Annotated in this window: 52 protein-coding genes and 4 pseudogenes (2 of these 56 only partly in view); 30 read left to right on the plus strand and 26 right to left on the minus strand. The window is 60.7% G+C overall.

Annotated features, from left to right (window positions below):
• From CIC12_RS31165 to CIC12_RS33510, 4 genes are all read right to left on the minus strand, one after another.
• Positions 1 to 2,059, minus strand: partial view of a glycosyltransferase gene (locus CIC12_RS31165; protein WP_168670151.1) — the 5' portion only. Its footprint begins 1,934 nt before the window's first position; the window shows 2,059 of its 3,993 coding nt (coding positions 1-2,059); its start codon is at positions 2,057 to 2,059; its stop codon lies off the left edge, out of view.
• A gap of 451 nt (positions 2,060 to 2,510) precedes the next feature.
• Positions 2,511 to 3,155, minus strand: coding sequence for a hypothetical protein (locus CIC12_RS33500; protein WP_238812974.1), 645 nt, complete (start codon positions 3,153 to 3,155; stop codon positions 2,511 to 2,513).
• Between the two features lie 209 nt (positions 3,156 to 3,364).
• Positions 3,365 to 3,589 (minus strand): hypothetical protein, encoded by a 225-nt coding sequence (locus CIC12_RS33505; RefSeq protein ID WP_238812975.1) that lies wholly within the window; start codon positions 3,587 to 3,589, stop codon positions 3,365 to 3,367.
• A gap of 32 nt (positions 3,590 to 3,621) precedes the next feature.
• A complete protein-coding gene (locus CIC12_RS33510; protein ID WP_238812976.1) occupies positions 3,622 to 3,849 on the minus strand; it encodes an amidohydrolase family protein in 228 nt (75 codons plus the stop codon).
• Between the two features lie 642 nt (positions 3,850 to 4,491).
• Between CIC12_RS33510 and CIC12_RS31175 the strand changes: the two genes are divergently transcribed.
• Positions 4,492 to 5,283, plus strand: a complete 792-nt coding sequence (locus CIC12_RS31175) for a MipA/OmpV family protein (protein WP_168670153.1) — start codon at positions 4,492 to 4,494, stop codon at positions 5,281 to 5,283.
• 99 nt (positions 5,284 to 5,382) lie between these two features.
• On the opposite strand, the gene CIC12_RS31180 is transcribed toward CIC12_RS31175, so the two are convergent.
• Entirely contained in the window at positions 5,383 to 6,165 is a 783-nt protein-coding gene (locus tag CIC12_RS31180) for an ABC transporter substrate-binding protein (RefSeq protein ID WP_168670155.1), read from the minus strand.
• Positions 6,166 to 6,484: 319 nt separating this feature from the next.
• On the opposite strand from CIC12_RS31180, the gene CIC12_RS31185 reads away from it, so the two are divergent.
• From CIC12_RS31185 to CIC12_RS31195, 3 genes are all read left to right on the plus strand, one after another.
• Positions 6,485 to 6,820, plus strand: coding sequence for an ArsR/SmtB family transcription factor (locus tag CIC12_RS31185; RefSeq protein WP_121324660.1), 336 nt, complete (start codon positions 6,485 to 6,487; stop codon positions 6,818 to 6,820).
• Complete coding sequence (locus tag CIC12_RS31190; RefSeq protein ID WP_168670157.1) at positions 6,817 to 7,344, plus strand: SRPBCC family protein; 528 nt, start codon at positions 6,817 to 6,819, stop codon at positions 7,342 to 7,344. The genes CIC12_RS31185 and CIC12_RS31190 overlap by 4 nt, the downstream gene beginning before the upstream one ends.
• Positions 7,345 to 7,442: 98 nt before the next feature.
• Positions 7,443 to 7,871 (plus strand): DUF1801 domain-containing protein, encoded by a 429-nt coding sequence (locus CIC12_RS31195; protein WP_168670159.1) that lies wholly within the window; start codon positions 7,443 to 7,445, stop codon positions 7,869 to 7,871.
• 94 nt (positions 7,872 to 7,965) lie between these two features.
• Here CIC12_RS31195 and CIC12_RS31200 read toward each other — a convergent pair whose 3' ends face one another.
• The 8 genes and pseudogenes from CIC12_RS31200 to CIC12_RS31235 form a co-directional block, all read right to left on the minus strand.
• Positions 7,966 to 8,412 carry an SRPBCC family protein gene (locus CIC12_RS31200; protein WP_168670161.1) on the minus strand — a complete coding sequence of 149 codons (447 nt, stop codon included), beginning with the start codon at positions 8,410 to 8,412 and terminating at the stop codon, positions 7,966 to 7,968.
• A 291-nt stretch (positions 8,413 to 8,703) separates the two neighbouring features.
• Positions 8,704 to 8,952, minus strand: a pseudogene (locus tag CIC12_RS31205) (NmrA family transcriptional regulator); the annotation flags it as partial.
• 205 nt (positions 8,953 to 9,157) lie between these two features.
• On the minus strand, positions 9,158 to 10,198 hold the full coding sequence (locus CIC12_RS31210; RefSeq protein ID WP_168670163.1) for a LysR family transcriptional regulator: 1,041 nt from the start codon (positions 10,196 to 10,198) through the stop codon (positions 9,158 to 9,160).
• A gap of 106 nt (positions 10,199 to 10,304) precedes the next feature.
• Positions 10,305 to 10,682, minus strand: coding sequence for a cupin domain-containing protein (locus tag CIC12_RS31215; protein WP_238812990.1), 378 nt, complete (start codon positions 10,680 to 10,682; stop codon positions 10,305 to 10,307).
• A 69-nt stretch (positions 10,683 to 10,751) separates the two neighbouring features.
• A complete protein-coding gene (locus tag CIC12_RS31220) occupies positions 10,752 to 11,231 on the minus strand; it encodes a carboxymuconolactone decarboxylase family protein (RefSeq protein ID WP_168670167.1) in 480 nt (159 codons plus the stop codon).
• Between the two features lie 182 nt (positions 11,232 to 11,413).
• On the minus strand, positions 11,414 to 12,295 hold the full coding sequence (locus tag CIC12_RS31225; protein WP_168670169.1) for an RNA polymerase sigma-70 factor: 882 nt from the start codon (positions 12,293 to 12,295) through the stop codon (positions 11,414 to 11,416).
• 118 nt (positions 12,296 to 12,413) lie between these two features.
• Complete coding sequence (locus CIC12_RS31230; protein WP_168670171.1) at positions 12,414 to 13,295, minus strand: bifunctional helix-turn-helix transcriptional regulator/GNAT family N-acetyltransferase; 882 nt, start codon at positions 13,293 to 13,295, stop codon at positions 12,414 to 12,416.
• Between the two features lie 219 nt (positions 13,296 to 13,514).
• Complete coding sequence (locus CIC12_RS31235; protein WP_238812977.1) at positions 13,515 to 14,045, minus strand: hypothetical protein; 531 nt, start codon at positions 14,043 to 14,045, stop codon at positions 13,515 to 13,517.
• A gap of 924 nt (positions 14,046 to 14,969) precedes the next feature.
• On the opposite strand from CIC12_RS31235, the gene CIC12_RS31240 reads away from it, so the two are divergent.
• Entirely contained in the window at positions 14,970 to 16,547 is a 1,578-nt protein-coding gene (locus CIC12_RS31240) for a hypothetical protein (RefSeq protein WP_168670175.1), read from the plus strand.
• A 163-nt stretch (positions 16,548 to 16,710) separates the two neighbouring features.
• On the opposite strand, the gene CIC12_RS31245 is transcribed toward CIC12_RS31240, so the two are convergent.
• Positions 16,711 to 17,205: a hypothetical protein gene (locus tag CIC12_RS31245; RefSeq protein WP_168670177.1), complete on the minus strand. Its 495-nt coding sequence runs from the start codon at positions 17,203 to 17,205 to the stop codon at positions 16,711 to 16,713.
• Positions 17,206 to 17,239: 34 nt separating this feature from the next.
• A pseudogene (locus CIC12_RS31250) lies at positions 17,240 to 17,814 on the minus strand (cytochrome b).
• Between the two features lie 335 nt (positions 17,815 to 18,149).
• On the opposite strand from CIC12_RS31250, the gene CIC12_RS31255 reads away from it, so the two are divergent.
• Together CIC12_RS31255 and CIC12_RS31260 are read left to right on the plus strand one after the other, a co-directional pair.
• On the plus strand, positions 18,150 to 19,496 hold the full coding sequence (locus CIC12_RS31255) for a PQQ-dependent sugar dehydrogenase (protein ID WP_168670179.1): 1,347 nt from the start codon (positions 18,150 to 18,152) through the stop codon (positions 19,494 to 19,496).
• Between the two features lie 315 nt (positions 19,497 to 19,811).
• Positions 19,812 to 20,249, plus strand: a complete 438-nt coding sequence (locus CIC12_RS31260; protein ID WP_168670181.1) for a YciI family protein — start codon at positions 19,812 to 19,814, stop codon at positions 20,247 to 20,249.
• Positions 20,250 to 20,552: 303 nt separating this feature from the next.
• Here CIC12_RS31260 and CIC12_RS31265 read toward each other — a convergent pair whose 3' ends face one another.
• Both CIC12_RS31265 and CIC12_RS31270 read right to left on the minus strand, forming a co-directional pair.
• Complete coding sequence (locus CIC12_RS31265; RefSeq protein WP_342030595.1) at positions 20,553 to 21,503, minus strand: alpha/beta fold hydrolase; 951 nt, start codon at positions 21,501 to 21,503, stop codon at positions 20,553 to 20,555.
• Positions 21,504 to 21,642: 139 nt separating this feature from the next.
• Positions 21,643 to 22,200, minus strand: a complete 558-nt coding sequence (locus tag CIC12_RS31270) for a TetR/AcrR family transcriptional regulator (RefSeq protein WP_168670183.1) — start codon at positions 22,198 to 22,200, stop codon at positions 21,643 to 21,645.
• Between the two features lie 445 nt (positions 22,201 to 22,645).
• Between CIC12_RS31270 and CIC12_RS31275 the strand changes: the two genes are divergently transcribed.
• The 6 genes from CIC12_RS31275 (at position 22,646) to CIC12_RS31300 (ending at position 31,037) form a co-directional block, all read left to right on the plus strand.
• Entirely contained in the window at positions 22,646 to 24,094 is a 1,449-nt protein-coding gene (locus CIC12_RS31275) for a DEAD/DEAH box helicase (RefSeq protein ID WP_168670185.1), read from the plus strand.
• Between the two features lie 479 nt (positions 24,095 to 24,573).
• The gene (locus CIC12_RS31280) at positions 24,574 to 24,837 is read left to right on the plus strand and encodes a PepSY domain-containing protein (RefSeq protein ID WP_168670187.1); all 264 of its coding nucleotides are present in this window, start codon (positions 24,574 to 24,576) and stop codon (positions 24,835 to 24,837) included.
• Positions 24,838 to 24,854: 17 nt separating this feature from the next.
• Positions 24,855 to 25,385 (plus strand): cytochrome b/b6 domain-containing protein, encoded by a 531-nt coding sequence (locus CIC12_RS31285; RefSeq protein WP_168670188.1) that lies wholly within the window; start codon positions 24,855 to 24,857, stop codon positions 25,383 to 25,385.
• Positions 25,386 to 26,049: 664 nt separating this feature from the next.
• A complete protein-coding gene (locus CIC12_RS31290) occupies positions 26,050 to 27,336 on the plus strand; it encodes an MFS transporter (RefSeq protein WP_168670190.1) in 1,287 nt (428 codons plus the stop codon).
• A 19-nt stretch (positions 27,337 to 27,355) separates the two neighbouring features.
• Positions 27,356 to 29,779 (plus strand): TIM-barrel domain-containing protein, encoded by a 2,424-nt coding sequence (locus CIC12_RS31295; RefSeq protein WP_168670192.1) that lies wholly within the window; start codon positions 27,356 to 27,358, stop codon positions 29,777 to 29,779.
• Positions 29,780 to 29,849: 70 nt separating this feature from the next.
• Entirely contained in the window at positions 29,850 to 31,037 is a 1,188-nt protein-coding gene (locus tag CIC12_RS31300) for a porin (RefSeq protein WP_168670194.1), read from the plus strand.
• A 304-nt stretch (positions 31,038 to 31,341) separates the two neighbouring features.
• Here CIC12_RS31300 and CIC12_RS31305 read toward each other — a convergent pair whose 3' ends face one another.
• Positions 31,342 to 33,015, minus strand: coding sequence for an FAD-dependent oxidoreductase (locus CIC12_RS31305; protein ID WP_168670196.1), 1,674 nt, complete (start codon positions 33,013 to 33,015; stop codon positions 31,342 to 31,344).
• Positions 33,016 to 33,471: 456 nt separating this feature from the next.
• Positions 33,472 to 34,275, minus strand: a complete 804-nt coding sequence (locus tag CIC12_RS31310; protein WP_168670198.1) for a transporter substrate-binding domain-containing protein — start codon at positions 34,273 to 34,275, stop codon at positions 33,472 to 33,474.
• Positions 34,276 to 35,013: 738 nt separating this feature from the next.
• Between CIC12_RS31310 and CIC12_RS31315 the strand changes: the two genes are divergently transcribed.
• Together CIC12_RS31315 and CIC12_RS31320 are read left to right on the plus strand one after the other, a co-directional pair.
• A complete protein-coding gene (locus CIC12_RS31315) occupies positions 35,014 to 36,045 on the plus strand; it encodes an NAD(P)H-dependent oxidoreductase (RefSeq protein ID WP_168670388.1) in 1,032 nt (343 codons plus the stop codon).
• A 41-nt stretch (positions 36,046 to 36,086) separates the two neighbouring features.
• Complete coding sequence (locus CIC12_RS31320) at positions 36,087 to 37,337, plus strand: phosphatidylserine decarboxylase family protein (RefSeq protein WP_168670200.1); 1,251 nt, start codon at positions 36,087 to 36,089, stop codon at positions 37,335 to 37,337.
• 119 nt (positions 37,338 to 37,456) lie between these two features.
• On the opposite strand, the gene CIC12_RS31325 is transcribed toward CIC12_RS31320, so the two are convergent.
• Entirely contained in the window at positions 37,457 to 37,720 is a 264-nt protein-coding gene (locus tag CIC12_RS31325; RefSeq protein ID WP_238812978.1) for a hypothetical protein, read from the minus strand.
• 190 nt (positions 37,721 to 37,910) lie between these two features.
• Here CIC12_RS31325 and coxB point away from each other — a divergent pair, with 190 nt between their 5' ends.
• The 5 genes from coxB to CIC12_RS31350 are packed head-to-tail and all read left to right on the plus strand — an operon-like array spanning position 37,911 to position 43,447.
• Complete coding sequence (gene coxB, locus CIC12_RS31330; RefSeq protein WP_168670202.1) at positions 37,911 to 38,948, plus strand: cytochrome c oxidase subunit II; 1,038 nt, start codon at positions 37,911 to 37,913, stop codon at positions 38,946 to 38,948.
• 27 nt (positions 38,949 to 38,975) lie between these two features.
• A complete protein-coding gene (gene ctaD / locus CIC12_RS31335; protein ID WP_174772262.1) occupies positions 38,976 to 40,994 on the plus strand; it encodes a cytochrome c oxidase subunit I in 2,019 nt (672 codons plus the stop codon).
• 1 nt (position 40,995) lies between these two features.
• Positions 40,996 to 41,649, plus strand: coding sequence for a cytochrome c oxidase subunit 3 (locus CIC12_RS31340; RefSeq protein ID WP_168670204.1), 654 nt, complete (start codon positions 40,996 to 40,998; stop codon positions 41,647 to 41,649).
• The gene (locus tag CIC12_RS31345) at positions 41,634 to 42,047 is read left to right on the plus strand and encodes a hypothetical protein (protein WP_168670206.1); all 414 of its coding nucleotides are present in this window, start codon (positions 41,634 to 41,636) and stop codon (positions 42,045 to 42,047) included. Before CIC12_RS31340 ends, CIC12_RS31345 begins: the two co-directional genes overlap by 16 nt.
• A gap of 59 nt (positions 42,048 to 42,106) precedes the next feature.
• Entirely contained in the window at positions 42,107 to 43,447 is a 1,341-nt protein-coding gene (locus tag CIC12_RS31350; protein WP_168670207.1) for a c-type cytochrome, read from the plus strand.
• Positions 43,448 to 43,515: 68 nt separating this feature from the next.
• Here CIC12_RS31350 and CIC12_RS31355 read toward each other — a convergent pair whose 3' ends face one another.
• Entirely contained in the window at positions 43,516 to 45,813 is a 2,298-nt protein-coding gene (locus CIC12_RS31355; RefSeq protein WP_168670209.1) for an FdhF/YdeP family oxidoreductase, read from the minus strand.
• 165 nt (positions 45,814 to 45,978) lie between these two features.
• On the opposite strand from CIC12_RS31355, the gene CIC12_RS31360 reads away from it, so the two are divergent.
• Complete coding sequence (locus CIC12_RS31360) at positions 45,979 to 47,787, plus strand: thiamine pyrophosphate-requiring protein (RefSeq protein ID WP_168670211.1); 1,809 nt, start codon at positions 45,979 to 45,981, stop codon at positions 47,785 to 47,787.
• A gap of 19 nt (positions 47,788 to 47,806) precedes the next feature.
• Here CIC12_RS31360 and CIC12_RS31365 read toward each other — a convergent pair whose 3' ends face one another.
• The gene (locus CIC12_RS31365) at positions 47,807 to 48,397 is read right to left on the minus strand and encodes a ParB-like protein (RefSeq protein ID WP_168670213.1); all 591 of its coding nucleotides are present in this window, start codon (positions 48,395 to 48,397) and stop codon (positions 47,807 to 47,809) included.
• A gap of 146 nt (positions 48,398 to 48,543) precedes the next feature.
• Between CIC12_RS31365 and CIC12_RS31370 the strand changes: the two genes are divergently transcribed.
• The 4 genes from CIC12_RS31370 (at position 48,544) to CIC12_RS31385 (ending at position 50,399) form a co-directional block, all read left to right on the plus strand.
• Entirely contained in the window at positions 48,544 to 48,696 is a 153-nt protein-coding gene (locus CIC12_RS31370; protein ID WP_168670215.1) for a DUF6496 domain-containing protein, read from the plus strand.
• Between the two features lie 44 nt (positions 48,697 to 48,740).
• Complete coding sequence (locus tag CIC12_RS31375; RefSeq protein WP_168670218.1) at positions 48,741 to 49,151, plus strand: GFA family protein; 411 nt, start codon at positions 48,741 to 48,743, stop codon at positions 49,149 to 49,151.
• A gap of 87 nt (positions 49,152 to 49,238) precedes the next feature.
• Positions 49,239 to 49,364, plus strand: a complete 126-nt coding sequence (locus CIC12_RS33735; protein WP_274597591.1) for a hypothetical protein — start codon at positions 49,239 to 49,241, stop codon at positions 49,362 to 49,364.
• A gap of 363 nt (positions 49,365 to 49,727) precedes the next feature.
• Positions 49,728 to 50,399 (plus strand): UdgX family uracil-DNA binding protein, encoded by a 672-nt coding sequence (locus CIC12_RS31385; RefSeq protein WP_168670222.1) that lies wholly within the window; start codon positions 49,728 to 49,730, stop codon positions 50,397 to 50,399.
• 18 nt (positions 50,400 to 50,417) lie between these two features.
• Here CIC12_RS31385 and CIC12_RS31390 read toward each other — a convergent pair whose 3' ends face one another.
• Positions 50,418 to 51,323, minus strand: a complete 906-nt coding sequence (locus CIC12_RS31390; RefSeq protein WP_168670392.1) for a DUF72 domain-containing protein — start codon at positions 51,321 to 51,323, stop codon at positions 50,418 to 50,420.
• Positions 51,324 to 51,620: 297 nt separating this feature from the next.
• On the opposite strand from CIC12_RS31390, the gene CIC12_RS31395 reads away from it, so the two are divergent.
• The 3 genes from CIC12_RS31395 to CIC12_RS33520 all read left to right on the plus strand — a co-directional run bounded on the left by CIC12_RS31395 (position 51,621) and on the right by CIC12_RS33520 (position 52,880).
• Positions 51,621 to 52,487: a glucose 1-dehydrogenase gene (locus tag CIC12_RS31395; RefSeq protein ID WP_168670224.1), complete on the plus strand. Its 867-nt coding sequence runs from the start codon at positions 51,621 to 51,623 to the stop codon at positions 52,485 to 52,487.
• A gap of 80 nt (positions 52,488 to 52,567) precedes the next feature.
• On the plus strand, positions 52,568 to 52,720 hold the full coding sequence (locus tag CIC12_RS33515) for a hypothetical protein (protein ID WP_238812979.1): 153 nt from the start codon (positions 52,568 to 52,570) through the stop codon (positions 52,718 to 52,720).
• Positions 52,692 to 52,880: a hypothetical protein gene (locus CIC12_RS33520; protein ID WP_238812980.1), complete on the plus strand. Its 189-nt coding sequence runs from the start codon at positions 52,692 to 52,694 to the stop codon at positions 52,878 to 52,880. Before CIC12_RS33515 ends, CIC12_RS33520 begins: the two co-directional genes overlap by 29 nt.
• 52 nt (positions 52,881 to 52,932) lie before the next feature.
• On the opposite strand, the pseudogene CIC12_RS31405 reads toward CIC12_RS33520, so the two are convergent.
• Positions 52,933 to 53,183 (minus strand): annotated as a pseudogene (locus tag CIC12_RS31405) (ABC transporter permease subunit); the annotation flags it as partial.
• Positions 53,184 to 53,348: 165 nt separating this feature from the next.
• Entirely contained in the window at positions 53,349 to 54,743 is a 1,395-nt protein-coding gene (locus CIC12_RS31410) for an MFS transporter (protein WP_238812981.1), read from the minus strand.
• A gap of 113 nt (positions 54,744 to 54,856) precedes the next feature.
• Here CIC12_RS31410 and CIC12_RS31415 point away from each other — a divergent pair, with 113 nt between their 5' ends.
• On the plus strand, positions 54,857 to 55,729 hold the full coding sequence (locus CIC12_RS31415) for a LysR family transcriptional regulator (protein WP_168670228.1): 873 nt from the start codon (positions 54,857 to 54,859) through the stop codon (positions 55,727 to 55,729).
• Positions 55,730 to 55,879: 150 nt separating this feature from the next.
• Positions 55,880 to 56,136, plus strand: a pseudogene (locus tag CIC12_RS31420) (TonB-dependent receptor); the annotation flags it as partial.
• 84 nt (positions 56,137 to 56,220) lie between these two features.
• Here the strand turns inward: CIC12_RS31420 and CIC12_RS31425 are convergent.
• A protein-coding gene (locus tag CIC12_RS31425) for an aromatic ring-hydroxylating oxygenase subunit alpha (RefSeq protein WP_168670230.1) crosses the window boundary here: on the minus strand, positions 56,221 to 57,042 show its 3' portion. The gene runs 408 nt beyond the window's last position; the window shows 822 of its 1,230 coding nt (coding positions 409-1,230); its start codon lies beyond the right edge, outside the window; it ends in the stop codon at positions 56,221 to 56,223.

Genomic DNA, 57,042 nt, shown 5'->3' on the forward strand with positions numbered 1-57,042 from the left:
GCCAGTGCTTGGGCGGATCTGCAATCAAGTTCTTATATCTTGAACTGGGCGCCGTTCCATATTTGAATGCTTCATTTTTATTTTCATATTTTTGCGCCTCATACAAGGGAATTTTGCCGAGAACCCAGTCTCTGAATTCCTGGGTTTTTGGAAGAACGGGGCGACTTTCAATTATGGCACCCAGCCCATGTCCAACTTGCACCTTTGCAGCTGGCATCTCAAAAAATTTGGGGTCGTTAACGCTGAATAAAACTCCGCTATTGCCATGTGGTATGAAAAATACGCCATTCAGACTGACGCCATGAAAGGACACTTCTTTGGCATCAACCTTTCCTTCGATAAAATCAGTCACAGCCTGCTTTAAGTATGGTGCTATTTCAGGACTAGCCAGATACTCAAGACAGCGTAACCGCATCGTATCCGTGTAGTACTTTTTCAGTCCATCGATGTGCACAGGATCTGCAAAGTAACCAGAAAGTTCATTGCCCATCTTTTCCTGAAGATCTTCCTTTTTCAGAAAATCAACCAGGTCATTATTATCATATTTCGTGATTGCAAATTTTCCGATTCCATATATTTGATGCAGATCACGAATATATTGTCCAGTGACGATATCGATTACGGAGTAGCGGCGGTAAATTGGAGGCTCCGGTCGCATGGATACACCGCTCAGTGCGGGGCCAGTATGCAGCGGCAGGCGGACAGTGACAGTGATTTTGCTGTCCGCAGTCATTCCGGTCTTATTCCCCGTCAATTTTTCGTACGAGCGAATCTTGTCATTCGTATAATTTATCACGAAAGACGGTAAATTGAGGATTGGCTCATTCAGATTTTTGATATTCTGCAGTTCTTTTTTGCCAGTTTCAAGAAGCTCCGGATCATCGACCTTTGGAAGGTTTTCCCCACGTTTGCGACTGGCATCAATATGACCAGAGCCGCCAGGCAATTTGTCACCGACAAGTCTGACTGAGTACCAGAGCTGTCTTGCCAAATTATCAAAGGCCGTGCGGTAGTCACCTTTATTCACGGCGCCGAGGATCGATTGCCAGTGGAAAGAGCTCGGAGGCAGTCTTTCACGCCCGTCTGGTGTCCGAGATTTGTTGTCAGCAGATTTGTCCAGCCATGAGGCTGTTTCTTGGAGAGTTATATCATTGCCCTCATCGCCGGTACTGTCCAAGCGGGGGTGATCAACCTCTCGCATAAGCTTTCTGAAGTATGTAAGAACCTCGTCAGAAATAACGATGGTCCTGTTTTTAGTGTCATACCGGAAGACTGCTTTCAGACCGCCATGCATAGGTTCTCGGGCATATTTTTTCAGCCTATTTATAAAAATGTCGTCCGGCCACGTTTTCGATTTCCCAATGTCAACCGCATTGGGAAGATCTGATTCGCCTACCCTTGGAAGATTTTTCCCAATATGGTGAATCGAATTGATATGAACAGAACGGTCAGGCGATATATCACTGACAAGTTTGACGTAATGTCCGATTTCTTTCGCCAAAAAATTCAACGCCGCGCGATAGTCGCGTTGATTCACACCCTCCAGGATTCGGTCCCAGCGGAGATATTTCGCTGGTAGTCTTCTAGTTCCGTCTGATGTCCGTGATTGATTGTCAGAGGATTGGCGCATCCTGTCGGACAGTTCCAGGAGGTTGGATTCGTCGGTGTCACCATCGGCCGCCGCCATGAGACGTTTGTAGTAGTCCTGGAGCTCTTCGGAAATAAAAATCGGCTCGTTTCTATCGTCCGGCTGCCAGACTGTCTTCAGGCCGCCATGCATAGGTTCTTTGAAATATCTTTCCAGTGCATTGGTAAGATCGTCGTTGGGCACTTTTCTCGATTCTCCCGTTTCGGGCGCCGCCTTTTTTTTTGTGGAACGACTGTTTGTGTTGGCATTTTTTGCCTGAATCGACGGGGGTGAACCCTTAGGCCGGGACGCCACACCAGCATGCGACGTATAGCCTGCGAACGATTCTGCCGGATGTTCTGCCGAGTCACCGCTGCGTGCAGCATCGATGAAGTTGTGCAGATTAACCGGTACTAGTTTCATTGAGCTCATGAGAGTTTCCTTTTGGCTTCAATACCGACTCTAACGGGTTCTGCCGGTCTGCCTTTTGCGGCACGGGAAGATTCGTTTCCAGCAATCCCTTGTCACGCCGGGCCTCGGCTAATTCTGCCGGTCTACTACGTACCGGCTACCAGGTGAGCGTCACACCATGCCCAAGCGACAATTCCAATTTCCCACGGGCCAAGATGAAAGCGGTGGTATCGGCGCACTGCGCAACTGATCACTGCTACCTGTTGCGGCCTGATTGCATCCGCGACAATTGGCGAAGTGTGGCGACCTTGATTTGGTCTACGATTGCGGGCCGGTGCGCCCGGCCAGTTGCAAGGAAATGTGAGCCGGCCAGCGCTTGCGAAGTGAGCCGGGCCAGCTTCGAACGCAAGCCGCTACGCCTGGCGGCGTAGCAGGTCTGATTGGACGTTCGTGTCGCCGCCGGGCGGCAGACTCACGGACCGGGTGAAGCAGCGGAAGCTGATGCGCTATGCGACCAACGTAGCGCGCGTGCTGCTGCATTGCCGTCTTCGCGGTAATGCTTCGGATTCCGATCTGTTTCGGAATTATGTGGAGCGCAACCGTGATCGTTGGTCTTCGGGCAGTGACCAATCCGCAGGGTTTCTTTCTTCTGTTCGAGGGGGGCAAATGACGGAGTCGTGTCGTTGAGCGGCAGCGTGTCCGAGGCGGCCAAATCGATCTCGTGACCAACACGGCGAAGGGCGTGCCCGGAGAATAGCCGGCTCGCGCTATTCATGAAAGACGGCAAGATCTTCAGGGATACGTCAACTGGCATGACGTGAGTGCCGCGCGTTCTCGCGTTCTCTCTTGTAAATTGCAACACCTGCAGCGAACCGGGTGTTGCAACGCATAGGTGGCTTTCCTTATGCCCAATCGTGTTCTTTAAGAATCCTTCGTCTTCAATAATGACGCGCAGGTTCTGGTCCGGATTCGTGATCAGGTCGATGTTCTCGAGCGGATTGCGATCGACGAGCAATAGATCCGCGTACGCGCCTTCTTCGAGCCCACCCAGTTTTTCGCCGATAAGATTGCGCCTGCCGGAGAGCGAAAGCAATTGGCCGTTCGTGCCCGTCGCCATGCCTGGCGCTTGCGCGGTCGAACCACGTGCCATTTTTTGCCATCAACTCGGCGCTCCGGTTGTTTATCAAAGGTCATGTTCGATGCACTGCGCGCCGGCCGCAACGGAGCGCTGCACGGCTTCGAGTGTGTACGCCCCCACGAGAGAACATACGTGCGTCTCGTCCGCAGCGGTTTCGACAGGGGCATGCAACTGCCTTTCAGTGAACGTCAGCCTGTCCAGGGGACTGCGCGGCGTGAGACGCCACCGCATTCCACGAGCTTCATCTGGCATGCGCCCTGAATGAACTGTTCGCGCACGCGCATCGGAACCTCGTCTTCCGAATCGGCGATGGCGCTGCCGCCGTCTCGTCCAGTGGCGCTGAACTGACCGCCGGCGCGGGGCGGACCCGAGAGGGAGCGAAAGCCACCGTGACCGCCCGTGGTGGTGGTCATGGCGCCGCACAGATAGATGCGCGGCCCCGAGATCAAGCCGGCATCGACGGCATGCTTCGGCGCGTAAGCCGGCCGCCGGCATCCCGCACCGTGGTGAAGCCGCGCAGCAACGTACGCTCGGCTTCGGCGTTTGCGGCAAGATGAACGAAGGCCGTGTCGGACTGGAGGATCGACTGAATGGGCAGTGACGTGAGCAACGAGTGCCAGTGCATGTCGATCATGCCGGGCATCGTGACCATGCCGCGACAGTCGACCACCATCTTGCCCTCGGTCGACGCGGGTTGGCCCTCGCCCAGTTAACTGATGCTGTTCCCTTCGATAACCATGTACAGCCAACCCGTCACGCAAGGTCGAAGATTTGCCGTCAAAGAGCCGGAAGTTTTCTGGCAATCCCGGCTTCATTAGATACAAGAGGAACGCGTCGATGACCGACGCAGTACTAATAGAAAGGAATGCTTGCCTGTTGCAAAAGAGCACCTGGAAAAATTTGCTTGCGATAGCCCAAAAAAAGGGGCTATTCTCATGACACGCAACTGCGTCGACAGATCTCTGGCAATAAGACAGAAAATTTAACAGTATCGGAGAGCGAGATGGATTGGATGACTGCTCGCGTTGATCCATTCACAGGTGTTGGCGGCACTTGCCATCGCGGCTCCGAACGCAGCAGGACATGAACCATTTCATGTGATCGATGCGCTGGGTTGTCCGTCTTCCGAACAACCACAGGCCGTGCGGGGTGAGTCTGAAATTCAGCATCAAGACTGGTGTTGAACTCATGACCGACGCCGCCGGGTTCGATCCTTCACTTTGCCGACGGAGAAGCCGAAATGATCGAAGTGTCAATGCGGTGCATGAGCAGGCTGCTTGCGGGCTCTGCGCTATCGCTGTGTGCCGTGACGGCCATGGCGGACGATACGCTGAGCCTTTCAGAGAGCGCCTTTGCGCTTGCCGCCCCGGATATCCAACCCGGCCCGTCTGGTACGCCCAGTCCGTGGCGCTTTTCCGTGGGCGCCGGTGTCGTGAACATGCCAAAATTTCCAGGCGCGAGCGGCACGAAATGGGAGGTCGTGCCGGCGGTGAGCGTCAGCTATGACCGCTTCTTCATTGGCGCCAATCCGGATGCCGCATCATTCCTGTCGCTCGGTGCTTACCTGTATCGCGACAATAACTGGCGCGTAGGCGCGGCCATCACTTACGACTTCATAGAGCCGCGTAACGAATCTGACGACTCGCGATTGCATGGCTTGGGCGATATCAAGCGGACTGCGCACGCCGAGCTATTCGGTGTCTATACCTATCAGTTCGTCACTGCGCGCGCGAGCGTGTTGACCGATATCGCGGGCAACGACCGCGGCACCGTGGTGACGTTCGATGTGCTGGGGAAATACGAGCCGATGCCGGGATTGACGCTCAGCGCCGGACCCGGACTGACGTGGGCGAGCAGCGACTACAACGACACCTATTTTGGTGTGAACGCGGAGCAGAGTGCCCGCTCTGGTTTGCCGGGCTTTTCGGCCAGTTCCGGATTGAACCAGTTGCGCTTCTCAGTCGGCGGTATTTATCGGATTGGGAGGCACTGGAATGTCGGCGCCAATGCCGCATTCGCGTGGCTGCGGGGCGACGCAACCGACAGCCCGATCACCGAGAAGACGAGCCAGATATCGTACGGCATCTTCTGCACCTATCTCTTCTGAGTCGGGCGAAGCGTGCTGCCGGCTGTCATGTGAATGTGCGTTGTGCGCAATGCTGCAGGGACCCGGCTCACCACACCATGGGGTGAGCCGGGGTCGACTTTACTGACCGTAGACGTCGAAGTCGAAATACTTTTTGGCGATCTTGTCATAGGTGCCGTCCGCGCGCGTGTCGGCGATCGCTTTATCGATCTTCTCCTTCAATTCGGTGTCGTCCTTGCGCAAACCAATCGCGGTGCCGCTGCCCAACGTCTTCGCGTCGTACAGTGCATTGCCGGCGAATGCGAAGTCTTTGCCTCGTGGCGTCCGCAGGAAGCCGACTTCGGCCTGCACGGCGTTTTGCAACGATGCGTCGATACGGCCGGCAATCAGATCCGTATAGACGAGATCCTGATCCTGGTACGACACGATGACCGCGCCGGCCGGCTCCCAATAGGTCTTCGCATACGTCTCCTGGATCGAGCCCTGCTCGACGCCGATGTGCTTGCCCTTCAGCGCTTCCGGTGTCGGTACGATCGGCGAGCCCTTCTTCGCCACGAGGCGCGTGGGGATGCGGAATACCTTCGACGAGAACGCGATCTGCGCCTGGCGCGCCGGGGTCATCGACATCGTCGAGAGCACGCCGTCGAATTTGCGGCCCTTCAGCGCGGGAATCATGCCGTCGAACGAGTTTTCAACCCACACGCATTTTGCGTTCAGGCGGCGACAGATCTCGTTGCCCAGGTCGATATCGAAGCCGACGAGCTTGCCGTCGGCGGCTTTCGATTCGAACGGCGGGTAGCTCGCATCGACGCCGAAGCGCACGGTCGACCACTCCTTCGCGATGGCGCTGCCGGACGATACGGCGAGTAGCGCCATCGTCAGCGTTGCAAGCATGGTTTTCATGTTTCTCCTTTCATCACTCTTTAAAAAACCGCGCGACGTGAATGAACGACCGCCAACGGACGTCAGGCACGCTGCCGCACCGGGCCCCATTGGACGTCGCAAGCGGCGCGCAAACCCGCCATTCGAGCGCAAATTGGCCGAACAGACAAATGTATTAAATAAATCGCTTCATGCGAATGGTGCATACGGGAGGCGATGCGGATTCTACCGGCATCGACATGAACTTACGGAAGTGATTGACGTCGCGACGCGCGTCTTGCCGCGCCGCACGCATTTCCGTCGCTTGACTTGTATATGCCTTAGGAGGTATATAAGAGGGATGGAGTCGACATTTGCCATCATCGCCGAGCCGAACCGCCGCGCCATCCTGAGTCTGCTTGCAGCTTCGGAGCAGTCCGTGGGTGAAATCGAGGAGAAGCTCAATCTCTCGCAGCCCTCTGTCTCGAAGCACCTGCGGGTGCTCCGGGAGGCCGGCTTCGTGGAGGCACGCGTTGATGCACAACGGCGTCTATACCGGCTCAACCCGGAACCGTTGATGGAGATAGACGCCTGGCTCGCTCCGTTCCGCCGATTCTGGTCGGTTCACCTCGACGCTCTCGAGCGCCACCTCGATCAGATCGATCCTGCACCGCGCAGCAAGGGGAAGAAACGATGAGCAATCGCGAAGAATACATGCCGGGCCCTGCCGCCGGCGCCGAAGTCAGAAAGGATCTGGAGAAGTGGACGCTCGTTGTCGTCCGCGAGTTGCGCCATTCGCCCGAGAAAGTCTGGACGGCGTTGACCGATCCGGCCAGTCTGCGTGAATGGGCGCCGTTCGATGCCGACCGGAGCCTTGCTTCGGTCGGCCCCGTCAAGCTTTCGACGGTCGGAACGCCGACGCCGCAGATCTCGGAGACCGAGGTGACACGCGCCGACGCGCCGAATCTGCTCGAATATCGCTGGGGCGGCAACGATATGCGGTGGACTCTTGAGCCGCTCGGCGACGGCACGCGTCTCACGCTCTGGCACAACATCGATCGCAACTTCATCTCGATGGGCGCAGCCGGGTGGCACATTTGCCTCGACGTGCTCGAGAGGCTCGTGGCGGGTGATCCGATTGGGCGTATCGTCGGCGGCGACGCGATGCAATTCGACTGGCCGCGCCTGAACACCGAGTACACGAAGCGCTTTGGTCTCTGATGTGGGAGCACGGTGAGGGGCAAAGCCGAGATCGAAGTCGTCGTTAATAAGAAGGTAGTCCCACATCGGCACGATGTCCGAAAGATCGGGAGGAGAAGATGAAAAAGATGGAGCCGACCGAAGGTCAGCCGGCATCTGAATTGATCGACAATAGAATCGCCGAACTCGGAGATTGGCGCGCAGAGACGCTGAGCAGGATGCGCAAGCTCATCAAGGAGGCGGACCCTGCGGTCGTGGAGGAATGGAAGTGGATGGGCACGCCCACGTGGTCGCATGATGGGATCATCTGCACCGGCGAGTCGTACAAGTCAGTCGTGAAGCTTACCTTCGCCAAGGGAGCTTCGTTGGAGGATCCCACCAGCCTCTTCAACGCGAGTCTCAACGGAAATGTTCGACGCGCGATCGATATCCACGAAGGCGAGCAGGTCGACGCTCGCGCGTTCAAGACGCTCATCCGTGCCGCCATCGCCCTCAATACCGCCGCTGTCAATGCAAAGGCCGTAAAAAAGACGGCGCGGACGAAGTAGGCGTCAAAAACGCGAACGAGGCGCCGCTGCCCGAAGCGTCTTATCGCCGGACGCACTCCGGGCAACGCGGCGCACGCGTGCCTGTCAGACGCGCTCAGTCAGGTATCTCTGGCTCGACCAGCCTCGCCAGTTGAGCGAGCGATTCTTGCCAGCCGAGGTAGCACATCTCCACTGGAATGACCTCGGGCACGCCTTCCTGCACGATGCTGATGTCGGTGCCGCAGGACACTTGCCGCAATGAAATGGTGACGTGCATCTGGCCGGGCAGGTTCGGATCATCGAAGCGGTCGAAGTAGCGGATTTTCTCGAACGGCACCAGTTCGAGGTACTCGCCACCGAACGAGTGGCCATGGCCGGTGCCGAAGTTACGGAAAGACATCTTGTGGGTGCCGCCGACGCGGGCATCCATGTGGTGGACCTGGCAGGTGAAGCCGTAGGGAGGAAGCCACCGCACGATTGCATCGGGTTCGAGGAAAGCCCGGTAGATGCGCTCGGGCGTGGCGCGCAAGACGCGGTGAAGATGAATGGTTCCGGTAGTCATGATGTGCTCGCCTTTCACTAGAGAAGTTGGACTTACTTCTACGACGAATCGGCAATGCGGGTATCGACATGGATTTGCTCAGGGAAAACCCATGGACGCCGCCAATCGTACTCGAAAGGGCGAGCCGCGCGGCGAGGGGCGCCGCTCACGGTGACGACGGTTGAATACCGTTCACGATGGTCGCCGACGTGATCCGTATCGAGCAAGCGTGAGCGGCGGCGAGCGCAATGTGGCCAGATTCCGGCATTAACGAGCCGCTTGCGACTGGCTGAACCAGGTGTCAAACCTGATTTCGGCCGCCAACAGATTGGGGCCTGACGTTTCGAAGCATTCGAGCACGGCCTCGTCCTCGAACGACGGCGAGTTGGCCACGTCGACGACCACCTGCGCGCAGCTCAGCGCGTCTGCAAGTCCCTCGCCTGGCGATCGTGTCGACACCGACGCTGGCGACGCCGCGATCACGTCATGACCGCGTGTACGCAGGTCGTTGACGACTTTGCTGCCGATGAGTCCGCTATCGCCAACGACGACGATTTTCATGATGTCGTCTCGATGAAATATTCGTGCGGCCGTACCGGTCGCGGGATGTGTCTCGAAGTCTGGCGCGCGCATCGCACACGATGCGTCGCAGGGGCTGTATGGCAGACCTGATTTATGCGGTCGCCGTACGCGGTGAACAGTAGGCGTCGGACGCGGCGCCCAGTAGACGCGCCAAGGCCTCGCACTGTTGCCGTGACGACACCGATCAGCTCGCGTGCGCCGCGGGCAGTGCGGCAAGCACCGGGAATGCGGTCATGCAGTCGAGGTCGAGCGCGCGCGTTTGTTCTGTCATGTAGTCGACGAAAACACGGATACGCGCGGGAAGATGTTTGCGGCTCAGATAGCAGATGTAGTGGCCGCGATCGTCGGGTGCGTATTGCTCGAGGCAGGATCGCAGCCGCCCGTCGCGCAGCGCGTCGCAGACCTGGTACGCGGCGAGCTGCGCAATGCCCAAACCGTCGCGCACGGCTTGCAGCACGAGGTCCGGATCGTTGAACGTATGGGGCGCGTTGGGCGTCATCCTGTGCGGCAGGCCGTTGACCTTGAATTCCCATTCGGCGATGCGTCCCGACGCCGCCCGCAAGTTGATGCAGCGATGCGCCGCCAGTTCCGCCACGCTGCGTGGCAAGCCGTGCTCGCGTGCGTAGGCGGGCGACGCGCAGACGATCATCTGCATCGGGATCAACTGCTTGGCGACGACCTGACTGTCCTCCATGCGTCCATCGCGGAAAGCGACGTCGACGCGGTCGGCCGTGAAATTGGCCGGGTTATCGTGGAGCAGCAGGTCGAGCGCGATATCCGGGTAGCGCTCGTGAAAACCGCGCAGCAGCGGCGCGACGATCGCACGGCCGAAGCCGCTTGTCGAACAGATGCGTAATTGCCCGCGCGGCGGTCCGCTGCGAAGCTCACGCATTTCCTCCAGCGCCTGCACGATGCGCTCCACACCCGGATGGCAGTTCTCATAGAAAAGTTCACCTTCGCGCGTGAGCGAGGTGCTGCGGGTGGTGCGCAAAAAGAGGCGCGCATTCAGTTGCGCTTCGAGCTTCTGGATGTTGCGGCTCACGGCCGAGCGGCCGATGCCGAGCCGGTCGCCGGCCTTGGCGAAACTGCCTTCGCTGGCAACCGCGAGAAACGCGATGACGCCCGCGTAGCTGGTGGCGAAGCTGCTGGCGAGCGAATCCTCGCAAGCGGGGGCGGAAATGGAGGAGGGTGCCGATGGTCGGCGAAACGCGTGCGTGTCAGGCATGGCGGGTCGGGTCGAAGATGTGCATATCCTCAAGACGGGCGACGCGCGCGCGCTGTGACACGATCCGGCATTTTTTGTTCGGCGGACGATGTCACAGGCGGATGGATCACTTCACCGGCGTCAGCACCGGCGCGTTTTTATTTTTCAGCAGCAGGACGAGAAACTTGGCCGGCTGCGTGGCGCTGGCGTTCCGGCCGACCGTGTGAATGTCGTTCGGACCTTCATAGAAGCTCTGCCCAGGCGTGAGCGTCACTTCCTTGCCGCCCTTGACGCCCATCACGATCGACCCTTCCAGCACATAGATGAAGCCATGCGCATCGTGCCGATGGACGGGATCGACGGCGCCGGGCGGGTAGACGACCGTGATCATCAGCGCTTCCTTGCCGGGATAGTCCGCAAGCGACTGCTCCATCACAGGTGTGACGATCGCTTCGGGCGCGGCGCAGGCCGGCTGCGCCAACCACGCCGAGCACAGCAGCGGCATCAGCAACGCAAGTCTTTTCGAGCTCGACATGACGTTTCTCCTGTAAGGCGGCGCGGGCGCGGCCGTCACTCATGCAAGGCCGGCCTTGTCGAGACCGAACGCTTTGTCCGACGAGCCCGGCACGGTTTTGAAGGCGACGTTCGCGCGGTTCCAACCGTTGATCGCCATCACTTCATAAGTCAGATCCGACAGTTCCTTCTCCGAAAACTGCGTGCGCACACGCTCGTAAATGTCATCGGGAACGCCTTGTTCGGGCAGGCGCGTGAGGATTTCGGTCCACGCGAGCGCGGCCCGTTCGCGCGGCGCGAACAGCGTCGATTCGCGCCAGGCGGCCAGATGATGCAGGCGCAACTCGCGCTCGCCGTGGATCTTCGCCTGCTTGACGTGCATGTCGACGCAGAAGCCGCAACCGTTCATCTGCGAAGCGCGGACCGCGACGAGATGGCGGACCGATTCCTCGATCGCGCTGTCGCCCAGCAGGTTGCTGAACTCGAGAAACTTTTTGAACAGTTCTGGCGATTGCTGAATGTAGTTGATGCGTTGGCTCATGATTTTCTCCTGACGGGAATGAAGCCGGCGCCCGTCGGCGACCGGGGCATCGGTGTCGGCGATGTGCCGTACGGAAACCATGGTAGGTTCCGCCGTCCGGGCCCGGTAGACACGCCAGGGTGCTCACGCTGTTGCCTGCTCGACACCAATCGCGCTGACGCACCCCGCCGTGGAAAAAATCTTCAGCAAGCTCCGAATGCGGCCGCGAGACGCACGAGCTTTTCAGGATTGCGCTGCACCTGGATGCGCACGATCCGCTCACCATCGGTCTCGTACGACTGTGCCGATTCCAGCGTGCCTTCGATGAAGCGCAACAGTGCCCACTGTCCGTTGAGCACCGCGAGTTCGATGCGCAGGTCGTTGCCGAAGCGCCGGCTTGCAGCGTAGAACAGTTGCGCGATGCGCCTGCCGCCGACCATCGGTTTCGGGAAGCTCGGCACACGGCCGCCGCCATCGCCGACGAGCACGGCGTCTTCAGCGAGCATGCCGTTGATGGCCGCGAAGTCGCCGCGCTCCAACGCCTGCGCGAACACTTGCAGCAGACGCAGATGGCTTTCGCGCGACACGGCGAAACGCGGCCGTTCGTCGCGCAACTGAGTCTTCGCGCGGCTTACCAACTGGCGGCAAGCGGCTTCGCTTTTGCCGATGGCGTGTGCCACTTCGTCGTAATCGGCATCGAAAACTTCTCGCAGCAGGAATGCTGCGCGCGCCTCGGGTGTCAGTCGTTCGAGCAGCATCAGGAACGCAACCGATACGTCGTCCGCGCGCTCCTTGATCTCCTCGGGCGTGACCGGCGACTCGATGATGTGCGGCTCCGGAAGCCAGATGCCTGCGTAGTGCTCGCGCTGCACCTTGGCGGCGCGCAAGCGGTCGATCGACAGACGCGTGGTGACCGATACGAGCCATGCTTCCGGATTGTCGATGGTGGCGCGGTCGGCGCCATGCCATCGCAGCCATGCGTCCTGCACGACATCTTCGGCTTCCGCAACTGACGCGAGCATCCGGTAAGCGATGCCCTGTAGACGCGGGCGAAGCTTGTCGAAGATGCGGGTCGCGTCATCCATTGGGGTGGGCTCTTGATGCGGCGTGTCGAGGGAGGGGGGCGTGCGCTTCATCGTCAGGGTCGTGGGAGAGGATCTTCAGCGACAGTTGAAAGTCGGCTGAGCAAAGAGTGACGGCCGTTCAGGCCAGGCGCTTTTCAAACCAGTGATGGGCATACGGTTCGGCGCTGAACGCATCGACTTCGACGTATCCCGACTGCCGGTATAGCGAAATCGCCTCGCCCAGAGTTCGATTTGTCTCCAGACGAATAACGCGCACTTTGGCCTGCCGAGCGCGTTTCTCCGCCTCAAGCATCAGCCGGCGGCCTACACCCATACCGCGAGCGTAAGGGCTCACCCACATTCTTTTGAGCTCGGCCGGGGACTTCTTATGAAATTTGAGCGCGACGCAGCCGATCGGCTTTCCCTGAAGCCTCGCGACGATCAATGCGCCCGCCGGTGCCTTCAGTTCGTGCGCATCCGCCGACAGGCTGCTGGACGGGTCGAATCCTCCTTCGAAGCGCTGGTCAAGCTCCCCGAAATACTGTTCAAAGCACCATCGGGCGTCATCGGTATCTGGATCCTCTAGCGCGAAACTCACAAGGGATGCCTGTAGCAAACGCTCTACCTCAGACATGGCTGCGACCAGTCTCCGACGCTGCTCATGGCCGAGCGGTTCGAGCGCGCGCAAAGCGACCTCGTCAGAGAGCCGTTCGAGTTCGGCCCTTTCCATGAGGCCTCCCTCAGTGAGGCAAACCCGGCGTACCCGCCGGTCGCCCGAATGAGCGAGGATAGCGACAAGTTTTTGCCGTTCAAGAGATGCCAACGTCCGGCTGAGATAGCCTGAATCAAGGTTTAGCCGCGCGCGCAGAGCGCGAATATCCGCACCTTCGACACCGATTTCCCATAGCAGGCGTGATTCGCCCATCGGGCGTCCTCGCCCGAGGAAATGGTCATCAATCGCGCCAATGCTTTCGGCGACTATGCGATTAAAGCGACGGATCTGGAGGATATCGGATTCCATATCTCTGACTTTAGTCAGAGATATGGAATCCGTCAACACAAAGTCGAGGAATGCGGTGCCTTGCGCTGGAACTGCCCATATGCGCCGGAACGCTCAAACCGCGCTTCGCGCGGAGGGCTGCAGCCGGCCCGAGCCGGTGCATCGACATACTGACGCACTAACGGCCCTTCGCAAACGTTCGCAAACCGACTCGCCCTCTGGCAGTCGGTTGTGCGGAACTTAACTTTGAACGCCTGGTTCCTGCACATACCCTTGGGTTTCCGATTCCTTCCAACCCTTGAAATGGTAAACGCGCTTCGTGACTCGCCTCCCTTCTGCACCGACGCCAAGGGTCCCTGTTTCTGACTTTCCGTCAAAGGTTAATCCGACATTGCCTTTTCCAGACATGTCATAGAACTCTTCAATCTCCACTTCCTCTGCATTTTCAATTCGCCGGGCAATCGCGAGTTCTTGCGCCACCCTGGCTTGCTGTTGCGCAAACTGTAATTGCAAATTCTGTTTTGCGACTTCCTCTTGAAGTTTGTCGATGCCTTTAGCCGCAGCGCTCTGAATTGACGTAACAGCAGTTTCCGCGCCTTCAACAAGCAGCCAGCTGACTGGACTCGTGTACTTCAGCGACTTCTTATAACCATCCCAAATTGACATCGAAGACTCCTGAAAAAACTGATCTGAAAGGTGAGGGGCACAGTGCCCTTTGCCGGCCGCAGCGTGCCTGTAGTGAATAAGCGCCTGGATCGGGAAGTTGGTCACGCCGAATCCATAGGAATGACTTGGCTAATGTCTGCTGCGCGCCCGGCTTAATCCGCTGGTTTCGGTGTCGACAAAGAGATACGTCAATACTGCCTCAAAAACTCCTGTTTTTAGCTGTCGGACAGTTTCTCCATGTTTAACGGCCAATGCCCAAAAATCTTGAATGTCCCCGGAAGGCCAGTAGGGCGTTATGACGCCAACTGGCGTCAGACAGCAACGGCCCGTACGTAAGTGCGCGTTCGCGATGAATGATCCCCGAACGCCCGGTCGCGCTGGGGCCAATGGCGGGACAGCGTCGGCCAACCGTCTGACGATCGTCCGTAGCTGGAGGTATGCAGCCAAGGAGAGTGCATTCGCCCTCGGCAGTCGGATGGCCGCTTACGGGACGGAGCCGGCGCCTGAACGTCTGACGGACGACGCATGTGAACGTAGGTTCCGTCGCGCGGACACTCGTAAAGCGAGGTTATGTGTCAGATACAGCTGCAGCTGCGTATATACACAGCTTGTGCCAATCCAAAAGGCCCGTCATCTGGTCCTCACACAGTTTTGTCTGTTGCAGGGAAACACCCGGGAAAGACGTGTTAGCCAAACGAAGACAGTCCACGTCAGCAAGATACTTGTTGAGTTCGCGCACGTCCGTCCCTCTTTGTGCAAGGCATCGACAATTGACAGCCGGTTCGCAATGTAGCCAACTCAAACTACTAGCGGTGCACGACGTACGTCCACGTTGGATCGCACCGGTCCGCACACCCGTCATCACGGGATCGCACGATTTCGTTGATCTATTCGGTAGTACACCGAAGAGTGCAGTGCGAGACCGGCACTACGGCACCCAACATGACGCTTTCAAAACCTTTCGCCCGCGCTTCGTCTTACCTGAGTGGCCGGGGGCATCCGCCTCGCGGCACGCTGAAGGAGAAGCCCATGGCGAACCTGCTCTTAGATACGGACGCGATCAAACAGTCGATCGCGAAACGCTGGAACATCCTCGACTGGGACAAGCTGTACCCGTGGTGGCGTCGTCCGGCACAAGTGCGCATCCTGATCTATGCAGACGGCTCGGTCCATCTGCAAGGCGGCGGCTTCCAGGGCATGCAGTATGTCTATCAACTGCTGAAGAGTCGCGCGTACACCTACGTCAACTTCTCGGTTTCGTTCGCCCACCGCGAAGGCACCGACCCCACCGCGACCATCAAAGGCCCCAAACAACTGACCGATCTCGACATCATCAACAAGTTCGACGAGGTTTGGTTCTTCGGCTTCAACGGCGAGCCGAGCCTCACGCCAGCCGAACTCGCCCTTCTGGACACGTTCATGGCGGCGCCGAAGCAAGGCGGCGTGCTCGTCACGGGCGATCATGCGAACCTGGGCCGTGCACTCTCAGGACAGATTCGCCGTGCGGGCAAAATGCGCCTTTATCCCGCGCCCGATAGCGTTCCCCCGGTGTGGAATACCACGCTTGTCGAAGGCCCGGACGCCGGCGCGACCTACGACTTCAACGATCAGTCCGACGACACGCCGCAGCAAATCCGCTACAAGCGCTATATCGTCGGGACACGGACGGGCGCGATTTTGCGCACCCGGCCGCATCCGCTCCTTTGCGGACCGGACGGCCCGATCAATGTTCTTCCGGACCATCAGCATGAAGGCGAAGCGCTTGCGCCATCCCCAGCGCCTGGCGATCCGGACTGGCCGACTAAGGCCGGGTATCAGGAACATCCGGAAGTCATCGCATGGGGAAGAATCAAGGACCCGAATGCCTTAAGGCACGGTCAGGAGATTGGCGTCATTTCGGCCTACGACGGACACAATGTGGATGTCGGCCGAATCTCCGCCGATTCGACGTGGCACCACTGGTTCGATATCAATCTGACCGGTCTGGAACCGACGCCCTCGCTGCCGCCCTATGCGGGATTCGACGATACGCCCGCCGGCAGGCAAGTGCTCAAGAAACTCGATGCATATTTTCTGAACACCGGCGTTTGGCTCGCACCGCCCGCGCGGCAGGCGGAAATGCGCTTTGCGGCCTGGTGGCCGATTCTGTGGAGCAGTCAGATCATCGAGCTGTCCCGCGCCGTGTCGATCACCCAACTGGGTGCCGCGGCGATCGACGTTCTTGGCCGCCGCACGTCGCGTTGCATGGTCAGTTCGTTCATCCTCGACCTTCCGGTGATCAAGTCAAAGATCCCGAAATGGGAGTGGCCCGAATGGCAGGAGAAACTTCACCTCGTTGATTTTCCGCTCGAACAGTTCGTCGGCGGAGGAATTTTGCGGAGTCTGATCAAGGAGTTCGGGCCTGGGGCGCGGCACGCGGGCTTTCCCGTCGAGCCGCCTAACGACGAGGTTCTCCAGCGCGCAATCGAGGCTGGCGCCGAGGAAGGTCTGTTCGAACTCGGGCGATACTATCGGGAGGACATGAAACTGATGGGGGAACTGGTTGAGCGTCATCTGACCGGGAGCCAAACGAACGCATCGGAAGCAGAGATTGTCGCGGCCAAGTGACGGTCATCCGAACTGCTGTCTCCTGGGCAGCAGTTCGGGCAAAGCCGATGGTCGCCAATCGGGCCGACCCGTTACGGCTGTCATTCGCAAACCGTGCGGATAAGGCCGCGTCCGTCGTTTTTTCCAATCTTGATGCCCAGGTTGCAGACATTCCCTAACCCATTCATGAATGTTCGAATAGAACCTGGTGTTTGGCGATGTGGTCGTTCCCTTGTCGTTGCCCATGTAAGGTGAACGAGCGCGACCCGGCAGCTCCCATCCAATTTTTCGAACAGTGCGTCGTCACCTTGGCCGCGTCCAATGACTCGAGTCGCCAATCCGACCATGTCGTGACCGGGTCCGACTTCCAATTGAAGTTGACGCGTAAATCGGTCGCGGCAATTCGCGTCCATGTCGTCCGTGACCACCACGGCTCCAGCCATTCCATTGTGCGCTTCCAAGGGTCGATCGAACCCTTCTGCTGTCCGATGCGTTTGGCCCATGTCGACCCGAACCGACATTGGCTGATCGCGAGAGCTGTCATTCGCGCCAGGTCGAGGCCGCGCCGCACGCAAATTGCCGCCAACTCGGCGTGCGCGGGCGGGGCGCCGGTTATCGGGCTTGCCGTCAAAATGATGCCGTCGTTTCTGCCCGGGCACCACGGCGCGTAGCCAGTCAATCGCCTTGATTCGATGCTTGAGCGTGGGCAGGCCCTAGCGGTGTCGACCCCGATCACGCGACGGCCCCGCGTGGGGCAGCATCCGTTGTAGCACATGGTCTTTCAGAACAAAGCGGTGGAACAACGCTGCGATGACATGCAGGCCAATCAATGCGAAGAGCACCCATGCGAGGATGCCATGCACATTCCCCATCTCGTGGCCGAAGGCCGAGCCCGGTTCGCTCAGTGCTGGATACGGCACGACGCCCAGCAAGCGGACCGTCCAGCCGCGCGAGGACGCGTTGATCCAGCCGAGCAGCGGCACCAGCACCAGCGCGATGTAGAGGAGAACATGCGTTGTGCGCGAGACGACGCCGAGCAGCGGCGCAGTTCGTCCAGCGGGGGCCAATGCGTCAATCGCCAGATCACCCGGATTCCCATCACGGCGACGAGCGTTGCGCCCACGCCAAGATGCCAGGCGATCAGATTGACTGGCTGCGTGTCTTTGTGGACATCCGGCATCGTCCAGCCGATCACAAACTGCGTAGCGACCAACAGGACGGTTAGCCAGTGCAGCGCGCGCGCGACTGCGTCATATGCCGGACGCTTCACTTCGTAGACCTTACCCATTCCTGCTCCTCAAGTTACCACGACTTGATAAATTGATGAGGCGCGCAGCCTGCGAATCTTGAACTGATACACGAGAAAAGCACTGCACAAATCCGCCTCATGCTAGCGACCTTAGCTTAAGGAAGCCTGACGTTCGGCAGGGGCGAACCGGACGCTCGACTCCGCTGCTGATCCGCACGTCGCCAACGTAGCGTCAGCAGAACCGGGAGCCGGGAGGCCGCGGTCTTCCGCTTGAATCACGGAGCAGTTTGCTGTCTTTGCAGGCAACGTCGCGGGCCGGCTTCTTGCTATGCCTTCGATGCATCATCAACTAACGCTCTTCGGTGGAACCTCACATGTGCCTGCTAAGGCGTCTGGCTATTTCAATGATCTTGCCGCTGGCGTCCTGCGCGGTCGGACCATCAAGTTCAAGCGATGCGGGCTTCGGCGCGTCGCCTGCCATGCCGGCTCCGGAATCGTCGTGGCTTCCGATGGTCAACATCGCGCCCGTTCAGGCGCGCCCCGACGGTTTCATTCCCACCGCTCCCACCGGCTTTCTCGTCACCGAGTTTGCCGGTGGCCTCGCGCACCCGCGCTGGCTTTACACGCTGCCCAACGGTGACGTACTGGTAGCGGAAAGCGACGCGCCAAAAGAACACGATGAAGGCAGCGGCCTGTTCGGCTGGGTCAGAAAGCAGGTGATGAAGCGCGCCGGCGCCGGTGTGCCGAGCCCCGATCGTATTGTGCTGTTGCGCGACGTGGACGGCAGTGGCGTCGCGGGAATGCACACCGTGTTTTTGCGCGGGCTGCACTCGCCGTTCGGGATGGCGCTCATTGGCAATCAACTCTATGTTGCCGATACGGACGCTTTGCTGCGTTTCGACTATGTGACGGGCACCACCCAGATTACAAGCCCCGGCGTCAAGGTTGCCGACTTGCCGGCAGGGCCGATCAATCATCACTGGACCAAAAATATCCTGGCCGATCGCTCCGGCAAGCGTCTGTACATCACGGTGGGATCGAACAGCAACGCAGGGGAAAATGGCGTCGACGCCGAAGAAGGCCGAGCGCGAATCCTCGAGTTCGACGTGGACAATGGGCACCTCGCGCCCTACGCGACAGGGTTGCGTAACCCCAATGGGCTCTCGTGGCAACCGGACAGCGGCGCATTGTGGACGGCAGTCAACGAGCGGGACGATCTCGGCAACAACCTGGTGCCAGACTACATGACAGCAGTAAAAGACGGGGCGTTCTATGGTTTTCCGTACAGCTATTATGGCCAGCACATCGACACCCGCGTCAAACCGCAACGCCCCGATATGGTTGCAAAGGCCGTCGCGCCTGACTATGCGCTCGGCAATCATACAGCTTCGCTAGGTCTGGTCTTTTACGACCGGACGCTGTTTCCACCTCATTATCGTGGCGGCGCATTTGTTGGTCAGCATGGATCATGGAACCGCAAACCGCGTACGGGCTACAAGGTGGTATTCGTGCCATTTGTCGATGGAAAACCTGTGGGCGTACCGGAGGACTTTCTGAGTGGCTTTCTGACGGCAGACGGCTACGCCCTGGGTCGACCCGTTGGTGTCGCACTGGACGCGGACGGGGCCTTGCTCGTGGCTGACGACGTCGGTAACGCTGTATGGCGAGTAGCGCCGCGTGACAGCCACGAATCGGCTGACACTGCGCCGGCAGGCAAATGACACGGCCATGATTCGGCAGTTCGCGGTGATTGTTCGGAACATCCGCGCCGGTTGACAGATTCGCCGCCGAATTGACGAACGGCCGCTAGCTTGACAATCATCGGCCCTTCGCCAAACAGCCCTAACCGTCTCTTCTGGGGTCGTCCGGCGCCAGATGCGGATCGATGACAGGCGGGCCGCAACGCCGGTTTGGCGTTTGCCCGCGTTTGGCGACCAGATGCCAGTCGTGAACGTCCAAGTCGGCCGCAACGTGTCGATTCGACGGTCCTCCGTTCGTCGTGGTTCTGAAGGACGATCCAACTCAGGAGAATGACGATGCGATTCATCATCACAGCCCAAGCAAGCGCAGACAATGAGGAGCCGGACGCAGGCGGCCGTTTGGATGAGGCCCTTCTCACGGCGTACATGAGGTTCAACGAAGAGATGCACAAGGCCGGTGTCCTGGTGGCTTCCGAAGGCTTGAACCCGGCAGCGCCCGGAGCGCGAATTGCGGTTAGCCAGGGGAAACGCTACATCGTTGATGGCCCGTTTGCCGAGTCCAAGGAACTGGTGGGTGGCTTTTACATCATCGAAGCTGGCTCGCTTGAGGAGGCGGTTTCCTGGGCATTGCGCGCGCCATCCGGTCTCGGCACGGACGATGTACTGGAGGTGCGCCAACTCACCGGCGCGGGCGACGTCCCGCCAGATGTCCTCGACATCATCCGGGCAGCGGCACCGACCTGGAGCGAGTCGGTTTGGCAGGCGCGCAAGTGAAGCCACATACGGACCGAGTTGCCATTCAGGGGGCGCTCGAGCCTTGCTTCGGCCGTTCGAAACCAGACAAATGCGCGGCACCCGATAATGGATGAAACCTCCCACGGGACACGTTGGCCGCAACGTGACGACTTCGCTCCTCGAGGCCGGTTAGGTCGAGATCGCCACATGTCACTGACGTCGGCACTGACATGGCGGATTCAACCGTGGATGCAACGCTCCTGCTGCTTGCGCGGCCCTCAGTGTGTTCCGTCCACCGGTTGAATCCGCCAATACCTCCCCGCATGCACGACCGCACTCACTTCAGTCGTCGCTCATTCGAAAAAACATAGCGAGTTCGTCGGCGACTGCTTGCGGTTGTTCTTCCGGCAGAAAGTGTCCACAGTGACGAAGGGTGCGGCCCTGCACATCGGCGAAGAAGGCGCGCAGCGGCGTTGCCATGTCGGGGATAGATCCGTGATCGGAACCAAGGGCAAGCAACGGAACCTTTAGCATGCCATGTCCGTTCAACTCGCGGTTCTGCTGCGCAGAAACGTGCGCGGCACGGTAATACGCAAGGCCGGCTCGTAAGCCACCGTCTTTCTTGAAGACACGCAGATATTCATCGAGATCCGCGTCAGTAAAGGTATCGGGATTCGCCGTCTTTCGACGCAGAAACCAGTCGAGGTATTCCAGTTCTTTCCCGGTTATCAACGTCTCCGGCAGGTCCGGTAGCATGTGGAATGCAAAATGCCAGGTACGCCACGCACGGTTGGGAGCGATCGACAGGGCATCCGGCAGCGTGATGCCCGGAATACCCGCGTCCAGTAGCGCGAGTCTGCGGACTTCGTTGCTGAACAATGCCGCGTAAGGATAAGCAACCCACGCTCCCACGTCGTGCGCAGCGACGAAGTACCGGGTCACGCCGAGTTGTTCGAGCAAGCCATGGACATGGTTCGCGAGGGTCTGCGTGTCATAGCCGTCTACCGGTCGATCGGAATCACCTTGTCCTGGAAGGTCCGGCGCGACGATTCTGTAGGTCGTCGCAAGCAGTCCCATTACTTTGCGCCAGGCGAACCAGCTTTCAGGAAATCCCGCGAGTAAAACAATCACATCACCGTGCGGATTGCCTCCCGTGACGTAGTGCAGTCGAAGTCCGCTAACGGTCTCGAACCGATGCTCGAATCCTGCCAGTCCCGGAACGGGCCTTGATGCCGGTAATTCGTTGGCGATGGTGGGACTTCCTGATTGGGTGGGCGAGTGATGCGCTGTCACGAATGGGACTCCTTGGATTTTGTGGTGGCGAAAGCAGTAACGAGTTTGCCGGTCGGCAAATTCGCATTAGGAAATATTCGTTTCCTATTGTGTCGGGCAGCTTCCATTGATGAGGCGAAATCGTGCCTTCCAGCGGTCTTTAGCTAAGTAGCCGCATGGCCTGATCTGCTGCGGCCATCATGTGTGCCCGGGATCGCCCCGTCTTGCCGACGACCCTGAAACCTTGCACCACACTCAACAGCGCACAGGCAGAGGCCTTTGAGTCCACGGCCGATGTGATGGAACCGTCTTTCTGGCCAAGACTGATCAGACGGCTCAGCATGGCTTCAGTTCGCTGCAAGGCCGCTACGACACGACCGGCGACCTCGCTATCGAAGGTAGCGAGGTCTGTCGCGCTTCCAGCGACAAGACAGCCCCGCTTTCCCTCGACGCCATGCGCTGACTCTGCATAGAAATGCAGAACAGCTCGCACCTTGTCCCGTCCAGTTGGCTGCAGATCGATCAGGCTCTGCAACTGTGCATTTCGTAGCTGGATGTAGCGGTCCAGTGCGGCAACGAATACTGCGCGTTTGTCGGCAAATGCCTTATAGATACTGCCGGCCGTAAGTTCCATCGCCGATCCAAGGTCTCCGAGGGACGTCGCGTGATAGCCGCGTTCGCGAAAAATCTGAATCGCGCCGTCTAGCGCTACATCCATGTCAAATTCGCGTGGGCGTCCGGGGGCACGGGAATGTCTGGCAGTGTGGTTGTGCGTAGTCATTTGCGCATTATAGGAAATGCTCATTTCCTAATCAAGATTTTCTCATGCGTCGGTGCCGCGTTCGTTGTCCTGTGACGAGCCGCTTGCGCCGGCCTCGGCCAGAAGCGGCCACCCGGAAGTAGCGGGTCCAGCGACCGCTTCGCGCCGATACGACTCAGTCGTCGCACGCTGGATTCCAACCGCCATCCAGAGACCCACGGTAGCCACGAAACGCCCGGACGTGTCGGGTACGGAGTTCCTATCATTTCAATGTGATAGAGCAGGTTCGGGCAGTCAGTGGCGATGCAGATGCGCGCGTGGCTGTTGTACGTCTTGACATTGATGTGCGCGGTGCAATCAGGCGGTAACCGCTAGAATTGCGGTTTTAGCCCGGAATGCGCCCATGTCTTTTGCCTCGCTTGGCCTGATCGATCTCTTGCTGCGTAATGTGCAGGACCTCAATTACAAGACACCTACGCCGGTGCAGGCCAAGGCGATTCCTGCTGTGCTCAGTGGCAAGGACGTCATGGCTGCGGCACAGACCGGCACTGGCAAAACGGCGGGTTTTGCGCTGCCGCTGTTGCAACGGCTGGTGCAACACGGCCCGGCGGTGTCCAGCAACCGCGTGCGTGTTCTGGTGCTGGTGCCCACGCGGGAACTGGCTGAACAGGTGCTGCAAAGCTTTATCGAATACGGCAAAGGCCTCGACTTGCGATTTCTGGCCGCCTACGGCGGTGTGAGCATCAATCCGCAGATGATGAAGTTGCGCAAAGGCGTGGATGTGCTCGTTGCCACGCCGGGCCGTTTGCTGGATCTCAATCGCCAGAACGCAGTGCAGTTTGATCAGGTACAAACGCTGGTGCTGGATGAAGCCGACCGCATGCTGGATCTTGGCTTTGCGCGAGAACTCAACGCCGTCTTTGCTGCCTTGCCCGCTCAGCGCCAGACCCTGCTGTTTTCTGCCACGTTTACCGATGATATCCGCGCCATGGCGGCGGGCATTCTGCGCGGCCCGGTCAATATTAGCGTGAGCCCGCCCAATGCCACGGCCAGCAAGATCAGGCAGTGGGTGGTGCCGGTGGATAAAAAGAACAAGCCTGATCTCTTCATGCACCTTATGGCTGAGAACAACTGGAAGCACGCGCTGGTGTTCGTCAAAACCCGCAATGGCGTGGATTACCTGGCGGCCATGCTGGATGAAGCGGGCTATGCGGTGGACACCATCCATGGCGACAAACCGCAACCCGCGCGTCTGCGTGCGCTGGAGCGCTTCAAGACGCGCGAAGTACATATGCTGGTCGCCACCGATGTGGCAGCGCGCGGGCTGGATATCGACGATCTGCCGCTGGTGATCAACGTCGATCTGCCGATCGTGGCGCAAGACTATGTGCACCGTATCGGCCGTACCGGCCGCGCGGGCGCCAGCGGCGTGGCGGTGTCCCTCGTGTGTGCCGATGAAGCGCCTCAACTGGCCGCGATTGAAGCGCTGATCCGGCAAACGCTGCCCCGTAAAGAAGCGCCGGGTTTCGAAGCCGAACACCGCGTGCCGCAAACCAGCGCGACGGGCGAGATCATCAAGAAACCCAAAAAGCCCAAGAAGCCCAAAGTGCCGCAAGCTGCGCTGGGTGTCATGCAGGTGCCCAACAAAAAAACGCGCCCGCAGCAAAGCGGCGAAAGCAAACGCAAGCCTGAAGCGCAACGCGCTGTGGCCACGAATAAAGGCACAAGCTCGTCCAGCGGCAACCCGTTCAGCGTTCAAAAGCCGCGCAGCAAACCGGTCAGCAAGCCGGTTGCGGGTTCACGCAAGCCGGCTGGCAAACTCACTGGAGGCCGCGCGAAACGCCAACCCTGATCCATGGAATGTGTAATGCAGGCCCTGGAAACAGGCTCTGGTCTGCGGCACGCTGGCAGGCAGCGGCGCGACTTTGACGCCCATCAGGTCGGTGCGTAATGGCGTTCTGAATCAGGCTTCGTAACAACTTCGGGGCCACGTTGAAATCATGCGTAGCGAGCTTCGATCGAGGTCGTCTTTGCGATCGTGCCGTGGTTCATCGCCGGTAAAGGAACGGCAAAGGCGGCGCCTGCTTGGGGCAACCAGACGCCAGTGGAGAATTGTCACCGGTCAAGACGTCGACAAGCAGACGCTCGACGTCAGTTCCGGTCGGCGCGTGTCATGCGGCCTGAATTGGGACTGAGAGAAAAGTGTGGAGACCTGGCGATGTCGGGCGAGACATACGGCTTTACTGTAGCCTCTAATCTTACAGTTTGCTTGCGATCAATACTCGTTTGAAGTAGGCTGACCGCTCGACAAATCGGTACGCGAGGTGATCGATGTTCAAGTTTTTGGTGTTGATGGCGGTGTTCGGCGTTTCCGGCGCAGCATTCGCCAAGGCCGATTGCGTGGCTCATCCGAAGAGCGAGTGGATGAAAGAGTCGGATGCACGCGCCCAACTCGAAGGGCAGGGCTACAAGATCAAAAAGTTCAAGGTCGATGACAACTGCTACGAAATCTACGGCCACAACAAAGAAGGCAAGAAGGTCGAGATTTACTTCGACACCAAGACGCTGGATGTCGTGAAGTCGGAAATCGACTAAACCCAAGGCGTTACGCGATGCCCGTCAAGACTTGGGACATCTGGGTGCGGTTCACGCACTGGGGCGTCGCGGGCATCGTCGTATGGAACCTGTTCGGCCCGACCGACCAGGTGCATCGTATCCTCGGCTATGTTGCAGCGGGACTCGTCATGTCGCGCATCGTGTGGGGTGTTATCGGCACGACGAACGCGCGGTTCTCTGCGTGGTGGCCAACGCGTTCGCGTCTCAGGGAATATCTTCGCTCGCTTGCCACGGGCAAGCCGCAGCATCATCTGTCGCACAATCCGCTTGGCGGCTTGATGGCGTTGACGTTATGGCTGCTGATTCTGACGCTGGCCGTGAGCGGCTGGATGATGCGCCTCGACGCCTTCTGGGGAGAGGACTGGCCGCAGATCCTTCACGCCTGTCTGTCTATCGCGCTGCAGGTCTGCGTGTGCGTGCATATTCTCTCGGCGATCGTGATGAGCGTATGGACGCGCGAAAATCTCATTAGCGCGATGCTGACGGGGTTCAAACGGCACTCGCGAGAAAAAGGGCCTTCGCCTTAGCGCCTGGGTTGGCGTGGCCGATTGAGCGGCTTATGTTGCGCAGCGACAGGTGCTTCGATTACTTAAAGATTCGCTGTCCGGATGAAAAGCCAAAGGCGTGTCCTGTACTGCCGTGCTCGCAATATCCTCGGGCGCGTGCGTCGCCGCCTGCCGCGTGGTTCCGCCAATCAATCGCTTGCCATCCCTCTCGACCGCTACGGCGGAATACTGCGCCGCACGCCCAATCGTTCGCGACCTGAGCGGCTGACCACTTGTTGGGGCGGCCTGCACACCGTCGCTCCGCACTTAATTTCTTGACGCGCCCAGCCGCGTAGCAGCACGCGCGCCAACGGCGCCGCGAATGCCCGCGCCACAGCCGACCGATCCGGGTCGACTCCGGCTCGACGGCCGATTAATCTAATCGCCGCAAATTCGAACATTTGTGAATGTGAAAGAACAAATGCGCGTGTAATCACCTTCGTCATCAGACATCCGAGTCACAGGGTTTCGCCGAATGTCCGTAAAGATATCTCAATATAATCAATTATATAAGCTTAACGCAATGGTTTTCCCTAGTGTCATGTTGAACTCCGGGTGATACGATGACTGACGCGAAACGAACGAAAAATGTTCGAATTCGCGTACCGCTCGAGACGACTCGCGGCATCGAAAATTCGGAGATACCTTGAAAAAAATCGTTGGACTGCGCTGGTGGATCATCGCGCTCGTGTGTTTCGGCACGATCGTCAACTATCTCGCGCGCAATTCGCTCGGCGTAATGGCGCCTCAGCTGATGTCGCTGCTGCATATGAGCACCCAGCAATATTCGTACGTCGTCGGCGCCTTCCAGATCGGCTATACGGTGATGCAGCCGGTGTGCGGCGTGATCATCGATCTGATCGGCCTGCGGCTCGGCTTCGCGTTGTTCGCCTGCCTGTGGTCGCTGACCGGCATATTCCATGGTTTCGCGAGCGGCTGGCTTTCGCTCGCCGCATTGCGCGGGCTCATGGGGCTGAGCGAAGCGGTCGCCATTCCAGCAGGCATGAAGGTGGTCGCCGAATGGTTTCCCGATCGCGAGAAGTCCGTTGCAGTGGGTTACTTCAACGCGGGCACTTCGCTCGGTTCGCTGCTCGCGCCGCCCCTCGTCGTCTTTCTCTCGTTGCGCTATGGCTGGCAAAGCGCGTTTGCCGTGACGGGCGCCCTCGGCTTCGCGTGGGCCGCCGCATGGTATCTGCTGTACCGCTCGCCGGCCGATCACGCGCGCATCAGCGAGGTGGAACGCGAAAAGATCGTCAGCGGACAGGCGCCTGCCGCGCCCCGCCGCCGCAGCGTTCGCGAGGTATTGCGCACGCGCCGCTTCTGGGCGATTGCACAAGCGCGCTTTTTCGCGGAACCCGCGTGGCAGACCTTCAGTTTCTGGATTCCCCTTTATCTCGCCACCCAGCGTCACATGGATCTGAAGCAGATCGCGATGTTCGCGTGGCTACCCTTTCTCGCTGCCGACCTGGGCGGACTGTTCGGCGGCTATCTGTCGCCGTTCCTGATGAAACACCTGCGCGTGCCGCTGGTCTGGTCGCGCATCGCGGGCGTCGTGCTCGGCGCTTTCATGATGCTCGGGCCGGCGGCCATCGGCCTCGTCGCTTCGCCGTATCAGGCCATCGCGCTCTTCTGCGTGGGCGGTTTCGCGCATCAGATGATCTCGGCGCTCGTGAATACGCTCGCGGCCGACGTGTTCGACCCGAGCGAGGTCGGCACCGTGGCCGGCTTTGCGGGCATGGCCGCGTGGATCGGCGGCCTCGGCTTCTCGCTGCTCGTCGGTGCGCTGGCCGACTCGATCGGCTATACACCGCTATTTGGCGCCCTCGGCGCCTTCGACCTGATCGGCGCGACGCTGCTGATCATCCTGATGCGCGGCGTCTCGCCCGACGGCCGTCCGCGTCCGATCGCCACCGGCGCCGGCACTCCTGCGTGACCTCATTCGAAGACCCATCATGCGTTCACTGACGAATCTGAAACACCCGCCACGTTTTGCGTTGTCGTCCCAGCTCGACAACCACCTTGTTCTGAGCGCGCAGGAAAACTGCCGAATCGAACTGTTCGTTCTCGCGGAAGACATCATCCGCGTGCTCGTGCTGCCCGACGGCGAATTGCATGGCCCACGCACCTGGGCAATCGCGCCGGGCGCCGACGATGTCGCACTGGAAGGGCGCGAGCGTCGCGACCTCAGCGGCTTCACGCCGCCGCCGTTCGCGGTGTCGAACGATGCGCAACACCTGGTGGTCGAGACGGCGCGCGTGCGCCTGACGGTCACGCTCGACGGCGGCCTGTGCGCGTGGGACATCCTGCACGACGGCGCGTGGCATCGCGTGATGAGTGATCGCAAGACGCAGTCCTATAACTTCGGCTGGTGGGACAAGCGTGTGTATCACTACATCGAGCGTCGCAAGGACGAAATGTATGTCGGCCTCGGCGAGCGCGCCGGTTCGCTCGACCGCGCGCATCAGAGCTACGAGATGCGCAATATCGACGCGATGGGCTACAGCGCGCGCACGACCGATCCGCTCTACAAGCACATTCCGTTCTACGTGACGTGGCAGCCGCAAACGTCGACAGGCTTCGGCCTGTTCTACGACACGCTCGCCGATTGCCGCTTCGACATGGGCCGCGAGCTCGACAACTACCACGGGCACTACCGCCATTTCATCGCCGAGCATGGCGATCTCGACTATTACTTCATCGCGTCCGCCGGCACGCCGTTGAATGCGGTGCGCCGCTTTACGTGGCTAACGGGCCGGCCCGCCTGGATGCCGAAGTGGGGGCTGGGCTACTCCGGCTCGACGATGAGCTACACCGACGCGCCCGACGCGCAGCAGCGCATGGGCGAATTCATCGAGCGATGCAGCGAGCACGACGTGCTGTGCGATTCGTTCCATCTGTCGTCGGGCTATACGTCGATCGGTCCGAAGCGCTATGTGTTCAACTGGAATCACGAGAAGTTTCCGGATATCGACGGCTTCGTGCAGAGCTATCTCGATCGCGGCGTGCGACTGTGCGCGAACATCAAGCCGTGTCTGCTGCAGGATCATCCGGCATTCGAAGACGCAGCCCGCGCGGGTCTGCTGATCGAGTCGCGCGACGGCGAGCCGGCATGGGTGCAGTACTGGGATGAAGTCGGCGCGTATCTGGACTTCACGAATCCCGACACCATCGACTGGTGGAAGGCGCGCGTGAAAAAAAGCCTGTTGAAGCACGGCATTGCGGCGACGTGGAACGACAACAACGAGTTCGAGATCTGGTCGCCTGACGCGATGGCGCGCGGCTTCGGCAAACCGTATCCGGCGCTCCAGGCGAAGGTGCTGCAAACGCAAATGATGATGCGCGCGTCGCACGATGCGCAGCGCGAGCATGCGCCCGGCCGGCGCCCGTTCCTCGTGTCGCGCTCGGGCGGCGTCGGCATGCACCGTTACGTGCAGACGTGGTCGGGCGACAACTACACGTCGTGGGAAACGTTGCGCTTCAACCTGAAAATGGGCCTTGGACTCGCGATGTCCGGCGTGTCGAACAGCGGCCATGACATCGGCGGCTTCTCGGGTCCGGCGCCGGGGCCCGAGTTGTTCGCGCGCTGGGTCGCGTTCGGCATCTTCCTGCCGCGCTTTAGCATCCACTCGTGGAATGACGACGGCACCGTCAACGAACCGTGGATGTACCCCGAGGTCACGCAACAGGTGGCCGACCTGATCAAGCTGCGCTATCGGTTGATCCCGTACCTGTACGAACTGCTGTGGCAATCGCACAGCGCTTATGAGCCTGTTTTGCGGCCGATGTTCGCGGAGTTTCCGCACGACCCGCGCTGCCTCGAAGACGGCGACGACATGATGCTCGGTTCGTCGGTGCTGGTCGCGCCGGTGGTCGAGGCGGGCCAGTCGACGCGCGACGTGTATCTGCCTGCGGGCACGCGCTGGGTGTCGTACTGGAGCGGCGAAGCATTCGACGGTGGTCAGACGGTGACGCTGCCGGCGCCTCTCGAACACCCGGTGTTCCTGCTGCGTGAAGGCAACGTGGTGCCGTTGAATATTGCCGAACAGCACTTCGGCCGCCCCGCTGACGAACGCGCGTTCATCGCGGTGCCGCACGCCGGCGCCGGCATGACGCGCGGCGGCTGCGTCGAGGACGACGGTGAAAGCGAAGCCTGGCGCACCGGCGAGCAAGGCCGCTGGAACGTCACGATGACGGGCGACGCGCACACGTTGCGCATCGCGGTCGAACGTGAAGGCTGGATGCAACAGCCGCAGACGCAAATCCGCCTCTACGTGCCGATGCATGAAGCGCGCGCTATCGAGTGTCTCGGCGCAGCGCTCGCAGCCGACCACACGGCCGAAGGCTGGCGCTGTCTGACGCTCTCCCTGTCGCACTGAACCCCTTAAAAGACATCCATTACCGGCCTGAGGGATCAGGCCGGATATTCATTCCGGAGACCAGCAAGCGATGAACTCTTTGAAGCGCGCGCGAACCCGCGCGTTCGTCTTTTCCTGCCTGCCGTTGGCGGGCGCAGTGGCGTCGAGCAGCGCATCGGCGCAAAGCAGCGTGACGTTGTACGGCGTCGTCGATAACGCGTTTGCCTACGTCAGCAACCAGAACGGCCACTCCAACGTCTACATGAGCCAGGGCAACCTGCAGGCGAGCAAGTTCGGCCTGCTCGGCGCGGAAGACATTGGCGGCGGCACGAAGGCGATTTTCCGGCTCGAAAGCGGCTTTAATTCGCTGACCGGTGCGCAAAGCAGCGCTGGCTACCTGTTCAATCGACAGGCCTATGTGGGCCTCGCGAATGACCGCTACGGCACGGTGACGCTCGGCCGCCAATACACCCCTTACTTCCAGATGGTCGGCGCCCTCGGGCCGACCGGTGTGCTTACCGGCGCGAGCGGCGCGCACCCTGGCGATATCGACGCGCTCGACACGACGCTGCGATTCAATAATTCGGTAACCTATCTATCGCCGACTATTGCGGGCTTGCAGATGAGCGCGCAATACGGGCTGGGTGGCGTGCCGGGCAGCATGGCCAACGGCAGCCATTTCAGCGCGGCGTTTCGTTACGATTACAGGCCGTTTGCGATTGCAGCGGGTTACGTGAAGCTGAAAGACATCGCGACGAGCGCGGCGCTCGGCAGCTTTGCAATCAACTCTCCGGTGAATAACGGCTACGCTACCGCGCGTAGCGCTCAACTATTTGCAGCGGCGGCGCGTTATAGCTTGCAGGACCTGATGGTTGGCATCAACTATTCGAACGTGCAATACGCGCCAGGCAATGGTTCTCTCTTTGCGAGCAAGGCCGTGTTCAATACGTACGGCGTGATTTCGACCTACCGGGTCACGTCCAGTGTGACAGTCGGCGCGGGCTACAGCTATACGCAGGCCAGCAAGGCGAATGGCATCAGTGATCCCGCACGCTATCACCAGATTTCGCTCGAACAGACGTACAGCCTGTCCGCACGCACGACGCTCTATGCGCTGCAGGCGTATCAGCATGCACGCGGCAAGTCGCTGGTCGCAACCGGTGCCGGCGCGACGAGTATCGTCGATGCAGTCGCGGTGGTCGGCGACTCGCAGAATACGACGCCGTCGTCCGGACCTTCGCAATTCGTCGGGATGGTAGGGCTCAGGCACGCGTTTTAAGTGAACGAAGGCCGTGGGCTGGCGCGTTGCCGACGGCGGCGGGTGTTGCGCGTCAAATTACAATTGTTGACTCTTTCTCGGCTTTGGAAACAGTTATCCAGCATAGTCGCGTGCTAAATTACGCCCGCCAGTTTGACTGCGTCCAGGCGCATTGACGAAGACAAGTCGATGGAACGCAGGTTGCGTCTGGGCCGGGAAAACTGGCAAACATGCAGCAGCGCAGACAGACAGCCAGGAAGGCACTGGCATGGAAGCCGGCCTCGTAGAGAGGTCGGCTCCAACCTTTTCGGCGACGATGCCGGCATCACTCCCCGAGCGCCAGAAACTGGTGCAGAGACTGAACCGCAGCAGCGCCTTCCCCGACAGCCGCTGCCACCCTCTTGACCGACCCGCTGCGGACGTCACCCACTGCGAAGATGCCGGGCCGGCTTGTTTCGAGAAAATGAGCGGGGCGCTCCGACGACCATGTGTTGATTGCATCGGGCCCCGTGAGCACAAAGCCGTTCCTGTCGAGTTCGACGCAATCGCCGAGCCATGCGGTATTGGGCTGCGCGCCGAGAAAAAGGAAGACATGGCGGATCGCCTTTTCTTCGATCTGCCCTTGACGGTCCCATTTGATCGATTCGAGTTGTGTGTCGCCGTTCAATTCCACGATCTGCGTTCGCGTATGAACGGTGATATTTGCGGCTGCCTCGATGCGTCTGATCAGATAGTTCGACATACTCGCATTGAGTCCGTCACCGCGAATCACGACATGGACGTGACGGGCGAATCCCGCGAGAAAGACCACGGCCTGGCCTGCCGAGTTACCTCCTCCGACGATGACCAACTCCTGCTGCGCACAGAACGCGGCTTCCATATACGTCGCGCTGTAATAGATGCCGCGTCCCTCGAAATGTTCGAGGCGGTCGAGCAAGGGTTTGCGATAGCGTGCGCCGGTCGCGATCACAACCGAGCGGGCATACAGATGCTCGTCATAATTGAGCCGCAGGTGAAAGGGCGGCGCATGGTGACATTCGATGCCGAGTACTTCGATCGGCACGCCGACCTCGGCGCCGAATTTGCGACATTGCGACAGGCCGCGCCCGGCAAGCGCCTGTCCCGAGATGCCAGTTGGGAAACCGAAATAATTTTCGATCTTCGAGCTGGTGCCCGCCTGACCGCCCGGCGCTTTGGTGTCCAGCACGGCCACTCTCAATCCTTCGGAAGCCGCGTAAACCGCAGCCGCAAGACCGCCCGGTCCCGCGCCGACTACCACCACGTCGAATCGCTCGCCATTCAGGCGGTCGGGGCTCAGCCCGATCGCATCGGCGACGGCTCGATGGGTCGGCTGCTTTAGCACGTTGCCTTGCAACGTGATCACCACGGGCAAATCGGCTTGCGTTGCGCCATAGCGTTCAAGGAGTGCTTTCGCTTCCTCGTGTTCCACGATATCGAAGTAGGCAAAAGGATGGGCGTTGCGGCTCAGGAAATGCCGCAGCTTGAGCGTGTCCAGCGAGGCCGGGCTGCCGATGACCAGTACGCCGCCGTTCTGATCCTGAATGAAGGCAACTCGCCGCAGGATATAGGCGCGCATGATCGTTTCGCTCAACTCCGCTTCAGCGATGACGAGCGCGCGCAGCGACTCCTCGTCGATCACGATCACTTCGCAGTCACTGGTGGCGCGGGCGCTGGCGACCGCGGCGCGACCCGCAAGCGTTCCTACTTCGCCGGTGAAACTGCCGGGGCCGTGCAGACCCAGCACGTGCAGGTTCTCGCCTGTGCCCCTCGTCGCCTCGATGGTGCCGGAGACGATGGCGAACATGGGAATATGGCGCTCGCCTTCGGAGAACAGCACGTCGCCGGTGGTCAGTTTGCGCCGTTCGCCGTAACGTTCCAGGAGCGCGAATTGCCGCTCATCCAGCGTAGGAAAGATCTGGTAGTGGCGACTGCCGCCTGCCAACAGATCTTCCAGTTTGCCTGAAGACTTATTGCTCATGGACGCGTTCCGAAGGGATGGGCGCACTGCGCGTGCGGAAGGGAGTCTGTGGGCGGCTGCCGATCAGAACCGGTGAGCGTATCGCGGACCGCCGTATTCGGACAGATTGTGCGCCCGAGTTCTGCCGCAGGTAAAGCGTGCAGGAGTTGGCGACGGGGCGCACGTGGGTGTGCGAGGAAAACGGGTGATAAGTGGCGGGCGTCGGGCAGTCGCGCGTGTGCAAGCGAACGGTCGATCTCAGATGGCGGCGAGGAGGCGAGTCAGGAGCGGTGCTCGAGCGAGTACATTCCCTGCCGCCTACTCAAACATGTGGGGAAAGTGGTCAGCGCGGCGGTCTGGCTAATATGACCGCATGATGACCGACGACATTGACGGATGTCGCTGCGCGATCAGTGTGCAATCCGCCGCGCCGACCGGTCCAACGGATCGGCGTGGCTATGCAGACAGGCTGCGGAATTACTGCGCAACGGGTTGGGTCACGTCGGTGCCGAACCAGTGGACGGATATCTTTTTCAGCGTGCCGTCCTGCTTCAACCCGGTCAGCGCATCGTTGATGGCTTTCGCAAACTTGGGATTGTTCTGGCGGAACGGAATGCCCATCTCCTGATCGGCTCCCTTGAGTACCGCACCGGGTCGAAGCGGCAACTGTGAGGTCTTGATGATGTACGGCAGCATCAGCCGGTCGTCGATCGTCGCATCAATACGCTTGCTAGCCAGGTCACGCAACTTTTCGGGCGCGCCCGGGTAGGTCTGCACGTTAATGCCCTGGACGGCTCGCGCCATTTGATCGTAGTTGGTCCCGAGCGTCACCCCCAGTTTCTTGTCCCCTTTGAATTCGTCCAGTGACTTGAATTCGCGCTTGTCGTCCGCGCGCTGAATCAATTGCGCGGCCGAGTAGGTGTAGGGCTGACTGAAGTCCAGGGCCTGCTTGCGTTGCGGCGTGATCGTCACCTGGTTCACGATGACGTCGAACTTCCCGGTCTGGAGCGCCGCGATGATACCGCTCCATTCGGTAGGAATGAACTGCGGCTTGACGCCGAGCTTGGCGGCAACCGCTTTCGCGACATCGACATCGAAGCCTTCGAGTTGGCCGTCGTTGTTCCGATAGTCGAACGGAGGATAGGTGCCTTCCAGACCCACCTTGAGTACCCCGGCCTGCTTGACGGTGTCCAGCAAATCTTCCGCATGGGCGGCAACAGAGGCCAAGCCGGCGGCCGACAAAGCCAACAGGTTGATGAGCACGAGCTTCGACAATTTCATTGAACGTCTCCTTGTTATTCGAGTATTGAACGGCCCGACTACTCCACTACAAAAATGGGTTCAGCTTGCTTTAAGAAGGCGCGCTGCTTCAGGATTAAGTCTCCAAAGAACGTGGTCGATGTCTCGACGCTTTCGCCGTCATCTATCTCGATGGGCGGGCCTTATCGTAGCACTCATGGTAGTGCGTCACGAGGGGGACTCGACCACAGGCCAAGTCAGGGTTTTCACGTCTTCATGCAGCCGCTCGTGATATGTCACGGCGTGAGCCATCCATTTGTATGCACATATCGTCTCGCGCCCCTGGACATATACCGCCAAAATTCCCCAGATCAATATCTTTTGGGGTTTTTGCAACACATGAATTTTCCTCTAATCTGCGACGCCAGCGCGGACGCGGCCCGCGCGGCAGGATAGTAACTTCAGACAAAAAACCGGATTGTTTCACGCGATCGGGCATGAGACATTGTCGCAACGTCAGCGCCTCATCGCGCGGCGTGTGTGTTCTAGCCGCAGCGCTGTCTGCGGCTTTTTTTATGGCGCGCAACCAAAAGGAATTGAGCGGAATCGGCGGACATCCGCGCCCCGATCACGATACTGACCCGTCCCCGCAGACACAGGTACGAAGATTGCTAATTTCGAACCATTCGTGCTCTCAGGCGACACGTCATGAGTTCAGATTCAAAGCAGTCTCCTGGCTATCAGCCAATCGAAGTCCGTAAGGGGCAAGTGACGGAAAAGATGTCGCGCGAGGCGTTTCGCGACCGTTTCATGGGCCGCTTTTACGATCCGGCATTCAGGGCCGAAGACGCCTCGCTCGCCCGGCTCGAGGCAATCGCGTGGGACGCCTATTGCAATGCGCGCAAATCGCCCATTACGCAAAAGGCGGGGGCCGGCTTTGCTGACCCCGACTACGACCTCTCCGTGGAATGGCGCGCGGCCAGTGAACGCATCAAGGCCGCCCAGGCGCGACAGCAAGATCGCTCCACGCCCTCCCGCGTCCTCATAGTCAACGGGTCATCGCGAAACGACTATACGTGTCCCGGCGAAATGTCGAAGAGCTTCCGGCTTGGCAAACTCGCGCAGCAGACTCTGGAGCGCAAAGCCTGCGAGGTCGATTTCCTCGATCTTTCCCGGCTCAACTCGGATCACGATCTGCATATTCATCCCTGCAAAGGCTGTGTGTCGACGGCGATGCCGCTCTGCCACTGGCCTTGCACGTGCTATCCGAATCACTCGCTGGGTCTGGTGAACGACTGGATGAATGAAATCTACGAGCGTTTCGCCGCGTGCCATGGTGTGCTGTTCCTGACGCCGGTCTACTGGTATCAGGTCAGCAGCCCGCTGAAGCTTTTGATGGACCGTCTCGTCTGTGCGGACGGCGGCAACCCGGACCCCACGTCGACGCATGGCAAGAAGGCGGACGAGGCGAAGCGGATTGAACTGGCCGGGTGGGACTATCCGAAGCATCTGGCGGGCAGGGCGTATGGCCTCGTCGTTCACGGCGATGTTGCCGGCATCGAAAGCTCGCGGCGGGCGCTGACGGACTGGCTCGACTGGATGGGTTTCATCGAGTCTGGCGCGAAGTCGCGTCTCGACCGCTTTATCGGCTACTACGAGCCTTACGCCACGAGTCATGCCACGCTCGATCGCGACGTCGAGATGCAAAAAGAGGTGGCCAATGTGGCCGAGGCGGTCGCGATCTGCGTGGCGCAGATTCGCGAAGGACGTCAGGAGCCGGACCAATGCCTCGAACCCGCACGCGCGAAATGAGCCCCGCTGCGACAACATGACGAGCACGAAGAGGACGATGCATGACAGACAAAATCGATGACCCGCGCGCCGAGCGACGCCGGTTGGGAGACTGGCTTCCACGTAACGAAGCGCATCTGGCGCGCTATCGCAAGGAACTCGCCGCCCGCGCGTTCAAACGCGCACAGACGGCGCCTCGCACGAGCGCGGTCGCAGAACTGGCATGCTTGATCAACGGCGATCCGGTTCTGCGGATGGACCTGACCAGGGCGATCGCTCAAGCGCAAAAAGAGGGGTACGTGCTGGGCTATTCGTCGATCGATGAACTGATGTCGATCATTGACTACCTGATGACCTACGCGCCGCCGTTCAGTGAAACGAGCCTGATTCATTGTCCGTTAAACGCCGTACTCGACTGGCCGATGTGCATGCCGTCTGGGTATGCGCTGTTTCGCGACCCCGCGCTCAATGCGCAACTCAAGCGCGTGCTGAATTGCTGGTGTGGCTTTCTGAGCGGCCCTCATTCGCGCGAACATCTGACTACGTCGTCGCCGGACGGATGGCTTTCTTCGGAAGCGGACAAACGGATCGGACTGTCGCAGTTCGTCTGCGATCCGCAGAAACCGTATTGGGGTTTCATGTCGTGGAACGATTTCTTCACGCGGCGGTTCCGCACGGGCGTAAGGCCAGTCGACGAACCGCACAATGACAAGGTCATTGTGAGCGCCTGCGAGGCTGCACCGTACAACATCCAGACGGGCGTGAAGCTCAACGATACGTTCTGGATCAAGTCGCAACCTTATTCGTTGAAGGACATATTTACGTCGAAGCACGCCGAACTGGCGCAAGCCTTCGCGGGAGGCTCGATCTATCAGGCGTTTTTAAGCGCATTCAACTATCACCGCTGGCATGCTCCGGTAAGCGGCGTCGTTTCCCAAGCCTATGCGGTGGACGGCACTTACTACTCGGATGCGGATTCGGAAGGGGAGGATCCGGGCGGTCTTAACGATTCCCAAGGCTACATCACCGCCGTGGCGGCACGCGCGGTGATCGTCATCGAATGCGACGACCATTCGATCGGCAAGGTCGGCTGCGTGTTCGTCGGCATGGCGGACGTGTCGTCCTGCATGATCGAAGCACTGCCAGGTCAACACGTAAAAAAGGGCGATGAGCTCGGCTTCTTCCAGTACGGCGGCTCGACATGCTGTCTGGTGTTCGAGCCCGATGTGCTTCGCAGTTTTGTTCCCCAGCCGCCGTTTGACGATGACGGAAAACCGGTGAAAGTCAACGCGCGCATTGCGATAGCGCGTTAAAACGCAGCCGCTGCGCCCTCGCCTCACCTGATTGCCTTGATATCTCGACAGACGCCGTCGCACTGTGCAATGCGACGGCTGCCGGACGCTCAAGCGGCCGGTTTGAGCACCACCTTGGTTTAACCTTCGCCGCGTTCGTCGAAATGTCTGCAACCTTCCGGTGCATCTTCCAGCGGCAGTTCGTGCGAAATGATCTGCGAGGGTTTGGCTTCGCCTCCTGCGATCAGATCGCGCAGTTTGCGGTTATACGCCTTGACGTTCGCCTGGCCGGTCGCGATATGTTGGCCTTTCATCCACAGTTGTCCGGAATCGAGTGCGAGCTGCCCTTTCTTTGCAAGGTCGTCGTCGGCTTTGGGATTGTCGGCAACGAATACGCCCACCACGCCGATGCCCCTTGTGCTGCCGATAGCAACGCAACGCGCGCCACCTGCCGGACGCGGTCCAATTTTTGCTCCGCTGTTATGGCGTCGGCTCGCTTGCACTCAGCCGCACGCTATCCAAAGCAGCGCATACGAGGGGGAGAAGAAAGTGTCCGCAGGGGTATCGACCGACGCGCGAGATCTACGCAGCACCTTGGGAAAATTCACTTTCGCAGCCACCCTCGCACTCAACCTGATCCCCGCCCTTGCATCGACTGCCGCCGGACCTGACAAAGCGCCCTCGGCGCCCCTGAACTACTTTCTCCACGCGGCTGGTCCGGCAACCACGCCCACCCGGCTATTGGGCTGGGTGCTGAGCGCCATCGCGATTGGGGTGACGCTCATCATTGCCGCCCTGCTGTTCGGCGCGATCACCCGCCGACGGCCCTCGGCACCGATGCAGTCGCTCAATGCGGAGTCTGGCGGCATGCGCTGGATCTACATCGGTACGGGCGTATCTTCCGTCGCATTGCTGGCAATGCTCGTTTACATGCTCGTCACGCTCGAGTCGGTCGCTTCGCCTGCCATGCATCCGCAGCTGACGATCACCGTGACGGCTTACGACTGGTGGTGGAAGATCGACTATGCCGACGACCCCGAACCGGCCCGCAACTTCAGCACCGCCAACGAAATTCATATCCCCGTCGGCGAGCCGGTCAAGATCCGGCTCAAAAGCGCGGACGTCATCCACGCGTTCTGGGTGCCGCAACTGGCGGGAAAGACCCAGACGATTCCGGGGCAAACCAACGAGCAGTGGCTTCAGGCGGATCGGCCCGGCATCTATCGCGGGCAGTGCTCGCAGTTTTGCGGCGCGCAACATGCCCATATGGCCTTCGAAGTGATTGCGCAGAGCGCGGCGGATTTCAGCGCGTGGCGCGATGCACAGGGACGTGCCGCGGGCGAAGCCGCGCGCGGTGCTACTGTCGCGGCCGGCCGGCATCTGTTCGCCGAGCGCTGCGCGGGGTGCCACACGATTCGCGGTACCGATGCCAACGGTCTGCAAGCACCGGACCTCACCCATCTGATCTCGCGCCGCGAAATCGCCGCGGGTGCGCTGGGCAATACGCCCGACCACCTGCTCGACTGGATCGAGCACGCGCAACGGATCAAACCGGACGCGTTGATGCCGGATATCGCGCTGAGCGCTGGCGAGGCGGCCGCGCTGTCGGCCTATCTGGCGACGCTGCGTTGAAACCCAGTTGAACACGGAGTGTGCTCGATGCCCGAACCTGCTGTGATCGCCGCGACGCAAAACGCAGAGCCCGCTGCGCCCCCGCTTGCGCGCACGCCGCAGCGTGGCCGCGTCGTCATTGGTAGCCCAGAAGAAAAGCGTCTGCGTGAGATATGGGAAGCGGCTCCGGGCTGGCGCGGATGGCTCTCGACGGTCGATCACAAGACCATCGGCTTGCGCTATCTGGTCACGGCTTTCATCTTTCTGCTGATGGGCGGCATCGAAGCGCTGCTCATGCGTATTCAACTCGCGCGTCCGGACGCAACGGTGCTCACGCCCGAGCAATACAACCAGCTTTTCACGATGCACGGCGTGACGATGATCTTTCTCTACGCGTTGCCGGTGCTGTCGGGCTTCTCGAACTATTTGTGGCCGCTCGTACTCGGCTCGCGCGATATGGCGTTCCCGCGTTTGAACGCCCTGTCCTATTGGATTTTTCTGTTCGCCGGCATTTTCCTGTACGCGAGTTTTCCGGCGGGCCAGGCGCCCGACGCAGGGTGGTTCAACTACGCGCCGCTGTCGGGGCTCGAATACAGCACCGGCCCGAATATCGACGTGTACGCGCTCGGCATGGTGCTGCTCGGCATTTCGACGACGGTCGGCTCGATCAACTTCATCGTCACGCTGTTGCGCATGCGCGCGCCGGGCATGTCGCTCGACCGGATGCCCGTTCTGGTGTGGGGCACCCTGACCGCGTCGGGGGGAAATCTGCTGGCGGTGCCTTCGGTGAGCCTCGCATTTTTTCTGCTCTGGATGGACCGGCGCATCGGCACGCATTTTTTCGACGTGTTGAACGGCGGCCGTCCGCTTCTCTGGCAACACCTGTTCTGGATCTTCGCGCATCCGTGGGTCTATGCGGTCGTGCTGCCAGCCATGGGCATCGTGTCGGACGCGTTGCCGGTCTTCTGCCGGCGTCCACTGGTCGGTTACGGGCCCGTTGCGCTGTCCACCGTCGCGACGATGGTGATCGGCTTCGTCGTGTGGATTCACCACATGTTCGCGACCGGCATCCCGGCGCTCGCGCTATCGTTCTTCGGCGCGGCGAGCATGGTGATCGCGATCCCGAGCGCAGTCGCCACGTTCGCGTGGATTGCGACCATCTGGACGGGCAGGCCAGTGTTTCGCGTGCCGTTCCTGTTTTTCGCGGGCTTCGTGCTGCTGTTCGTGATTGGCGGCGTATCCGGTGTGATGACGGCCGCTGTTCCGTTCGACTGGCAACTGACCGACACCTACTTCGTGGTTGCGCATCTGCACTACGTGCTGCTCGGCATCAACGTCTTCCCCGTGATCGGCGGCATCTATTTCTGGTTTCCGAAATTCACCGGCCGGATGATGAGCGAGCGCCTGGGCAAGATCGGCTTCTGGGTGCTGTTTGTTGGCTTTAACGTCGCATTTTTTCCAATGCACATCGCGGGACTGCTCGGCATGCCGCGTCGCATCTACACGTATTCCGGCGACATGGGATGGAACACGGTGAATCTCGTCACGTCGCTCGGGTCGTTCCTGTTCGCGGCGGGCGTGCTGATCTTTCTGGTCGATCTCGTGGTGAGCCTGAAACGCGGCGCGCCCGCCGGCGACAATCCGTGGGATGCGCCCACGCTCGAATGGTCGATCAGTTCTCCGCCGCCACCGTATAACTTCGCGGTCGTGCCATCGCTCGCGAGCCGGCATCCGTTATGGGAAGGCCGCGTCGCTGAGCCGGGCGCGGCGTCGCACGCGTGCTCGCAACTCGACGAAGGCTATCTGCTTGCCGAAGGCCGCGAAGCGCTCGGCACTACCGCGCTCGAAGCGCGCCCCGACGTGATCCTCAAGATGCCCGGCGACTCGTACGCGCCGTTCTGGCTGGCGGTATTCGCGACACTCGTGTTCGCCGGACTTGCGCTGAGTGCATGGATCTTTGCGGGCGCGATGCTGGCGTGTTGCGCGTTGTCGATCGTCGTCTGGTTGTGGCCGGAACGTGCATTGGTCCAGCGCGAGCCGGTTGCCGTGCACGACGCGGGAGGCTGAGGTGAGCGACGCCATCGATCTGAGTCAGCCATCGGGCGAGCCCGTTCAACCGGCGCTGTCCTTACCCGTGGGCAGTGCTGGCGAGCGCTCGGGCGGCTGGTGGGGCTGTCTCATGTTGATCGTCACCGAAGGGTCGCTATTCGGCTATCTGATCTTTTCGTATCTGTATCTCGCCTCACAAAGCCCGCAACATTGGCCGCCCGAAGGGCTGCCGAAGCTCGGCCTAGGCATCGCCAATACCTTGATTCTTTTGTCGAGCAGCGTGTTCGTATGGTGGTGCGAGCGTTGCGTGCGGCGCAGGCACCTGCGATGGGCCGTGGCGTCAATGGCGGTGGGTGTCGTGCTCGGCGTCGTGTTCATGGGCATTCAATTGCTCGAATGGCGCGATCATCCGTACGGTTTGACCACGCATCTTTACGGCTCGCTGTACTTCACCATCACGGGTTTCCATATGGCGCACGTTGGCGTGGGCATCGTCGTGCTGCTGTTTCTGCTGCTGTGGACCGCGCTCGGCTATTTTGACGGCGAGCGCTGCGCCGCTTTGACGGTCGGTGGTCTGTACTGGCATTTCGTCGATGTCGTGTGGCTCTTTATTTTCAGCACACTGTATCTGACGCCTTACCTGTTTCAGGGGTGGTCATGGCAGAGCAGATGAATCCGTCGAAAGCGTCGTATTCACCGATGCGATACGCGCTGGCCGGTCTTCTGATCGCGCCGCTCGCGTGGCTTCTGCAAGTGGTGATCGCCGAGACAGTGGCCGCGCAGAGCTGCTATCCGTTCGACACGCCGTTGTCCATGCCGCTCGTGCCGTGGATGCGTCCCGTGCTCGTCGTGATCAGCGCGGTGTGTCTCGCGGCGGGCGGATTCGGCGGCATTATCGCGTGGCGCAATCTGCGACGGCTCGCGCGCGAGAAGCGAAGTGCGAGCGGTAAGCGGACTGAACTCGTGTGGTTCGTGAGCCGGGTCGCCGCCATGTGCAGCGCGCTCTTCCTGTTCGCGCTGATCGCGACCGATGTCGCTTTGGCAATCGTGTCGCCGTGCAGGTGGTGGTGATGGCGATGCCTACATTCATTCATTGCGCGGCACGGAAATACTGGAGAATTCATTGGCGAATGACGCGGCGCCGTGCATGGCGCGGCTCGTTGACGGCGTTGACGCTTGCGCTGAGCGTCGCGCGAGTCTATGCGGCGGACCAGGCCGATGCGGCAGCCGGCGCGGCTGACGCCGCCGAAATCGCCCGCGGCGCGTATCTCGCCAAGGCGGCCGATTGCGCCGGTTGCCACACGGCTGCGCCACACGCGACCCGGCCGGGCGATACGCCGATCCTGTCACCGCCCTTTGCCGGAGGGCTCGCAATGGGCTCGCCATTCGGTACGATCTATTCGTCGAATATCACGCCCGACCTGCATGCCGGTATCGGCCGCTATAGCTACGACGATTTCGCGCGCGCGTTGCGTGACGGCGTCGCGCCCGGCGGCAAGCGCTTGTACCCGGCGATGCCTTACCCCTCCTTTGCCCGAATCACCGACGACGACATGCACGCGTTGTACGCGTACTTCATGCACGGTGTGCGGCCGGTAGCCACACCCGCGCCCGAAACTGAACTGCCGTTCCCGTTCAACCAGCGCTGGGTGCTCATGTTCTGGGACGGGGTCTTTGCGCCGCGCGGCGTGTTCAAACCGGAAGCCGGGCGCGATGCGCAATGGAATCGCGGTGCGTACCTCGTGCAATCGCTCGGACATTGCGGCGCGTGCCACACGCCGCGCGGCCCCGCTTACGAGGAGCGCGGCTACAGCGAGTCGAGCGCGGCTTATCTGACAGGCGGCACGAACGACCACTGGTTCGCACCGAACCTGACCGGCGATCCCGGCTCGGGGCTCGGCCGAAGCTCCGCCGCCGACATCGCCGCTTTCCTCAAGCATGGCCACGGCGGCGGACTGGTCACGTTCGGCTCGATGGTGCAAGTCGTCGAAGACAGCACGCAGTATCTGAACGACGCCGACCTCGATGCGATTGCCGCTTACCTGAAGAGCTTGCCCGCGCGTGCGCCAGACGGCCATTTCAACGGCCGGTCACGCGCCGCGCAGCAGTCCGCGCAGGCGCTCAGAACGGGCAACGTCGAACGGCCCGGCGCGGGCATTTATGCGACTTATTGCGCGCGTTGCCATCAGGTGGATGGCGCGGGCGTACCGCAAAAGTATCCGCGTCTGGCGGGCAATCCGGCGGTGTTGTCGCCCTCGGCGACATCGCTCGTGCGACTACTGGTGGAGGGGGGCGCGAGCCCGCATACCGACGGCGGCCCGGAGCCTCGCAAGATGCCGTCTTTCGCGGGCAAACTGAATGATCGCGAAATCGCGCATGTGCTGACGTTTATCCGCAATACGTGGGGCAACGCCGCGGCGCCGGTGACGGCGAGAGACGTGGCGAGCGTACGCGCGGCCTTGCATAAATAGAACGGCGACAGCGTTCATTTCGGCGCGCTGTCGCGTTCGCGATCGGCATGGACCGGATACGTGCGCAATCAAGCCGGTCGAAGAGCGGCGACCACCTTCACCGGAATCGCCTTGGCCGCGGGCACCTTGCTCTCTTTCGCATGATGCGACAGCGGAATGAGTGGATTGCATTCCGGGTAGTAACCCGCGACGCAACCCTCGGGCAAGTCGAACGCAATGATGCGGAACCCGTCGATGCGGCGTTCCATTCCATCCGGAGATACCGCCTGGAGCGACACCTCGGCATCCGCTTCGAGCCCACGGCGCTCGATGTCGCGCGCATTCATCAACAGCACCATGCGCGAGCCCCGTACGCCGCGAAACCGGTCGTCCAGCGTGTAGATCGTCGTGTTGAACTGACTGTCGCTGCGCAGCGTGAAAAGACGCAGATCGTCGGGCTGGCGAGCGGGCATGTCGGGGTCTTCGTCGAGCGTGGCCGGCACCATGAATTCGGCCTTGCCGCTCTTCGTTTTCCATTGACGCTCGCGTGCGGGCAATGGGCGATGAAAGCCGCCCGGTGTCCACATGCGCGCGTTGAAGTCGTGGAAAATGTCCGGATACGTTTCGGCGATGGCGTCGCGAATCAGCGCATAGTCGTTGCTCCACGCGTCCCAGTCGACCCGTTGCGAATCGAGCGTGGCCTTCGCGATTCCCGCGACGATCGCCTGCTCGGACAACAGCCGGTCGCTTGCCGGCTGCGCGACGCCGTGCGAGCCATGCATGCAGCCGGTGCTGTCTTCCATCGAGACCGCCTGCGGCTTGCCCATGCGCTCGTCGATTTCAACGCGGCTCAAACAAGGCAGCAGATAAGACACTTCGCCATGCACGAGATGGCTGCGGTTGAGTTTGGTCGCGATGTTGACGGTCAGCCGCAGCTTGCGCCACGCCGGCTCGATTACGTAGCGGTCGGGCACCGAACGCACGAGGTTGCCGCCAAGCTGGAACACGGCGCGCACCTTGCCGTTTATCACGCCCTTGCACGCGTCGACCGTCGCCATGCCTTGTGTGCGCGGCGGATCGAAGTGGTACTGCTCGGCGAGCTTGTCGAGCGGCGCGAGTTCCGGTTTTTCCGTGATGCCCACCGTACGCTGTCCCTGGACGTTCGAATGTCCGCGAATCGGCGACGGCCCCGCGCCGGGTTTGCCGATATTGCCGCGTAGCAGCAGCAGATTCACGACCATCCGCACGTTCTGCACGCCCATCCGATGCTGCGTGAGGCCCATGCCGTAGTGGATGATGACCGCCTTCGCGCGCATGTATTCGTCCGCCGCCGCCGTGAGCGCCGCGCGAGAGAGACCGCTTAGACGCTCGAGTTCGTCCCAGCTGGCGCGGCGCACATAGTCTGCGAACTCGTCGAAGCCGCTCGTGTGCTGCGCGATGAACGCAGTGTCGACGATACGCGCGGCGCCGACGGCTTGCGCGTGGTCGTCCGCCTCGATCACGGCCTTGCAGATGCCGACGATCGCTGCCGAATCGCCACCGGCTTTCAACTGATGATATTGCGTACTGATTTGCGTCGCGCCGGGCTTGAGCATTTGCACGGGCGACTGAGGATTCACGAAGCTCACGAGGCCCGGCTCGCGGATCGGATTGAACGTGATGATCGGCACGCCGCGCTCTCTCGCTTCCTGCAGATCGTGCAGCATGCGTGGACTGTTCGTACCCACGTTCTGGCCGAAGAAGAACATGAGATCGGTTTGCTTGAAGTCGTCCAGTGTGATCGTGCCGACGCCCACGCCGATCGCCTCCTTTAGCCCGACACTCGTACTTTCATGGCACATGTTCGAACTGTCCGGCAGGTTGTTGGTGCCGTACATGCGCGCGAAAAGCTGGTACATGTAAGCGGTTTCGAGCGACGCGCGGCCGGATGTGTAGAACACCGCTTCATCGGGCTGAAGGGCGCGCAGTTCGCGGCCGATTTCACCGAACGCATGCTCCCATGTCACTTCGACGTATTGATCCAGCGCCGGGTCCCAGCGCATCGGCGCGCAGAGTCGGCCGGCATCCTCCAGCGCGTGATCGTGCCATTGCTCCAGTTCCGCCAGTGTGTGAGCTTTGAAGAAATCAGGGTCGACGCGGCGCGAGGTGGTGTCCCAAGCGGTGGCTTTCGCGCCGCTCTCGCAGAATTCGAAGGGATGCGGATGCGCGGGTTTAGCCCACGAACAGCTCACACACATGAAGCCGTCTGGTTTGTTCTGATGCATGAGCACGCGGCTCGTGCCAACCGGCGCGCCTTCCTGGATCAGTGCGCCCGCGACCGCCTTGACCGATCCCCAGCCGCCGCTGGCGTGCTGATAGGCGTCCGTGTCCTTATGTGCCGTGCTCATGACTGCCTCCCCGAAATGAACGACCTGAACCGACTGTCCGCAATGAACGTGCCTTGCATTCGGCTTACCGGGCCGGCGACAGTCACCTGTCGTCGTGTGCCGTTAGTTCCATCGGGATTGTTTTTTGCAGCGGAGCGTGTACGGCTCAGACATTGGAGAACGCTCATGACTGCAACGGTAGGGGATTTCGTCGTCGAACGGCTGCGCGACTGGGGTGTGCGGCGCATCTTCGGCTATCCGGGCGACGGCATCAACGGCGTGTTCGGCGCGCTCAACCGCGCTTCGAAATCGAAGGAAGGCGGGATCGAATTCATTCAGGCGCGTCATGAAGAAATGGCCGCCTTCATGGCATGCGCGCACGCGAAATTTACGGGCGAACTCGGCGTGTGCATCGCCACGTCGGGGCCGGGAGCCTCGCACCTGATTACCGGACTCTACGACGCGCGCATGGACCATATGCCGGTGCTCGCGATCGTCGGGCAGCAGGCGCGCGCCGCGCTCGGCGGACATTATCAGCAGGAACTGGATCTGGCCGCCATGTTCAAGGACGTCGCCGGCTCGTTCGTTCAGCAGGCGAGTGTGCCCGCCCAGGTCCGCCATCTCGTCGATCGCGCGGTGCGGATCGCCATTGCCGGGCGCGACGTGACCGCGCTCATTTTGCCGAACGATCTGCAGGAACTTGAATACGAGCCACCCGCTCCCAAGCACGGCACGCTGCATTCCGGAGTCGGCTATACGAAGCCGAAAATCGTGCCCTACAGCGAAGATCTGCAGCGCGCCGCGGATGTGTTGAATGCGGGCAGAAAGGTCGCGATTCTCGTGGGCGCGGGTGCGCTCGGTGCCGCCGACGAAGTCATCGCTGTTGCGGACCGGTTGGGAGCGGGCGTCGCCAAGGCGTTGCTCGGCAAGGCGGTGCTGCCCGATGATCTGCCGTTCGTCACAGGATCGATTGGGCTGCTCGGCACGAAGCCGAGTTACGACATGATGGCCGAATGCGACACGTTGTTGATGATCGGCTCCGGCTTCCCGTATGCGGAGTTCCTGCCGAAGGACGGACAAGCACGCGGTGTGCAGATCGACATCAAGGCGGACATGCTGAGCTTGCGCTATCCGATGGAGGTGAATCTCGTCGGCGACAGCGCGGAGACGTTGCGCGCTTTGTTGCCTTTGTTGAAAGAACAGTCGGCGAAGTCCTGGCGCATGAAGCTCGAGCGCTGGACCGGCGACTGGTGGACCACCCTCGACAAGCGTGCCGCCCAGAAGGCCGAGAACGGCGTCAACCCGCAACGGGCCTTTACCGAACTGTCGCCGCGCTTGCCGGAGAACGTGATCATCACGAGCGATTCCGGTTCATGCGCGAACTGGTTTGCGCGCGACCTGAAGATACGGCGCGGCATGATGTGTTCGTTGTCGGGTGGGCTGGCGTCGATGGGCGCGGCGGTTCCGTATGCGATTGCCGCGAAGTTTGCGCATCCGCAGCGGCCGGTGATTGCGATCGTCGGCGATGGTGCGATGCAGATGAACAACATGGCGGAGTTGATCACCGTCGCGAAGTACTGGAAGCAGTGGAAGAATCCGCGCTGGATCTGCATGGTGCTGAACAATGAGGACCTGAATCAGGTGACATGGGAGCAGCGCGCGATGGAAGGTGACCCGAAGTACGAGGCATCGCAGCAGATACCGAACGTGCCGTATCACCGTTTTGCTGAACTGATTGGCCTGCGTGGGCTTTACGCCGACGACGATGAGAAACTCGGCGGCCTCTGGGACGAAGCGCTGGCGTCGGATCGGCCCGTGGTGCTGGAAGTGAAAAGCGATCCCAACGTGCCGCCGTTGCCGCCTCACCTGACGCTCGCGCAAGCGAAAGCGTTTGCGTCGATGCTCTTCGAGGGCGATCCCGACGAGGGGAGCGTCATTGTCGAGACGGCGAAACAGGTGCTGGGTGCGGTGTTGCCAGGGAGTAAGCGCGATTGACCGCGTATGCCCGACTCCGCTACGACTTGCCGAGAAAGCCCGGTAGTCCGATCGCGAGTTCGCTGCGAGCGAGTTTGATGGCCTTGCGAAGCGCGTCGTCAAACTCGTCATCGTTGGTCGGCAGCGGCAACAGAGTACGCAGAAGATCGGCCCAACGAAACTCAGCCAGCGGCGTGTCGGTTTGTTCAAAGGCTCCCGCGTCGCGGGCGAAAGCGGCGAGACTGCGATATTCATTGTTCGGCAGTTCCCACGCATGGCGCGGCATGTCGCTGAACGGCTGACGGCGGCCTTGTTCGTCGTAGGGGTACGTCCAGCGCCGATCTTCCATCGTCAGCCAGAACTTCTCGGGCGCCAGCGAAGAGAGGTCTTCGATCAGTACAACCGGCACTGCCGGTATTCGCAGCGTGTGGAGCGCGGCGACAATATGGTGGTGATCGGTCTGATACGGCACTTCGTCTGGGCCGAGCACGATCGGCACGGGCTTTTCAGCAATGGCCATTTGCCGGTCGTGCTCCGAAAGGCTTCGATATTGCTCGGACTTCTTTGCGACTTCCCGCCTACCGTGCGTCATCTGTGAAGGCCGCAGCCGCTGCAGCGCGATTTGCTTCATGACGTGCTCCCATGGTCTCAACGCAGCGTTGCAGCAAATGCTATTCCTGGGCGAAAGGGACCGGGCACACCATATGCTCGCCTGTGCTGTAGCGGCGCGTGGTCACGTCGCTGCATTCCTGACTGACAGAATGAAAGGAGAAGATCATGCCGCTAAAAAGAGGAACCTCGAAAGACACGGTGTCGCGCAACATCAAGACCGAGACGAAGCAGGGTAAGCCGCACAAGCAGGCTGTGGCGATCGCGTTGAACCAGGCGCGCAAGTCGGGCGCGAAGATCCCGAAGAAGAGTGACAAGTAACTCAAGTGGAGGGCGGGTACGGGGAATCTGCCACGGAGAGGCCAATGGCGACTCATAACGAACCGGTTGAAGAAACCGGAGGATGTGCGTGTGGTGCGTTGCGCTTTCGCGTCAACGCGCGCCCGCGCCGAGTGTCGCTCTGCCATTGCATGACTTGCCGGCGCATTCACGGCAACGTCTTTGGCGGCTATGCGATGTTCGAGCGCAGTGCGGTGGAATTCTCAGGAGCGACTCAGGCGTGGCCGAGTTCGCCTGGCGCGCGCCGGCATTTTTGCCCGACGTGCGGATCGGTCGCGTTCATGGAATACCTCAGCAGCGACGAGCTCGATTTGCCGTTGGGCGCGTTCGATCGCGTGGGCGTCTACGAGCCGACATACGAATTGTGGTGCTGTCACAAGGAGCCTTGGCTACCCGCTGGCGTACGGGATGAATACGAGGAGGGCAGACCGGAGTAGCGAACATCGATTCACGGCTCCCCGACTCGCGGAACGGCGCTTGCTGTATCTCAATAGCTGCCGGCTTAACCGGCGAAAGGAGTGGATATGACTGACACGAAGCAATCGAATGCACAGCCCGGTAATCCGAAAAACGCAGGCAAACAGCAGGGCCAGCAACAGCAGAACCAGCAGAAGACGCCGCAGCACCAGGGCGGTCAACGGCAGCCTTGACGGCATGTCGTAACGGGGAGCTGTGGACACCGCGCATAGGCGGCGTCCACGGCTGGACCTGATGCGGATGTGCGGCCTGCCGCGACTCGCTGCATTGCGCAGACCTGCCGGTGTTCTCGAACTCTTTCCCACGGAGGGCATGATGAAACCCACAGTAAATCATCCGGCGCAGAGCACCGTGAATGGCAGCCCCAGTAAGCGCGCAAGCGCCGCTAACACGAACACGCCGCTCGATACCGCGCAAACCACGCGAGATGTCGAGGAGAAGCGCAAACATAGCCGCTCCGAAAACGCGTTGCAGTCTTCGCAGGACAAAAATCCGATTCCACCGGACTCGACCCGCCATTCATAGGCCTCGCAGACATGTCGGCCACGATAGACGACAAGCCCCCTCGGCGCACGCGCCGCGACACGCATACCGACGCGGACGTCGAACGCGATCAGCAGCCTGCGACACTCGACGAGTGCCGTCGCTGCGCGCTTTGGCGCAACGCGACGCAAGCGGTGCCGGGTGAAGGGCCGCCTCACGCCTCGATCGTATTGGTCGGCGAGCAGCCCGGCGATGCGGAAGATCTTCAGGGCCGGCCTTTTGTCGGACCAGCCGGTGCGCTGCTGGACAAAGCGCTGGAGGAGGCGGGCCTCGCGCGCAACGAAGTCTACGTGACGAATGCGGTCAAACACTTCAAGTGGGCCGCGCGAGGCAAGCGCCGCATGCACAAGACGCCGGGGCAAAGAGAGATCGATGCCTGTGAATACTGGCTCGAACAGGAACTGCACCGCGCAGGGGCACGCGTGATCGTCGCATTGGGCGCAACCGCACTCAAGGCCGTGCTAGGCGACTCTCACTCACGGTTGCAGGACGCGCTCGGCAAACCGATCGAGCGCGGCAAGCAGCTGGTGGTGGCGACCTATCATCCATCGTTTGCATTGCGCGCGCCTGATCCGGCGACCCGTCAGCGCGTCTACGTCACGATCGTTGACGCGCTTCGCAGCGCGGAGAAACTGGCTCATCAGCGCAAACGCGCCAGTTCGTGAGTGCCAGGCCTGCATCGCTTACGCTACCGACCCCGCCCGCTGTAACCCCAGACGTTTCATCAACCGCTGTGCGTCGAAAGGCGCGCGCGCCTTGACGTCGTTGTCGAAATAGCAGTACACGTCGCGCCGTTTGCGGCGGGGCGGATGCTCCTGCTCTGCGATCAGCCGCGCGTCGGCCGGCTGCGACCCGTGACGCCATGCTTCGATCCGCGCAGCCCAACGGTCCAGCTCCGTGTCGGAGTATGAGCCTGCATATCGGGATTCGGTGCCATGCAGCCGAATGTAGACGAAGTCCGCAGTGAGGTCCTCGGCGAGCGGCCAGGATTCGGTGGAATCGGACACCACCAGTGCGACGTCGTATTGCCTGAGCAACGCAACGAACGCGGGGTCGAGAAAACTCGGGTGACGTATCTCGACTGCGTGGCGCAATGGGTGCTTGCGGCCAATCTCCAGATAGGGCGTCTTTACGCGCTCGTCGTGGTGTCTCGCCAGCGAGAGCGCGGCCGATGTGTCGCGCGGCAGCAAGCGTAAAAAGCGTTCCATGCCGTCGGGCTCGAAGGGGAACGACGGCGGAAATTGCCACAGAACAGGACCCAGTTTTTCATTTAGCGCGAGGAGCCCTTGTGCGAAAAAATTCGCGCATCCGGCCCGTGCGCTGTCATCACGAAAGCGCAGCAGGTGCGTCAGATACCGCGCGCCTTTGATGCTGAAGACAAAGTCGGCGGGAGTGTCCGCGTACCAGCGTCGCCAACTGTCGAGCGACTGGAGGCTGTAATGCGTGCCATTGACCTCAATCGTCTGAAACAGGCGCGACGCGAATTGCAGTTCTGCCGCCTGTTTCAGGCCTTCTGGGTAGAAGTCGCTTCGCCATCCCTTATAGCGCCAGCCGGAAATGCCGATACGAACGTCGTCGATTTGTTCCATGGCGAGCGGGCGCACGAGTGCATGTGTGGATTGTGTCGCCACGGGAAGTAGCAACTCCTGTTCCCTCGAGGCGCTTGCCGTGCCCGGCAGAGGGACTCGAAGCCGATACCGGCGCATGAGTGAGCGTGCGCAATCGACAATACATGGCAGTTAGCTCTGCCGTTGCCGACATGAGCGTGCACCCGCGCAGCCACAAGCCTGGGCCCAAAGGTTGCTCGTCTCCGTCATGAAAGCCGACCGCAACAGTGTGCAATTTCCTGCACGCCACGCTTATCCGCCCGCAACTGGAGATCTGACATGAGCGCCATCCAACGTCCTACGCCGCCGTTTCCCGCCCAGCAGCAACAACGCACACCAGGCACGACGGCTGAAATGAATCCGCAACCTGATCATGGCGAACGAACCTACAAGGGCTCTGCACGCCTCGCGGGCAAAGCGGCGATCGTGACCGGCGGAGACAGCGGCATCGGCCGCGCCGTCGCTATCGCGTTTGCGCGCGAGGGCGCGGACGTGCTGATCTCCTACCTCGACGAGCACGACGATGCACGCGAAAGCGCTCGCTGGGTGGAGCAGGCGGGCCGCAAGGCGGTGCTGGTGCCGGGAGACATCACTTCGCCCGCGCACTGCGACGCTATCGTCGACAAGGCCATCGAGGCGTTCGGCCGGCTCGACGTGCTGGTCAACAACGCGGCGTATCAGATGAGCTACCCCTCGCTCGATGCCATCAGCGACGAAGAATGGGACAAGACCTTCGATACCAATATCGGTGCGATGTTCAGGATCACGCGCGCGGCGGTCAGGCATATGAAGGCCGGGGCGGCGATCATCAACACGACGTCCATCAACGCCGACCATCCGAATCCCGGACTGATTGCCTACGCCACGACCAAAGGCGCGATTCAGAACTTTACCGGCGGCCTTGCGCAGTTGCTGGCCGAAAAAGGCATTCGCGCGAACTGTGTGGCTCCCGGCCCGATCTGGACGCCGCTGATTCCGTCCACGATGCCGCCGGAAAAGGTCGAAAAATTCGGTGAGCAAGTCCCGATGAAGCGGCCCGGCCAACCCGCCGAATTGGCGCCGGCCTATGTGATGCTTGCCTCGGACGAAGCGAGTTACATCTCGGGTGCCACGATTGCGGTAACGGGCGGCGCGCCGATTATTTGAGGTGAGCCGGACCCCGACCGCCCGCGTCTGGCAACCGCAAGGACGCGCGCGCCGAGAATCTCTCGGGCCGCGAGCGGCAGATGGTGGCGATTGCCCGCGCGTCGATGGCACCGGCAAACGTGATCCCGCTCGATGAACCGTTCGAAGGGCTCGCGCCGGCCGTCGTGCAGGCAGTGCTCGATGCGGTGGCGCGCGTGCGCGAGTGTGACCATCGTCGAGCATCAGGCGGATAGGGTGCTGCCGATCGCGGACAGCGTGGATGTGCTCGTCAACGGACGCGTGGCGTATCAGAACACCGCCGAAGCGCTGGAGCGTGACGAGTTCACGCAGGCGCGGCTGCCGGGCGTCATGCACGACGACGCGGCATCTGTTTCGGAGGTCAGGACGGCGTGATCGCAAATGGGCGCCCGCTGCTAACCGACGCGCGGCGTCATTGCGCCAGCTGCTAGGCCTTCCCGTGCCATGGCACAAGACGCCGTTCAGCGCCCGCATGCCGAGATCGAAGATCCATGCGATGAGGCCGATCAGCACGATTCCCATCACGACGACATCCGTGCGCAGGAAACTCGATGCGTTGAGCACCATCTGACCCAGCCCGGCTGTCGCCGCCCCCATTTCGGCAGCGACCAGCGTGGTCCAGCCGAAGCCGATGGCAATCCGCAAGCCGGTCAGTATTTCGGGCAACGCCGCGGGTAGCGGATCACGACCTCGCGGATTCGCAGCGAGGGAAGCAATGGTTCACCAAGGCCCCGATCCAGAATGGAGATGCTCAGGCGTTCGACTATAAGCAATCCGGTTGCCGCCGCTTTGAACCATTCCTGCATTGCAAATGACGTTGTCTGCGAACGTTGCGCTGTCTTATCAATCGGAGGCCAGAGCGTCGCACGCGGTCTCGACGTGTATGGCGCTCGGCGGTCGAATTCCGTACAGACACATCACGCTGCCGGCCAATAGCAGCGCCGCGGCGGTCATCAAGGAAAGATGCATACCCTGCATGAACGCATCAGGGCGGGGATCGTGCACGAAAAACCCGAAGACCGCTACGCCGAGCATGCCGCCTACCTGCCTCGCGGCGTTCAATATGCCCGATGCGATGCCGGACCGGGACGCTTCCACGGATGACAAGGTGAGGTTTGTCATGGTCGGCACCATAAGCGCAATCCCGCTCGCGGCGATGAGCATTGGCGCGATCAGCAGCCGGTACGAGCCATTCAGACTGACTGGCAGGAGAAGCAGGTAGCCCGACGCGGCAATCACCATGCCGGCGATCATCAGTTTCTTTGCGCCGACCCGGTTGAGCAGGCGGGCCGCCAGAATGTTCACCGCCATCAGCACAACGGTCATGGGCAAAAATGCGAGTCCCGTCTGCTGGGCGGACAAATGCTGCTCGATCTGAAAGAAGAGGCTGAAAACAAAGATGAAACCGTAGTACGCAAAGTTGACGATCACGCCGGCGGCCGACGCAGTGGCAAACGTGGCGGTGCGAAATAGCGCCAGCGGGAGCATGGGTTCCGTCGTGTCCGACTCGATCCAGACAAAAGCCAGCATGGAGATCACGGCAAGCAGCAGTGCGCCATAGACCAGCGGATGATCGAATCCGAAGTGGGCTGCTTCCGTGATGCACACGGTCAAAGCGCTTAGCGCCAGGATTGCAGCCAGTTGGCCGGGAAGATCGATGCTTCGTCCATGCGCCGGCTCAGCGTCGGCCGCATGGCGCAGGGTGAGGGCCGCTCCGACGATGCCGATGGGCAGATTGAGCAGAAATATGCTGCGCCAGCCGACATGAGTGACCAGCAGTCCACCCAGAACGGGGCCCGCGGCCAGCGCAATTCCCCCTGCCGCACCCCACCATCCCACCGCGCGGCTTCGTTGCTCCGCGTCGGGGAAGGCCTGCCGCAGCATGGCCAGCGAATTGGGTACGAGCAGCGCGGCGCCTATACCTTGCACGACACGGGCGATCACCAGAAGCGGCAAGGAGCCGGCCATTGCGCACATGATCGATGCCGCCGTAAACACGGTGAACCCTGCCGTGAAGACCCGCTTTGCGCCGAAGCGGTCGCCCAGAACGCCCGTGGTCAGCAGGAGCGAAGCGAAGGCCAGCGTGTACGCGTTGATGACCCATTGCAAGCCGGTCACATCTGTCGCGAAGCGGCTTCGAAGGGCGTCGAGTGCGACGTTCACGACGCTGACGTCCAGCAGAACGACGACAAAGCCCAGCCCTGCGGCGGCGAGCGTGCCGCGTTGATTGCGGCTCATGGACATGCTCATCTGGAACGGCCCCGATCGATTGAACGAGTATCGATGTTAGGCAGATAAGCTTTGTGCGACTATTCCACATCACTGCACACCATCCTTGAGAAAATGCACAGATGTTCGATTGGGAAAATATTCGTCATTTCCTGGCGGTCGCCCGCATCGGCACGTTGTCAGGGGCCGCGCGCAAACTGAAGGTCGATCATGCGACCGTGAGCCGTCGCTTGAGCGCACTGGAGGATGAGGTCAAGACTCGCCTGGTCGAGCGGCTTCCAAGAGCCTGCAAGCTCACGCCAGCCGGGCAGCGCGTTTTCGAGCTGGCACAAGGCATGGAGGACAACGCCTACGCGATCGAGCGATTCCTCGATGCCAGCCTTTCCCCGCTGAGTGGCAAGGTCACGCTGAGCGCGCCGCCAGTGCTCGTAGCCAGTTTTCTGGTGAAGCATCTGCGGGCCTTCCGGCTTGCCCATCCCTGCGTCCAGTTGTCCGTTTCGGGCGACGCACGGCAAGTTTCGCTCAGCCGAAGAGAGGCGGATATCGCGCTACGGCTGGTTCGTCCCGATGAACCGACCAGCGTAGTACGCAAGCTAGGGCGTATGCCATTCGACCTGTATGCGAGCCGGGACTATCCGCATCTGGATCATCCCTCTGCCTGGGAGTTCATCGTGTACGACGCCGGTTTCTCGGAGATGCCGCAGCAAAAGTGGTTGATGAGCGTTGCAAACGGCAGACCGATTGCTTGCGAGATCAGCGATATCACGGGCCATCTTGCGGCGACTCAAGCAGGCGCGGGCGTAGCTGGCTTACCTCGCTTCCTGGCGGAAACGAGTGCGAATTTGCAACGCCTGCCACACGATGGCGAGTCGTTTTCGCGAGACATCTGGATGGCCGTGCATCGGGATTTGCGTCGTTCGCCCCATGTCCGGGCAGTGATGGACTTTCTGCTGAAAATCGTCGCGGAAAATCCCGATTTCATGACGAGCGGGTAGAAAGTTGATATGGCAGTCGCAACGAGTACGTTCAACATCAGCTTCGCCACAGTCCCGACAAGGCGACGCCTGCTGACGCCACTCGGCGAGACTCGAGCCGGTCTCCCTTGAGAGACGCGCGGGCGTATGCGCGCTTGCGCTTACGCGTTCAACGGCGAGGCATTGCCTCCGATTGCGCCGCTGCGTGCGACGCTCGCCGTCGACTACGACTACGACTACGGACCGTTCGGCGCGCGTGCGGAGATCGAGCATGCGTGGGCGCAGAATCGCGTGCCCGACAACGATCTGCCGACTTCGAGCTATACGAAGCTGGGCCAGATTCTCGCGTACAAGTTCCATGTCGGCGCAACGAACTGGCGCCAGAGGGTGGCCGCAGTGTGATGATCGGCATGCGTACCACGTTCTAGTCGGATCATGCGGGCATGTGCGATGGACGACACAGGATCGCTGCGCTGGGCGGCTTCCTTGCCCATGCACTGCGCTCTGGGCGCTCAGCACACTGAATCCTCGACGACGCGCAGTTCAAACACTTTATGCTCCGCGCTCGGCGAACTCGCGGCAGGCGTGGCGAGCGCACGCCGATACCACGCATGAAAGTGGCGCATGCCATCTTCGAGCGGCGATTGATACGGTCCCGCGTCACTCACGCCGCGCCGGTGCAGACGCAGGCGCCCGGCATCCATGCGTTCGGCGATTTCATCGTCTTCGATCATGGTTTCCAGATACGCGGCGCGTTGCGCCTCGATGAATTCGCGTTCGAACGCCGCGATTTCCTCCGGATAGAAGAACTCGACGACGTTCAGCGTTTCCTGCGGTCCTTTCGGATAGAGCGTGGACACGACGAGCACATGCGGATAAAGCTCGATCATCTGAGTCGGAAAATACGCGAGCCAGATTGCGCCGAACGAGGGTGCGTCGCCGCCGCGATAGTCGAGCAGCCGGTCGTGCCACGCTCGATAAATATCTGACCCCGGCTGCGCGAGTGCGTTATGTACGCCGACCCGCTGCATGCTGTACGTGTCGGCAAACTCCCAGTCGAGGTCGTCGCAGGTCACGAATTTGCCCAGTCCCGGATGAAACGGAGCGACGTGATAGTCCTCCAGGTATACTTCGATAAAGGTCTTCCAGTTGTAATGACAGGTGTGCGTTTCGGTATGGTCGAGCACATAGCCGGAAAAATCGAATTCGGGGCGTGCAAACGCTTTGGCCATGTCTCTCGCAGGTTCACGCGGTCCTTCGTAGAGGAGTCCGTGGCAATTCTTCAGCGCGAAGCGTTCGAGATGACGGCAAGGCTTGCGTTCGAACTCGGGCGC

It is taken from the genome of Paraburkholderia sp. SG-MS1 (assembly GCF_012275575.1).
Taxonomy (GTDB): Bacteria; Pseudomonadota; Gammaproteobacteria; order Burkholderiales; family Burkholderiaceae; genus Paraburkholderia.

Bases quoted from the DNA above. Each gene is read 5' to 3' on its own strand.
- CIC12_RS33500 (WP_238812974.1), bottom strand. From the start codon at position 3,155: ATGGCGACGGGCACGAACGGCCAATTGCTTTCGCTCTCCGGCAGGCGC.
- CIC12_RS33505 (WP_238812975.1), bottom strand. From the start codon at position 3,589: ATGACCACCACCACGGGCGGTCACGGTGGCTTTCGCTCCCTCTCGGGT.
- CIC12_RS33510 (WP_238812976.1), bottom strand. From the start codon at position 3,849: ATGGTGGTCGACTGTCGCGGCATGGTCACGATGCCCGGCATGATCGAC.
- CIC12_RS31175 (WP_168670153.1), top strand. From the start codon at position 4,492: ATGGCGGACGATACGCTGAGCCTTTCAGAGAGCGCCTTTGCGCTTGCC.
- CIC12_RS31180 (WP_168670155.1), bottom strand. From the start codon at position 6,165: ATGAAAACCATGCTTGCAACGCTGACGATGGCGCTACTCGCCGTATCG.
- CIC12_RS31185 (WP_121324660.1), top strand. From the start codon at position 6,485: ATGGAGTCGACATTTGCCATCATCGCCGAGCCGAACCGCCGCGCCATC.
- CIC12_RS31190 (WP_168670157.1), top strand. From the start codon at position 6,817: ATGAGCAATCGCGAAGAATACATGCCGGGCCCTGCCGCCGGCGCCGAA.
- CIC12_RS31195 (WP_168670159.1), top strand. From the start codon at position 7,443: ATGAAAAAGATGGAGCCGACCGAAGGTCAGCCGGCATCTGAATTGATC.
- CIC12_RS31200 (WP_168670161.1), bottom strand. From the start codon at position 8,412: ATGACTACCGGAACCATTCATCTTCACCGCGTCTTGCGCGCCACGCCC.
- CIC12_RS31210 (WP_168670163.1), bottom strand. From the start codon at position 10,198: ATGCCTGACACGCACGCGTTTCGCCGACCATCGGCACCCTCCTCCATT.
- CIC12_RS31215 (WP_238812990.1), bottom strand. From the start codon at position 10,682: ATGCCGCTGCTGTGCTCGGCGTGGTTGGCGCAGCCGGCCTGCGCCGCG.
- CIC12_RS31220 (WP_168670167.1), bottom strand. From the start codon at position 11,231: ATGAGCCAACGCATCAACTACATTCAGCAATCGCCAGAACTGTTCAAA.
- CIC12_RS31225 (WP_168670169.1), bottom strand. From the start codon at position 12,295: ATGGATGACGCGACCCGCATCTTCGACAAGCTTCGCCCGCGTCTACAG.
- CIC12_RS31230 (WP_168670171.1), bottom strand. From the start codon at position 13,295: ATGGAATCCGATATCCTCCAGATCCGTCGCTTTAATCGCATAGTCGCC.
- CIC12_RS31240 (WP_168670175.1), top strand. From the start codon at position 14,970: ATGGCGAACCTGCTCTTAGATACGGACGCGATCAAACAGTCGATCGCG.
- CIC12_RS31255 (WP_168670179.1), top strand. From the start codon at position 18,150: ATGTGCCTGCTAAGGCGTCTGGCTATTTCAATGATCTTGCCGCTGGCG.
- CIC12_RS31260 (WP_168670181.1), top strand. From the start codon at position 19,812: ATGCGATTCATCATCACAGCCCAAGCAAGCGCAGACAATGAGGAGCCG.
- CIC12_RS31270 (WP_168670183.1), bottom strand. From the start codon at position 22,200: ATGGATGTAGCGCTAGACGGCGCGATTCAGATTTTTCGCGAACGCGGC.
- CIC12_RS31275 (WP_168670185.1), top strand. From the start codon at position 22,646: ATGTCTTTTGCCTCGCTTGGCCTGATCGATCTCTTGCTGCGTAATGTG.
- CIC12_RS31280 (WP_168670187.1), top strand. From the start codon at position 24,574: ATGTTCAAGTTTTTGGTGTTGATGGCGGTGTTCGGCGTTTCCGGCGCA.
- CIC12_RS31285 (WP_168670188.1), top strand. From the start codon at position 24,855: ATGCCCGTCAAGACTTGGGACATCTGGGTGCGGTTCACGCACTGGGGC.
- CIC12_RS31295 (WP_168670192.1), top strand. From the start codon at position 27,356: ATGCGTTCACTGACGAATCTGAAACACCCGCCACGTTTTGCGTTGTCG.
- CIC12_RS31300 (WP_168670194.1), top strand. From the start codon at position 29,850: ATGAACTCTTTGAAGCGCGCGCGAACCCGCGCGTTCGTCTTTTCCTGC.
- CIC12_RS31305 (WP_168670196.1), bottom strand. From the start codon at position 33,015: ATGAGCAATAAGTCTTCAGGCAAACTGGAAGATCTGTTGGCAGGCGGC.
- CIC12_RS31310 (WP_168670198.1), bottom strand. From the start codon at position 34,275: ATGAAATTGTCGAAGCTCGTGCTCATCAACCTGTTGGCTTTGTCGGCC.
- CIC12_RS31315 (WP_168670388.1), top strand. From the start codon at position 35,014: ATGTCGCGCGAGGCGTTTCGCGACCGTTTCATGGGCCGCTTTTACGAT.
- CIC12_RS31320 (WP_168670200.1), top strand. From the start codon at position 36,087: ATGACAGACAAAATCGATGACCCGCGCGCCGAGCGACGCCGGTTGGGA.
- ctaD (WP_174772262.1), top strand. From the start codon at position 38,976: ATGCCCGAACCTGCTGTGATCGCCGCGACGCAAAACGCAGAGCCCGCT.
- CIC12_RS31345 (WP_168670206.1), top strand. From the start codon at position 41,634: ATGGCAGAGCAGATGAATCCGTCGAAAGCGTCGTATTCACCGATGCGA.
- CIC12_RS31350 (WP_168670207.1), top strand. From the start codon at position 42,107: ATGACGCGGCGCCGTGCATGGCGCGGCTCGTTGACGGCGTTGACGCTT.
- CIC12_RS31355 (WP_168670209.1), bottom strand. From the start codon at position 45,813: ATGAGCACGGCACATAAGGACACGGACGCCTATCAGCACGCCAGCGGC.
- CIC12_RS31360 (WP_168670211.1), top strand. From the start codon at position 45,979: ATGACTGCAACGGTAGGGGATTTCGTCGTCGAACGGCTGCGCGACTGG.
- CIC12_RS31365 (WP_168670213.1), bottom strand. From the start codon at position 48,397: ATGAAGCAAATCGCGCTGCAGCGGCTGCGGCCTTCACAGATGACGCAC.
- CIC12_RS31370 (WP_168670215.1), top strand. From the start codon at position 48,544: ATGCCGCTAAAAAGAGGAACCTCGAAAGACACGGTGTCGCGCAACATC.
- CIC12_RS31375 (WP_168670218.1), top strand. From the start codon at position 48,741: ATGGCGACTCATAACGAACCGGTTGAAGAAACCGGAGGATGTGCGTGT.
- CIC12_RS33735 (WP_274597591.1), top strand. From the start codon at position 49,239: ATGACTGACACGAAGCAATCGAATGCACAGCCCGGTAATCCGAAAAAC.
- CIC12_RS31385 (WP_168670222.1), top strand. From the start codon at position 49,728: ATGTCGGCCACGATAGACGACAAGCCCCCTCGGCGCACGCGCCGCGAC.
- CIC12_RS31390 (WP_168670392.1), bottom strand. From the start codon at position 51,323: ATGGAACAAATCGACGACGTTCGTATCGGCATTTCCGGCTGGCGCTAT.
- CIC12_RS31395 (WP_168670224.1), top strand. From the start codon at position 51,621: ATGAGCGCCATCCAACGTCCTACGCCGCCGTTTCCCGCCCAGCAGCAA.
- CIC12_RS33515 (WP_238812979.1), top strand. From the start codon at position 52,568: ATGGTGGCGATTGCCCGCGCGTCGATGGCACCGGCAAACGTGATCCCG.
- CIC12_RS31410 (WP_238812981.1), bottom strand. From the start codon at position 54,743: ATGAGCCGCAATCAACGCGGCACGCTCGCCGCCGCAGGGCTGGGCTTT.
- CIC12_RS31415 (WP_168670228.1), top strand. From the start codon at position 54,857: ATGTTCGATTGGGAAAATATTCGTCATTTCCTGGCGGTCGCCCGCATC.